We start from the raw sequence: 43,704 nt of genomic DNA, 5'->3' as shown, positions 1-43,704 counted from the left end.
CCGCGCCGCCGGAGAACAGCGTTTCGGCCATGTCGCGCACGGAGTCGGGGTCGCCGCCGGACAGGGTGAGCTTGTAGTAGGTCTGCTTGTCGGAGCCCGCGTTGCGTGACGTGCCGGCGTCGACGCGGTCGGTGACGATCGCGATGTCGGTCACGCCCATGTCGTACAGACGCTCGGCCGCGCAGTATCCGGCCGATCCGGTGCCGACGACGACGGCCTGCCGGTCGACGACGGGGACTTCGTGTCCGGCGATGGTCATGGTGTGCTGTGTCATTGATGTACGTTCCTTGTCATGCCGCTGCCGTGCGGAAGGTATGCGGAAAATGTGCTGATGTGCGGAACGGACACCCGTGGCTACGCGGATGTCCGTCCTGCGACTGTGATGATGATGCCGGGCCGGCGATTGCGGCCCGGACGGATGCGGGGTGCCGGTCAGAGCACCGGGATGTGCATGCCGCCGTCGACGTTGATGATGTCGCCGGTGGAGTACGGGGTGTTGCCGGAGGCGAGGATGGAGACCGCGCCGGCCACGTCGGCGGGCTTGCCCCAGCGGGTGATGGGCGCGCCGCCGTTGGCGAAGAACGCGTCGTACTTGTCCTTGACGCCGGCGGTCATGTGCGTGGCGATGATGCCCGGGCGCACCTCGTAGACGACGATGCCTTCGGGGGCGAGGCGCACGGCCCACAGCTCGGTGGCCATGTGCACGCCGGCCTTGGAGATGCAGTATTCGCCGCGGTTGATCGAGACGGTCTCGGCGGAGGTGGACGCCATGTTGATGATGGTGGCGACCGGGCCTTCCGGCGGTTCGGGCAGGTTCTCGATGGGTCCGCGCAGTTCGATGACCTTGTTGGCGAACGCCTGGGTCAGGAAGTAGGGGCCGCGCAGGTTGATGCCGAGCACGCGGTCGAAGCTTTCCGGCGTGGCCTCGAGCAGGTCCTTGCGTTCGGTCGGCGCGACGCCGGCGTTGTTGACGAGCACGTCGAGGCGCCCCCACGCCTCGACAGCGTCGTTGAGGAAGCGCTGGTGGTCTTCGGCGCTGGTGACGTCGCCCTGCACGTAGCGGACCTTGGACGGGTCGCCGGCGAGTTCGCGCAGCTCGCCGGTCACGTCGGTCGGCTCCTCGCTGCGGTCGAGGATGTCGATGTCGAAGCCGTCGGCGATGAGGCGCTTGGCGATGCCCAGGCCGATGCCCTGGCGGCCGCCGGTGATGAGCGCGACCTTGACGCCGCCGTTGATTTCGTTCTTGTCAGTCATGATTGCTGGTCCTTTCCGATTGTTCGGATTGCAAGCTTTTGCCGGCTTCGGCCGGTCTCGGGCCGGTCTTCAGTAGCGGCCTTCCGGCACGAGCACCTTGGCGCCCTTGGCGGCGGACTCGTAGCCGAGCTCGGCCAGGCGCACGCCGCGCGCGCCGGAGGCGAAGTCGTACGGGTACGGGGTGCCTTCGACGAGCGAGCGGATGTACTCCTCCCACTGGGCCTTGAAGCCGTTCTCGAAGGTCTCGTCGGTGGCGATCTCCTGCCAGTTGTCCATGTAGTGGTGCGGATCCGGCACGTCCGGGTTCCAGAACGCCTTCGGGGTGGCGTCGCGCACCTGGATCTCGGCGCCGAACAGGCCGACGACCGCGGAGCCCTTGGTGCCGTCGATCTGGAATTCGAGCAGCTCGTTGCGGTAGACGCGGGTGTTCCACGAGGAGTTCATCTGCACAGTGATGCCGTTCTCGAGCTCGAAGATCGCGTAGGCGGCGTCCTCGGCGGTGGCCTGGTAGGTGTTGCCCTTCTCGTCGACGCGCTCCGGGATCTCGGTCTTCGCCTCGGCGTACACGGACTTGACCTTGCCGAACAGGCCTTCGATCACGTAGTTCCAGTGCGGGAACATGTCGGAGATCATGCCGCCGCCGAGCTCCTTCTTGTAGTTCCAGCTCGGACGCTGGGATTCGCGCCAGTCGCCTTCGAACACCCAGTAGCCGAACTCGCCGTGGACCGAGAGGATGCGGCCGAAGAAGCCGGACTTGATGAGGCGGCGCAGCTTGAGCAGGCCGGGCAGGAACAGCTTGTCGTGCACGACGCCGGTTTTGACGCCCTTGGCCTCGGCGAGGCGCACGAGCTCGCACGCGTCCTCGTAGGTTTCGGCGAGCGGCTTTTCGGTGTAGATGTCCTTGCCGGCGGCGATGGCCTTCTTCAGGGAGTCGACGCGGGCGGAGGTGACGAGGAAGTCGGCGTACAGCGGGTAGGCCGGGTCGGCGAGCACCGAGTCGAGGTCGGTGGTGTACTTGAGGCCGCCGTGCTTCTCGGAGGCCTCCTTGAGCTTGGACTCGTGGCGTCCGACGAGGATCGGGTCGAGCTGAACGCGCGATCCGTCCGAGAGCTCCACGCCGCCCTGCTCGATGATGGGCAGGATGGAGCGGCACAGGTGCTGGCGGTAGCCCATGCGGCCGGTCGCGCCGTTGAGAATGACTCCGATGGTCTTGTCTGCCATGATTGGTTCCTTTCGCTGATTGCGGCTTTGCAGTCACGTTCTTGACTTGTTTCGTCTTCGTCCGGCGCCTGCCTCGTTTGCCGTACTACATTATTCGGCCTTATTTGGTAAGCGCTTTCCGTTGGTTTTCAATATACACCACTCCCCCAACCAACGCAAATCACGCGAAACGCCGAAAATAAAGCCCCAAATACCACAACAACCGTTTACCAAATCGGTAAACGGTTGCATATTAGTGTCTCATGACGTCGCACCGTCCGGACCGGCACGGCGGACGGGGCTATTCGATCGTCACGTCGGAGGCGTTCGCGAGCACCCGCACGTTCGCGTCGGCGAGCGTACGGCACACGACCCCGTCGCGGCGCATGTCGCGGATGCGGACATCGCGCACCGGATGCTCCGCGTCGTATCCGCCGATCAGCGACGGCTCCTCGTCGCCGGCCGTCACCGCGCCGGTGGTCACGTCCACGTCCTCGATGCGCACGTTCTCGATGAGCCGGCCCGGCGCCGGGTTGTAGTCCTTGTTCCACTTGGTCTCGATATCGAGCACACGGCCGTGGCTGATCCGTTCGATGCGGATACCCTTCCACAGCACGTCGCACACCGTGTTCTTGTCGCCCGCGCCGATCGCCATCACGCCCAGATAGTTCGGCTGGTACTCGTTGTGCTCGAGCACGTCCATATTCTCGAACGAGATGTGTTCGATCACGTCGCCGTCGTGCTCGTGGTCGCCGTGCGTGCCGATCATCATCGGATGCGCCACATCGGCCCACAGCGTGCAGCCGTGCGCATGCACGTTGCGCGAGCCGCCGCGGTACTCCCAACGCGATCCGTACACGGCGATGCAGTCGTCGGACGTACGCAGGAAGCAGTCGGCGATCTCCACGTCCTCGCACGCCATCATGTCGATGCCGTCGGACCAGCCCTCGCAGCTGAACGACTTGAGGCAGCGGATCGTCACGTCCTGCGACTTGCCCATGAACACCGAATAATGCGGCGGATTGATGAGGATCAGGTTCTCAAGCGTGACATGCTTCGAGAACGTGACCATCACGCCGTTCGTGCCGGCGAACCGCTTGAAGTCGGCCAGGTAGAGCACGCCGCGGCCGCGCACGCGCACGTGTTCGGCATGGTCGATGATCAGCGATCCCTCGATCACGGCGCCGCCCTCGAGGATCACGTCGACGTTCGACGGCAGTCGCCATTCGCCGTCGAACAGGTAGTAGTAGCCCGGTTTGATGCGCACGACGACGGGCTCGCCGTCCGTCTTGCCGGCCCGCGCGCGCTCGATCTGGTCGTTGAGCTCGGGTCCGATCGTGAGCACATGTTCGACGGTCACGTCGGCCTGGTCGTAGTCGTCGAGCAGACGGCCGGCGAGGATGTGCAGGTTGTGATGACGTTCGCGGTTGAGTTCGACGCTCAGGTTGGCGGGATGGTCGAGCGTGAACGTGACGCGGTTCGGCTCGACGTGCGGCTCGATGCCGACGGACAGCGGACGCACGTCGGCGCGGTACGTGTAGAACCAGCCGTTGACCGCGACTTCGACCTCGACGCGGCCGGAGAAGTCGAAGTAGCACATCGACGACTCCTGCACGTAGTGCGAGTCGACTTTGACGCGGTAGACCGGGACGGTCCGCCAGCCTTCGGCGCTCGCGTCGTCGTCGGCCGGGACTTCGCCGGCGGCGAGCGGACGGACGCGGACGTTGTATTCGCGGCGCAGCACCGCGCCTGCCGGGGCCGGGTAGACGCGGATGGCGCCGGCGTTGGATGTATTCATGATGATCGCCTTTCGTGATGATGGTTCGTTCTATTGCGCCGTTCCGCCGCGCCGCGGCGCCGTCACGATGGATGCACGGCCGGTGTCGTGCGGGGCATGACGGATGGGTATGACGGAGGGCGCGGCATGGCACCGCAGGACACGAACGATGGTTGCGCAAACTCACTACGTAACCAGTTACTCTCTTGATATCCAGCATACCCCGTTTGACGCAACACCGCACGCCGGACAGGCGAAGGGGCGGGCGGCGCTTCACGCGTCGCTCGCCCCTTCCCTGGCTGTTCCTGCTGACACCCCCGTCAGAAGGAAGCATCATCGCGGTTCTTCCATATGGTCCATGCGGGAGCCCGAACGGAGAGACCGCCCGTCCGATCCCCGACCGGCAACGGGCCGGATATATCGGGATATCGGGCATCACGGGCAAGGCCGCCCGTCAGAGCATCTCGACCTTGTCGAAGAACTTCTCGGCGTAGCCGGTCTCGAACTTGACGAGCTTGTCGTAGCCGAGCGACTTGGCCTTCTTGACCATCTCCTTCTCGAGGCTGTTGAACTCGGAGTCGGAGTTGGCGTAGATCATCTTCCAGGAGTACTGCTTGATGACGTCGCCGACTTGGCTCTTGATGACCTTGTCCTGGTCGCTGTACTCGATGGACGGCAGATCCGGGGTCTTGAAGCCCTTGACCTGACCCTTCTTGATCAGGTATTCCTGCACGTTGAGCGCGCCGTCGTGGTCGGCGGTCCACTCCTTGTCGAGGGAGCTGGCGTTGTCCTTGAGGTAGGAGTCCCACTGGTTGTAGACCACCGGGAAGTCATAGTCCTTGCCGGTCGGCGTGCCGGTGGAGGTGTTCACACGGGCCTTGAAGGTGTCCTGAACCTTGCCGCCGCCGTCCTTCGCGGGCACTTCGGCGTTCCAGTCGCCCTTGCCGAGGTCGGTCAGCTCCGGCTGGCCCTGCGCGTTGCGCTTCCACAGCACGCCCTCCGGGCCGTTCTCAAAGCCGAAGGAGCCCTCGTCGCCGTACATGAAGTTGAGGAACTTCACGGCGTTGTCCTTGTTCTTGGAACTCTTGGCGAGACCCCAGAACCAGTTGGAGCCGAGCGTCGAGGTGGCCTGATAGCTCATCGCGTCGTCGCTGGGGACGCGCTCGTAGCCCTTGTTCTGCGCGGTCATGTCCTTGTTGACCGGATTGTAGTTGAGGTTGCCGAGGTAGCCGTACACCCACATCGCGGACTGGCCCTTCTCGGCCTTCTTCATGTAGTCATCCCAGGTCTGGGTGGCGGAATCCGGGTCGAGCATGCCGTCCTGGTGGATGGAGTTGGCCCACTTGAGCGCGGTCAGATAGGTGCCGCCGTCGGCGAGGATGTCCTCGACCTTCTTGGTCTCCGGCTGCAGGTTGATGAAGTCGTAGGAGTTCACGCCGTCGTTGGTGATCCAGCCGAGTTCGGTGGCGATGGAGCGCAGCTGGCCGGCGGAGGTGGTGTCCCAGCCGCCGAACAGGCTCAGCGCGTACATGTTGTCGCCCTTCTCGGTCTTGGAGTGGGCCTTGGCCATGGACTCGGCCACATCCTTGTAATCCCAGTAGGTCTTGACCTCCGGGGAGCCGAGCTCCTTGTAGTAGTCGTAGCGGAAGCTCGGCACGTTGACCGGGTCGCCCTTGCCGAGCTCGGCCTTCTGCGCCGCGCCGGCCGGGATGGCGTACACCTTGCCGGAGTCCATCTTGGTCATGCGGTTGATCGCGTCGGTGAAGCGGAACGCGTTCGGCAGCTTGTCCTTGTACGCGCTCAGATCCTCGACCGCGCCGGCGTCGATGGCCTGCTTGAGCGAATCGCGGCTGTTGAACGCGATCAGGTCGCCGAGCTGGCCGGTGGTGAGCTTGGTCTGGAAACGGTCGGTGCCGCCGACGGTGGACGGGGTGACCTTGACGGTCAGACCGGTCTTGTCCTTGAGCCACTTGCCGACGTAGCCGTCGAGCGTGCCTTCGTAGGTGGCGTTCTGCGTGAAGATGGAGATCTCATCGGAACCGCCCGCGGCGGTGCTGCCGCCGCATGCGGCCAGCGGGACGATCATGGCGATGCCGGCCACGGCTGCGATGCCGGCGACCGCCTTCTTGCCGGTCCAACGTGAAGACTTGGTCATTGTTGCTTCCCTTGCTCGAAACTTCTTCGGTTCAGCGCCGCTTCCGAACTATTCCAATGTGTCTTTGAATCCATTCAAAAGCGGAACTAGTTACATTAAAGCGCCCTTCTTGAATCGTGTCAAGAAACGTTTCCAATCGGCGTTTCGCGCCATTTTCCAACAAAAAAGCGTCATCTAGCTACACAAACCATGCGCTCGATAATTGCGTAACAGATTACGTAACAACTCTAACGGCGTGAGTACTCCGCCATCAACGACTTTCGCATCCGTCGTCATATCCCGTCATAACGCATCATGACCGGCAGATATCTCTCATTGATAGGCCCGTAGCAAGAGATATCTGCCACAAAAGGGACACCGACCATCCATTCGGATTAGACGCCGCCACAAGGGGACTCGCGGGTCAGCAATACCCCATATCCGAACGCGATTCCCCGCGACTCTGGAACCGCCACGTCAGCCGTCAGTCCGCCGAGGCGGACTCCCCCGCGGACTCCTTCGCCACCAGCGAGCATCCCGCCGTCACGCGGCGCGGCTCACCGTCGTACGTGCCGTCGATGCGCTCGATCAGCATGCCCAGCCCCTTGTTCACCAGATCCGGCACATCGAGCGCGACCGTGCTCAGCCGCGGCACCGTGAACTCGCCCACGGTCACGCCGTCCGATCCGACGACCATCACGTCGTCCGGCACGCGCGCGCCGGCGTCCGCAAGCCCGCGGATCAGGCCGATGGCCAGCGAATCGTTGCAGCAGACGACGCCGTCCACGTCAAGCCGCCCGTCGCACGCAAGCCCGCGACCGACGTCGACGCCCACGAAATACCGCCAGTCGACGGGAATCAGCCATTCGGGCCGCACCGCAAGTCCGGCCTCCTCCATGGCCTGCAGGTAGCCTTCCAGCCGCAGCGAGCGCGCGCTGTCCTCCCCCGAGCCGGCCGCGACCTGCAGATCGGACCGGTCGGCGCCGACGAACGCGATCCTGCGGCATCCGCGCTCGATCAGGTAGCGTGTGGCGATCAGCGACGACTCGCGGTGCGGCATGACGACCGTGTCGAACGCCGGCCGCTTGGACAGATCGTCCAGCAGCACGATCGCACGGTTGCCGTTCAGCCGGTCGATCACGTCCTTCGGCAGTCCGAACGCGTCCAGCAGCATGCCGTCGCACGACTGGCTGTTGATCTCGCCGACCGCGTCGCGCAGCGTGCGCGAATCCTGCTCGGTCTGCATCACCAGCGACCGGTAGCCGCGATCGGAGCAGGCGTGCTTGACGTGCGTGACCATCTTCGCGTAGATCGACGAGACGTCGAGGCCGCGCACGACCAGCTCGATCACGCCGGTCCTGCCGTATTTGAGGCTGCGCGCGGCCATGTTCGTCGCGTATCCGAGCTCGTTCGCGGCCTTGCGCACGCGCTCGTCGGTCCATTTCGAGACGTGCCGCCCGCCGCGCAGCACGTACGAGACGGTCGCCGGCGAGACCCCGGCGCGTTCCGCGACATCCTTCAGCGTGACCATCGAGCCCCTTTCACCGTCGTCCGACCTGCGCGATCATGCCGCACACGTACGGAGCATCTCACGAAATGGAGACGTCGCCCACGTACCGTCCCACCACGACGTTCGCGTCGGCGAGCGTCAGGCACGGCCTGCCGTCGCGGCGCATGTTGCGGATGCGCACGTTCCCGACCGGGTGCGCCTCGTCGTAGCCGTGGATGAGCGACGGTTCCTCGCCGTCGCCGACGGTCACGTCAATGTTCTCGAACAGGATGTCGTCGATGAGCCGGCCCGGCGCGGGATTGTACGTCGGGTTGCGGCGCACCTCGAGGTCGAGCACGCGGCCGTGTTCGAACGGTTCGATGCAGAAGTCGCGGAACGTGACGTCGCGCACGGTGTTCTTGTCGCCCGCGTTGATCGTCATCACGCCCAGATAGTCCATCTGGTATTCGTGATGTTCGAGCACGTCGATGCGTTCGAACAGCACGTGCTCGATCACGTCGCCGTCGTGCGCGTGGTCGCCGTGCGTGCCGATGTTGATCGGATGGGCGACGTCGGCCCACAGCACGCAATCGCGCACGACGACGTCGCGCGTGTCGCCGTACCAGTCCCAGCGGCTGCCGTACAGCGCGATGCAGTCGTCCGAATTGCGCAGGAAGCAGCGTTCGATGAGCACGTCGCGGCATGACATCATGTCGATGCCATCGCCCCAGCCCTCGCAGCTGAACGCCTTGACGTTGCGTATCGTAATGCCCTGCGAGGCTCCGGCGCACACCGAATAGTGCGGCGGATCGACCAGCGCGAGGCCGTCGATCTCGATGTCGCGGCTGGAGTCGATGCGAATCGCCCCGACACCGGTCTGCTTGGCCATGAACGCGAGGTCGAGGATGCCGCGGCCGCGCACGCGCACGTCCTCGGCATGGTCGATGACGATGCCGCCCTGCAGCACGACGCCGCCGGCGAGGTACACGTCGGTGTGCGACGGGACGTGCCAGATCGTCTCGCCGATGCCGTAGCAGCCGGGTTTCACGAACAGCGTGCGCCGGCGGCCCGGTTCGGGTTCGCCCAGTTTGGCGAGTTCGCCGTTGGGGGCGAACGTGCCGATGCGCTTGGGATCGGCCGTGACGACCAGGTCGGCGTCCGCCTCGATCGCGGCCTCGTCCTCGATGGGGCCGGCGAAGACGTGCAGGTTGTGGAAGCGCTCCTTGTTGAGTTCCACGGACAGGTTGGCGGGTCGCTCGAGCGTGAACGTGAGCTTTTTCGCGTCGTCGAAGTGCGGTTCGATGCCGTAGCTTAAGGGACGGATCGCCGCGGTGTAGATCGAGTAGAAGCGTTTGACGCTCACCTCGACCTCGACCGGCTCGTCCATGTCGAAGATCACCATCGACGCCTCGCGCACGTCGTGCATGTCGACCTTGACGTGGTACGTGTCGAGCGTGGTCCATTCGCCGCCGGACAGCGGGCGGACTCGTACGAGGAATTCATTGCGCAGATTGGCCCCGGCGGGGGCGGGATAGGTTCTGATCATGATGGGTTACGCCTGTATGTGTGTGGGTATGGGGGTATGCGTGCGGGTGGGATGGGGGAAAGATGAGGAAGCCTCCCGCCCGAGCAAGGGAGAGGGCGGGAGGACGGTTGGTTCCCGTTTCGCCGGGTGTGCGTCGGATGCGGCCGGGTCGGATCGCCGCGCCGACCTCAGTCGTACCGCTACTTGAGACTGCCGACGGTGACGCCGGACTTCCAGTAGCGCTGCATCGCGATCATCAGGATCACGACGGGGATCATCGAGATGAACGCGCCGGTGATGACCAGCATCGTCAGGTCGTACTGCGAGTCCGTGCCGCGGGCCAGCCACGACTGCAGGCCGAGCATGACGGTCCACTTGTGGTAGTCCTTGAGGAAGATCATCGGCCACATGAACGAGTTCCACGAGCCGACGAAATGCAGCAGGAAGATCGTCGCGGCCGGCGTGACCATCAGCCTCCACGAGATCTCGGTGAAGATCCGGTACTCGCCCGCGCCGTCGATGCGGGCGGCCTCCATGAGCTCGTCCGGCACCGCGCCCTCGGCGTACACCTTCGCCAGATACGCGTCCATCGGCGTGAAGCAGGCCGGCAGGATCATTACCCACCAGTTGTCGTACAGGCCGACCTTCTGGAACAGGATGAACGAGGGCACCGTCAGCAGCGTGCCGGGGATGATGAACGAGGCCATGATCAGACCCATCACGAGCCGCTTGCCGAAGAACCGGTACTTGGCCAGCGCGTAGCCGGCGGCCACGGTGATCACCATCGCGCCCGCCGACGTGACGGTGGACAGCCACACCGTGTTCCACAGCCATGTCGCGTAGATGCCGTCCTGGTACGTGAACAGGTCGTGCAGGTTCTCGAACAGGTTGAACTTGCCGGCGAACCACAGGCCGTTCGTCGTGTAGATCGTGCTCGTCGACTTCGTGACGGCCACGACCAGCCACCACAGGGGCGCCACCGCGTAGAACGCGAGCAGCACCAGCAGGCCCAGCACCAGCCACTTGGACGTGCCCTTGACCTGGTTCGCGGTCGACTCGCCCGACTGGTCGGCCAACCGGTCGCGGCGGCGGCGCTCCAGCCAGCCGCCGAGGCCGCCGTGGCCGCCGGACTCCGCCTTGTGGCCGGACACCTTGCCGGACATCTTGGAAATCGCCACGTCGCTCATACCTTATTCACCTTTCCCTGCAGCACGTACACGCCGATCGACGCGACGCACAGCACGGCCGCCAGCAGCAGCGACAGCGCGGTCGCATAGTTGATGTTGCCCACCTGGAACGCCTGGTTGTAGATCATCATCGCCGGCGTGAAGTCCTTGGTGATCGTCTGCGGGCTGATCGAACGGAAGAAGTACGGTTGATCGAACAGCTGCAGCGTGCCGATCACGGCGAACAGCGTCGTGAACGTGACCGAACTGACCATGTACGGCACCTTGATCGAGAACGCGATGCGCACCTCGGACGCGCCGTCCAGACGCGCCGCCTCGATCACCTCGCCCGGGATCGACTGCAGCGAGCCGTACATGATGAGCATGTTGAATCCGAGGCCGGCCCACACGGCCATCTGGCCCATCGAGAACCATACGAGGTTCGAATCGAAGAAGTTGATGCCGGTCCACTTGAACGGGCTGGTGGTCGGGCTGTACAGGTAGATCCAGATGATCGTCTGCACCACGCCCGGGGTCATGTACGGCAGGAGCAGCAGGATGCGGAACTTGCCGGCCGTCCTGGCCTTGACCGAATCGATGAGCAGGGCCATGCACATCGACAGGAACTGGGTGAGCGGCACCATGATGATGCCGTAGAGGGCCACGCGGCCGAACCCGACCCAGAACGTGGTGTCGCCCGCGGCCTTGACGATGTTCGCCAGGCCCACGAACGTCTCCTTCGCCTCGCCCAGGCCGAGGCCGGACTTCTGCTTGTTGTACGCCACCACGCGGAACGACATGATGATCGGGGTGATCACGAAGAACACGAAGCCGCAGAAGAACGGGACGACGAACGACGCGCCCTTTGCGGCCTGCAGGATGCGCCACGGGACGTGCCGGGCGCCCGGGCCGCCGCTGGGCGCGGCCACTGTGCTGTCAGCCATGACAAACCTTCTTTTGTTGAAATCGGAAACCGGGAAACCCGGAAAACGAATGGTCCGCCGCCGCAGGGCGTGCGCCCTCCTGGCCGTTTGGGCCGCGACGGGCGCGCGGCGGCGGACATGTCATTGTGCAGGGACTCGCGTATCGGGACGGGCGTCAGCCTTCCTTGACGTTGATGCCCTTGTCCTTGAGGTCGTTGACGATGAACTTCTGGACGTTCTTGATCGCGTCCTTGAGCGTGATCTGCTTGGCCACGGCCTTGCCCCACTGGTCCTGCAGCTCCGGGAACCACGCGTCGTAGTCCGGGCCGAGATCGAAGCCGCCCATGGCGTTCTGCGCCGCGTTGAGGATGACCTTCTTGGCCTCGTCGTCGTTGCTGTAGAACTTGTCCGGGATGGCCTCGTCGATGTACTTCTCGACGTCGAGGTTGGCCTTGTCGGTGCGGCCCGCCGGCACGCCGAGGGTGTTGGTGTCGGGGTCGCGGCCGGCCTCGTAGCCTTCGGGGGTGTTCTGCCAGTTGATCCACTTGATCACGGCTTCCTGGTGCTCCTTGCTGGTGCCCTTCGGGATGAACGCGACCTGGCTGATGATGCCCGGCACGTTGTCCTTGCCGGCCACGACCTGCGGGAAGTTGCCCGCCTCCCACTTGCCGGAGGTGTTCGGCATGTTGGTCTTGTAGCCGGTGCTCGACCAGTAGGCCAGCGTGGTCATGCCGAGCTTGCCGGAATCGAAGTAGTTGTACAGGGCGGGCTTGTCCTGGTAGGTCTGGTGCGAGACCATGTCGCCGTCGATGAGCGTCTGGATGATGTCGACGGCCTTGTCGGTGCCCTCGTCCTGCATGTTCACGACCCAGTTGTCGCCATCGATGGAGAACCACTTGGCGCCGGCCGCCTGCGCGATCTGCATGAAGCCGGACGGATCCTCGCCGGCCAGGTTCATCACGGTGCCGCCGTCGGCCTTCATCTTCTCGCCGAGCGCGATCACGTCGTCCCACGTCTTCGGGGCGTCGACGCCGTACTTGGCGAGCACGTCGGTGTTGAAGATGGCGTAGGTGCCGTCGGCCACTCCCGGCAGGCCGTAGTACTTGCCGTCGAGGGAGGCGTTGGCCTTGGCCGCGTCGGTGTACTTCGGCAGCAGCGGCTGGATGGCGTCGGTGATGTCCTCGGCCCAGCCGTTGGACACGTTGGTGGTCAGCGGCGCGAAGCCCTGCACGAAGTCGGGCAGCTTGCTCTTGGCCTCGAACGCGTTGCGGAAGTTCTGCTGGGTGGCGGTGTTGGACGCCTGCAGCACGTACTTGACCTTGACCTCGTTCTGCGACTTGTTAAACTTGTCGATGGCGATGTGCGCGTTCTTGTCCCAGCCCCACGCCTCGATCTCGACGGGTCCGTTCGACGTGGAGGACGATGCGGACGAATCGTTGGACGACGTGTTGCCGCAGGCCGCGGCTCCCAGCAGGCAGGCGGCGGATGCGACGACGGCGGTGATCCGCTTGACCGACTTCATTGGCTTCATCATGTGCCTTTCCCATACTCGCCCGCCAGCTCTGGCGGACGACGTTTCTTAGCGTTATGAAATTCATAGCGTTATGAATTTCATAACGCTATGAATATAACGCGGAAATCCCTTTCCGTCAATATCGCAACACGCCGAGCGAAAGCGCGACCGGTCGACGCCGACCCATACGTCCACGCAACAGTACCGGGCACTACAATCCACCGCGCAACTCGGCATTCGAAGGCCCGAGGTCACGCGATGGCATTTCGACCGGTTTTGCCATCGCGTGATCACAACCCAGATCACGCGATGGAATTGACCCGTTTCAATCCATCCCGTGACCTCGTCAACAGGGCTTGAAAAGCAGTTTCCAGGTCACGCGATGGCAAATACCACCCGTGACGCCATCGCGTGACCGACCGCTTGCTCACGCGATGGCAGAACCGCTCGTTTTTCCATCCCGTGACCCCCCTTACGCGAGTTTCGAGGTCACGCGATGGAATCGGCACGATTCAATCCATCGTATGAACAAACAGCCAGTCACGCGATGGAAAAATCCCCCATTCTTCCATCGCGTGACCCAACCCCCGATATTCGACATCAAGCCCGCCGGCGGCATTGCACAGCACCCGCAGCGCGCTCCCCTACACCCCTCAGCGCTCCTCGCGGCACCCGAGCGAGCGTTCGGACGCGCATGCAACGCCTCGCAGACCGCGGATAGCGGATCAGTACTCCTCGCGGTACCTGAGCGGACGCCCCGCGGCGGCACGTGCAAGCTCCTCGGCCACGTTCAACCCCATCGCATGCAGCTCCGAACCGGTCGATCCGGCGATGTGCGGGGTGAGGATCACGTTCGGCATGTCCCACAGCGGCGAGTCGCTCGGCAGCGGCTCGGGCCAGGTCACGTCGAGGATCGCGTTGATGCGGCCCGTCTTGAGTTCCGCGATCAGCGCATCGTGGTCGACGACGCGGCCGCGCGCCGAGTTGAGCAGCGTCGCGCCGTCCTTCATCAGCGCGAGTTCGCGCGCGCCGATCATGCCACGCAGGGGCGGAATGTCAGGAGCGTGCAGCGAAACGATGTCCGACTGCGCGAGCAGCGTGTCAAGGTCGGCCTTGGTCGCGCCGTACGACGCCGCCTCGTCGGCGGACATGTCGATCGCGTACGCGAGCACGTCGAGCCGGGTCATCTGCAGCATGGCCATAAGCCGACGGCCGATGCGCGACGATGCGCACACGAGTCCGACCGTTTTCTCGTAGTTGCCGACGTGCTCGAACACGCTCTGCACATCGACCCACGCACCCCAGCCGCGCTGCTCGTGGTACATGCGTTCGGCGCGGAAGAACTGCTTGTTGGCGAGCAGGATGTTCGCGAAGCAGTATTCGGCGACCGGCAGTCCGTTGATATAGCCGGAGTTCGACAGTTCGATGCCGCGCGACTTGGCGGCGCGTGCGGCCGTGTCGTCGGTGAAGATGCGGGACGCTGCGCCGCTGGCGGCGAAGATGGCCTTGAGGTTCGGCATGGCGTCGAGCACGGCCTCGTCGATCAGCTTCTCGCCGCCCCAGCCGGTGATGATGTAGTCGGCGCGGGCGATGCGTTCGGCGTTCGCTGGGTCGTGGAAGTCCTCGACGACGACCGGACGACCGGTTTCGTCGCGATCCCAGTCGGCGACGGCGCCGAGTTCATGCCATGCGTCGCGTCCCATGATCTTGTCGATCAGATCGGCGGGACGGAACGAGAATACGACGAACGGCTTGTCTCCCCGCCGGGTTTCCGCCATGCCCGACATGTGCACCGACTCCTGTGCCATACGACGCTCCTTCGATGATGTTCACGCACCTCAGCGTTCAAACGTTCAAACTTGGCCAATCACTTCGCCGATTGATTGTACATCGATCGAAAGCGCTTTCCGACAGTTTGCCACGTCTTGCATGCGCGTCCCGCACAAGGAGAGAACCGCTTGGATCGGCATGGCGACAAAACTTGTGGCGAGAGCGGCGGCAATCGCGCCGCCCAAGACCGTTTACGACCGCACGGCCGCTCGTTCAGGACCGCTCGTTCAGGACCGCTCGCCCAAGACCACTCACGACCGCTCGTTCACTGCCGCTCACTCACGACCGCTCACTCACGACAGCAGGGCGGACGGTTAGGCGTGGCTTTGCCGGGACGAACCGGCAGAAACAGTTGATCAGATTGACGATCTGACCGGTGATGACCGCGGCCACGACCGTGCCGACGCCAAGGCCGTCGATGCGGCCGAAGAACACGAACGACATGATGCCGGCGATGATGACCAGCGAGACGTCGAAGCAGACCTTGACCGTGCCGAACCGCACCTTGGTCACGGTCGCGAAGGCGTTCACCACGCCCTCGCCGGGCACCATGATGAGTCCGGGCGCGACCTCCATGCAGATGCCGAGCGCCAGGATCACGCAGCCGAGCAGCAATCCGACGCCTTGGCTCCACCACGTATCCGGCACGAACCATGCGAGCAGACGCATGCTCACGTCCAGCGTGCCCGCGAACCAGAACGTGACCGCCAGCTGCAGATACTGGACGGGATGGAAATCGCGACGCAGCAGGGCGATCTCGATGACAAGAAACGCCACGTTGACCGCGAAGGTCGTGACGCCGAAGCTGATCTGGGGGAAGCGCAGCGTCGTCACCCACGCGATGCCCGAGATCGGCGAGGTGCCGAGATCGCTTTTCGTGATGAGTGCGATGCCGAACGATTCGATGGCGATGCCGACGAGAAAGCAGGTGATTCGCTTGGCAAGATATGGCACGTCCGTTCCTTTCCTCCCCTGTGCGATCCGTGTGTGCCGCGAGCACTTGGACTCGGGCATCGTTTCGCCGGATCGTCGTCAGCGACCGGGGAAACACGGACGCTTTGTGCAACCTGACTCTCACTATACCACAGTTCGGTAAGCGCTTACCATACAAGAAACCAATTTAATAAGCAGTTCATCTAATATGTGATCAACCTAACAGCAAGCGCTTACCTAAATGGCCGGTAATCAGACACGCACCGGCCGAGCCAAGGCCAGCAACCCGGCCAAGCGGACATCAACAGGGGCAACCGGATTGTCCAGGATTGCGGTCCACGGCGACGAACCGTTCGCCTCGGACCGCAACGACACACAATGACACGCAACGACATGTCAGCATGGCCGAAAGACTGAGCCGTTCGCCCAAGACGGTCACGACCGCCGGCGCGACAACATCCAGTCCCGGACAGTCAGTCCCGCCCGATGCGCGAGCCGAAGAACGCGTACCACGCGTCATACAGGAACAGCGGCACCATCGCGAGCATGGCCATCTCGATGCCGGCCGCATCCTGAATCATGCCGAGCACGAACGGGATCACCGCGCCGCCGACGATACTCATCACGACGATCGACGAGCCGGTCTTCGCGGCCGCACCGGTCGCGCCGCGCAGAGTCAGCGAGAAGATCGTCGGATAGCCGATCGAGACGAACAGGAACGAGACGAGCAGCGCGATCACGGACACGCGTCCCAGGCCAAGGAACACGACGATCATCAGCGCCGCGCCGGCCAGCATGTACCAGCCGAGGATCTTCGCCGGATCGAACCGGGCCATGAGCGGCGTGGTGATGAACCGGCCGAGCGTGAACAGCAGCGCCATGACCGACAGCAGCGTGGTGGCGAGGCCGGTCGTGATGCCCTCGCCCCAATGCTTGAGCGCGTAGGCGGCGAACATGGCCATGCCGCCGGTCTGGATGCCGAGGAACATGAACTGCGCGAGCACGCCCAGAGTGAAATACGGGCGGTGCAGCAGATTGGCAAACGATCCGCTGCCCTGAGCCGCACCCGACGCCGCACCTGTGCCCGAATCGTCGGCCGCATCGTCGTCGCCGGGCGGCGTCGGCAGCTTGACGGCCACGAAGATGATCAGCAGCACGGCGAGCGCGATGCCGATGGTCATGTAGATGCCGCGCGTGTCGGAGAGGAACTTGGTCTTCGCCGCGTCGAATCCCGGTTCGCCGGGCGCGACGGTATCCGACAGGATCCGGCCGAGGATGAGCGGGCCGACGACGGTGCCGATGCCGTTGAAGCTCTGCGCGAGATTCAGACGGAACGATTCGCCCTTCTCGTCGCCGAGCTTGGTGATGTACGGGTTGCAGTTCGCCTCGAGCGAGGCCGCGCCCAGCGCGACGACGAACATGGCCAGCAGGAACAGGATGTAGCTGGATGTGCTCGTGGCCGGCGCGACGATGAACGAGCCGATCACGAACAGGGCGAGGCCGCAGATGATGCCGCCCTTGTAGCCGAACCGCCGCGCGATGAGACCGGCGGGGATCGCCATGACGAAGTACGCGCTGTAGTAGGCCACCTGCAGCAGCGATGACTGGGCGCTGCTGAGCTGCATGTAGTTGCCGATCGGCGTGTTCAGGGCGTTGACGAGGTTCATGGTCAGGCCCCACACGAAGAACAGCGAGGTGACCAGTCCGATCGCGACGGCAACGGCCGTCTTCGATGACCGGGACGATGCCGGCGATGCCTTCTTGCCGTCGGAATGTGTACGTGCGCTGCCGTTCGCCATCGTCGTGCCTCTCTATCCGCCCGATACCGCGCCCGACTGCGGCGGCCCGTAACGGGCATCGCCGGCCAGGTCGGGTGCATCAAGTCTAGCGGAAGCCCAGAACCGCGCGACACGACGCCCCGGCATCCGTGTGCGGACGTCATGAGGCCGTTCCGAACGGCAAACGGCCGAAACCGAACCCACACGTGGTGCAAGGGACTCGGTTTCGGCCGTTTGGCAACCGTCAGGAGTATCAGGACAATCAGGCGATGCTGATGTCGGCGTCGGAGAGGGTCATGTCGGACACGGTGATGCGCTGGGTGCGTCCGTCCGCCAGCTCAACGGCAATCACGCCGCCGCGTCCGTCGTCGGTCGGAATCTCGCGCACGGAGCGCACCTGCGGCGTGCCGTCGTGCTGTTCGATGACGGTGACGAAGCTGCCGGTGCGGCCGTGCGTGCGGATGTCGAGCGTGCGGCGACGGTCGCGTTCGTCGCCGATCGGATAGTCGGCGCCGACGGTCGCGGTGAAGCGGACCGCGCCGCCGTGCGCCGCGACGAGTTCGGAGGTCAGATCGACGTGCACGACTGCCGGGTGGGACGCGTCGGCCGGCGATGCCGGGATGCTGGTCGCCATGCGGCGCGCGTCGATCTTGACCGGACCGCCTTCGTAGTCGCGGTCGTCGGTCGGCACGGGCACGGTGTTCTCGACCGTGTACGGCAGGTCGCGGATCGGCACGCGCGTGCCGTCGGCGCATTCGATCGCACCGTCGCCCCAGAACAGCGACGGGACCGGCGGCCAGTGCTCGTTCTCCTCGGCCACGAACGATTCGTCGCTCACGGCTTGCAGCGTCAGCGACTTCGCGTCGGCGGGAACCGCCACGTCGATGTCGCCGGAGCCGAAGATCCACGCGCCGAACTTGCCCGAGGCGAGCGGCTGCACACCCACGTACCGGTCGGGCGTGAACGCGTCGTCGGCCAGCACGAGCGTCGAAGCGGTTTCCGGAACGTCAATGGCCGCGGCCGACGCGTCCAGCCCGGCCACGGACGCCGGCTTGACGAACGAGCCGTCGACGTCGCCGGCGAACACCGCATAGTGCAGTTTTTGCTGGATCTGGTAGTACTCGGGATCGCAGCCGACGACGATCTGTCGAGAAGTCGGCGCGACGGACCAGACGTCCATGTGCATGATGCCGGGCGCGTTGTGGTTGGAGCGCGTGTTCGTCATCCACTTGCCGCCGTTGAATTCGGTCATGTCGACCGCGAACGACGTCTTGACCGTGCCGCGAGCGTCGAAGACGTGGCAGTCGGTGATGAACTGTCCGCTGGACAGCGGCGACGGGTCAAGTTTCGGCGTAACGCCGCGGTACGTGAGGTCGGGCGTCACACCGTCGACCGGACCGCGCTCGCCGGCGTCCGTCGACACGCTCGCATCGTCCGAACCGACGGTCGACCCGTCCGCCGCGACTCCGCCGGTCGAGTACGCGAAGTGGTCGCGGTCGGTCGGATCCGCGCACGGATACGCGAGCGCTCCTCCGTGTTCGCCGGTGATCGAACGCAGGCCGTTGACGTGCATGAGCACGTCGTACTGATGTTCCGCGGTACCTTCCAGATAGTCGACGAGCACGATGTAGTCGTCGGTCACCAGCGTGGCGCGACGCTGCGTGATCGGCTCGGTGTAGCCGCTGCGCGACGCGTACTTCGGCGTAACCGCAGAGCCGGCATGCGTGCCGTCCGCACCGGACTCGCCAGTCTCACCAGCCGCACCGGCAGCACCAGCAGCACCAGCACCGGCACCGCCGTCAGCCTCGTCACCGCCGCCCGGCAACGCGACCGAACGCCCCTCGATCCACGCCTGTTCGGCGAAGTCGGCGCCCGGCGTGACCACCCAGCCGCCGTACGGCGGGTTGCACCAGCGCGTGACGATCTCGTGCACCGCCACCTGCAGATCCTTATCCGACCGGAACTGCAGCAGCCTCGCGCCCGTCGGATCCTGCTGCTTCAAATCCACCAACGCCATATTGTGCGTGATCGAATTCTGCACGTAGAACTTGTACATGAACGTGTGATACGAATACCACACGTTCTCCGGATTATAGAAGTTCTTGCCAAACCGGCGGATCGAATTGAGCGCAAGCCGATCGTAGTGCCCATGCGCGCCGCCCAGCACGCCGGTCTTCACCGTCACCTGATACTGCTCGTCCAGATCACGTCCAGAAGCCTGCGAGCGCAGCATCGTGATGCCCGCCACCGGAGCCGTCACGGATCGCCCGAACGCCTCCAGCGCGGCGGAGTCCACGGCCGGCAGCTCGTCGACGCCGTACCACAGGTCGCGCTGTTCCGGCGGCACGGTGGCGAGCAGCGGCAGCAGCGACGGCTCGCGGTAGATGCGGTAGGCGAGGTCGTAGCGCGGGTCCATGAGCTGGTAGGCGGGCGCGCGGTCCTCGGTGGAGTCGTTCATGCCGAAGATCACGCCGTCGTGGCTGAAGAACGGCGTCAGGGAGTCCACGAGCTGCTTGACGGAGCGCGTGTTGTGCTCGAATGTGCCCCAGATTTCGGTGGTCAGACCGTCGATGCGGTCGGATGCGGGCAGCATCGGGTCATCGTATGCGCTGAATCGGCCGTAGCTGGCGGGCACCTGCACGTCGCGCAGGTCGAATCCCCATTTGTCGACCGTGGTGATGAGCTGCAGGAACGTGCCCATCGCCAGATAGTTGTAGCCGATCGCGGACTCGTACCACCAGCCATCGTCGAGCACGCCGCGGGAGAGGTGGTCGAGGATGCCGCCGTCGCAGTGCATGAAGTAGTCCATCGCCTCGATGTCCTGCATCTCGGCCGCGCATTCGATGCAGCCCTGCAGTTCGCACAGCTGCCAGTTCGACAGCTTGCCCTTCATCATCTCGCAGCGGATGATCTCCATGAACGTACGGAAGCACTCGTGCACGCGCGCCTCCTCGTCGGCCGAGAGCAGGCCGAGCCCGCGCATGTGGTCGACGGTGAACGCGATGAACTTGAAGAACTCGCCTTCGTGCACGAGCTCCTGGCTGCCGCCCTTGATGGTGCGGAAGTAGCCGTCGGGTGCGATCATCTCGCGCAGGAATCGCGCGGATTTCTCCGCGAACCGGCGCTCGCCGCTGATGAGCGTGATGAGCACGCAGTTGTACGCCTCGTCGGAGTTGCGCGTCTGGAACAGATGGTCGGCGGCCGGGTCGACGGCGGGCACGACCCAGCGTTCGGCCTGCTCGTAGCGCCGCTGATACGCGGCCTTGGCCCAATCCTGCGTCGCGATCTTGTGTGTGATGCCGTCGATGTCGGCGTGCGTGAGCGTGGTGCGGTAGTCGTCGGAATGGTTGACGGTGACGAACCGCATGGTCTGCGATTCGCCGCTCGCGCTCGTGACGACGAGTAGCTGGTCCTCGTGACCGTACGGCGCGAGTCGTTCGGACGAGTGCACGGTCAGGCGCACGATGCGGCGTTCGTGCGGATGGAGCGTGACGACGAGCGTGCCTGCCGCGGACTCGGCGGCCACGGACGTATCGGTCTCGGCCGCCGGCGTCGATTCGTCGGCTGCAGCGGCCGACTCGGCCGGATCGACGGCGGTTTTCGCCTTGCCGCTGACGGCCGGCAATCCGGCCCTGTCGTTTTCGCGGAGTGTCGCCGCGTCCGTCACGTCGGCGAGTGCGGTCGTAAGGACCTCCTTGCCGTGACGTTTGACCGTTGCGGTGACGGTCTGCGGCACGTCGAGCATGTTGACGAACGTCACGTCGTACGATGCGGTCGATGCGGGATCGTCGGCGACGAGCGCGCGTCCGCGCACCGCGCAGCCGAGCAGCAGCTCACGCGCGGCGACGAACCGCACGACGGTCGGTTCGATCGCGGCGCCGGACGCACCGGCCACCGCATCATCCACAGCCACCGTCACGGCGATCACGCCCTTGGGCAGCACGCCCATGCCCTCGTCGAACGAGAACTGCGCGAACGGCACGAACGTGGGCGCGCCCGGCACGAGCACCGCGGACGCCGTGACCTCGGGCAGCGCCTCCTCGCGCGGGTTGCGGCACAGCGAGCAGGTGAGCGTCACCGTCACCGGCGTGGGCGAGGCCACGTCGGCGGCCAGGCACAGGCCGTACCAGTCGAGCACGTCGGCCGCATGGTCGTTCGTCTCCCAGAACCCGTGCACATCCCACAGCCTTTTGCCGTTCGGGTTCGGATGCGTGAATCTGACGCCGCCGGGCACGGTGGCGCGTTCCCATTGCGTCACGTCGATCACGGTGTGTTCCGGAAGATATCGCATGATGATTGGCTCCTTTGGTAAGGATCGAGGTGACCGCCGGCGATCGCCGACGATCGGGAAAATCAGGTGCGCGGCGGCATGACCGACTCGCGCACGACGAGCTGGGTGGGCAGAATGATGTCGCTTTCGCCGGCCAGCGGCAGTTTGACGGCCATTTCGCCCATTTCGGCGAACGGCGCGCGCACGGTGGTCAGCGGCACGATCAGGCCCTCCGCGTACGGCATGTCGTCGAATCCGCCGACGGAATAGTCGTACGGCACGCGCTTGCCCATCTTCTTGAGCGTGAGGATCACGTCGAGCGCGACCTCATCGGTCACGCCGACGATCGCCGTGCAGTCGAGCCCGGCTTTGCAGGCGGTACGGAAGTTGCCGGCCGATTCGACGCGGTTGCGGCTGTACGCCACGTCGCGCGACGGATCGTGCGGGATGCCGGCCGCCTCGAGCGCGCCGAGGAATCCCCGATAGCGCGCGGTGAACACCGGTTCGCCCTCGCGCACGCCGACGAACAGGAATTTGCGGTGGCCGAGCGAAATCATGTAGTTGGTCAGTTCGACCATGCCGGCCTCGTTGTCATAGTCGACGACGGCCACGGATTCGGGCAAGTCGAGACGGGGCCTTGCGAGCGCGACGAGCGAGGTCTCCGGCTGCTGGTCGAACTGGTCGATGATGCCGGAGAACGTGTCATCCGACATGGAGCCCTCCATGACGACGACGATGCGCGAGCGCTGGGCGAGCAGCTGGCTGGCCATCTCGTCGCCGCTCATGCCCTTGAACCGGGTGGAGAACAGGCGGAAGTTCAGGTGCTGGCGGTAGGCCTCCTCGTCGACGGCGGCCATCATGTCGGCGTAGGTGCCGCCGGTGATGGCGGAGGTGACGAGCGTGACCGCGTTGGGTGGCGTGGTCAGGGCCTTGGCGTGGATGTTCGGCACATAGCCGAGCGCCTTGGCGGTGGACTGCACGCGTTCGCGGGTCGCCTCGGAGATGCCGGGCTGCCCGTTGAGCGCGCGCGAGACGGACGCGACGGACACGCCGGCCGCCTTCGCGATGTCTCGGATATTGAGATTGCCGGTTTTCGCCGGTCCGGATTTGGTCCTGCCGGCCTCGCCGGTCTGGTTCTGACTGCTTCCGCCCTGGATCTGATCGGCCACGATTCGTCTCCCATTGCCTCGCGTGGTGTGCGTAACTGGTTTCGACATGGTAATCGCCTCGTTGGTCAATCAGGAAAGCAGGTGGCGGGTCGCGGCCGCATACGGCGGCTGGTCTGCCGGCACCGAACCGCTGCGAGTCGCGACCGGACCGCGCGGCCGGACCGTCCGTTCAGGCCGCGATCGTGGTCAGATGCGCGGGATTCGGCACGTACAGTTTGCGCGAAAGCGCCCAGCCGACGACCTCGTCGCGGAAGCGGCGCGGATCCTCGAGGAAGAGGAAGTGCCGGTGGCCGCCGCTCCACACGGTCACGTCGAACGTGCCGCAGAACTGCTCGAACCGCGCGCGTTCGACGCCCGGGTAGATGCCGAACGTCGGCTTGGTGCGCCGGCGCGCGACCGGTACCGTCGTGTCGCAGATGCCGAACGCGCCGGGCGCGAGGTATTCGGACACGTAGTAGTCGACGAGCGCCTGCGGATTGGTGCGGCGCACGTCGCCGAGCACACCGCTCCACACGTCGTCGGGGATGCACGACGAGTGCGCGCTTTCGATGAAATCGAGCACGGCCTTGGTCGGGTCATCGCCCATACGGTCGAGGAAGCGCTCGTGGAACGCGCGGGTCGCCTCCTCGCCCATCGCGCCGTACGCGGGGTCGATGACGACCTCGCCGGCGACGAGTTCGGGATGGTTCGCGTGCACGGCGAGCGAAAGCTGCCCGCCCATCGAATGCGCGATGAGCAGCGCCTGCTTGCCGGCCGGAACCGTGCGGCGGATATAGTCGGCGAGATCCTCGGCCGCGGACGGGATCGTCCATGGGCCTTCGTCGCGGCGGTCGCCGTGGCCGGGCAGCGTGTAGGCGTGCACGTTCCAGTCGTCGGGCCAGTCGACGCTGTCCCAGACGCGCGGCGAGCCCGCCCAGCCGTGCACGAGCACCGCGTATGTGGTGTCAGTCATGGTCCTCTCTTCTTTCAGTTACCAATGATTTACGTATCGTTGCGTGTCGTTGCGGATCAGCGCGCGCCCGTCGCGGCCGCGACCATCGACGCACGGCCGTCGCCGGACCACGTCGCGTCGTGCGATCCCGCACCGCCGTCCGCGCGCTGTTCGTCGGCGATCGGCAGCTCGTCCTTGCCGAGCAGTCGCAGCTGCTTGTTCCAGCGGGCCGTGATGATCGCGGAGACGACGAACAGCGGCACGCTCGCGCACATGACCGGGATCAGGCCGGGCAGCAACACGCACAGCACCACCGTGATCGCCTCCACGGCGAGGATCTTGACCGACGTGAGCGTCCACATGGCCGGCAGCAGCAGCGAGTTCTTGACCAACTGCGGGATCGTCAGTTCGAAGTTCGCCTCGTTCGCGGCCAGATACGGCAGCGCGAGCGCGACGACGTAGACGAGCGCGACCAACGGCACGATCCACGGACCGTTCTGGTACTTGAGCACCCACAGGCTGAGCGTCAGGCTGACGCAGACGGCGACGAACAGGAACGAGACGAGCCAGAAGCGGCGCAGCGCGGCCTTGTACAGCTGCCATGCGCGCGCCGACCAGCGGAACGCGTCGCCCTCGCGCTCGTAGGAGCGGAACACGCCGACGATGGCGACGGTGGCCGGCACGATGCCGTACACGACGCCGCCGAGGATCGTGAACGCGATCCACATGAGGTTCATCAGTGCGAGACGCGAGATCAGCAGCGTGATCTCATAGACTTTCTGGGCGACCGCCTGCTTGTTCATGATGATGCTCCTTGGCGTGGGTTGTCGGCTGCGCGACCGGGCGGGCCGGCGGGCCGATGGATGATGTGGTGTGATATGGGGAAGGCTCCCCTTCCCCGTGAGGCGGGAACGGGGAGCCGTTCGGCTACCGGATGTCGGTCGTTCGGCCGATCATCACTCGGCGTCGAAGTATTCCTGCGCGAACTTGGTCTCGAACTTGACGAGCTTGTCGTAGCCAAGGGCCTTGGCCTTCTTGACCATTTCCTTCTCGAGGCTGTTGAACTCGGCGCTGTCCTTGGCGTAGATCATCTTCCAGGAGTACTGCTTGATGACGTCGCCGACCTGGCTGACGACCACCTGGTCCTCCTTGCTCCACTCCATCTGGGAGACGTCCTTGGCCGGGAAGGCGGTGACCGTCTTGTCCTTGACCATGGCGGCCTTCATGTTCAGGGCGCCGTCGTGGTCGGCGGACCATTCCTTGTCGAGCTCGCTGGCGTTGTCGGTCAGGTAGGTGTCCCACTGGTTGTAGACGGACACGGAGTTGTACTTCGGGTTGACGGCGTTGACGCTCACGGTCGGGCCGTTGACGCGGGCCTTGAAGGTCTCGTTGACATGGCCGCCGCCGAGGCTGTCGGGCACGTTGGCGGACCAGTCGCCCTTGCCGAGGTCGGTGAGTTCGGGCTTGCCATCGGCGTTCATCTTCCACAGCACGCCCTCCGGGCCGTTCTCGAAGGTGAAGGAGCCCTCGTCGCCGTACATGTAGTTGAGGAACTTGAGCGCGCCGGCCTGGTTCTTGGCGTTCTTGGCGACGCCCCAGAACCAGCCCTCGGTGCCGCCGATGGTGGAGACGTTCTCGACGACGTTCATCGAGTCGTTGGAGATGCGCTCATAGCCCTTCTTCTGGGCGGTCAGATCCTTGTTGACCGGGTTGAAGTTCAGGTTGCCCATGTAGCCGTAGATCCACATCGCGGACTGGCCCTTCTCGGCCTTCTTGAGGTAGTCATCCCAGGTCTGGGTGGCGGAATCCGGGTCGAGCATGCCGTCCTGGTAGATGGAGTTGGCCCACTTGAGGCCCTGCAGGTAGAGGCTGTCGTCCTCGAGCAGGTCCTGGACCTTCTTGTTGACCGGGTCCATGTTGATGAACGTGTAGCCGTTGACGCCGTCGTTGCTGGTCCAGCCGTTCGCGTAGGCGATGGAGCGGATCTGCTCGGCGGAGGTGCCGTCCCAGCCGCCGAAGAGGCTCAGCGCGTAGAAGTTGTCGCCCTTCTCGGTCTTCGGGTGGGCCTTGGCCATGGCCTCGGCCACGTCCTTGTAGGACCAGTAGTCCTTGATGTCCGGGGAGCCGAGCTCCTTGTAGTAGTCGTAGCGCAGGGACGGCACGTTGACCGGGTCGCCCTTGGACAGTTCGGCCTTCTCGGCCACGCCGGACGGGATGGCGTACACCTTGCCGGAGTCGAGCTTGTCCATGCGGTTCACCGCGTCCTTGAAGCGGAACACGTTGGGCAGCTTGTCCTTGACGGTGTTCAGGTCAAGAACCTGGCCGGCGTCGATGGCCTGCTTCAAGGCGTCGCGGCTGCCGAAGAGGACGAGGTCGCCGAGATTGCCGGTGGTCAGCTTGGTCTGGAAGCGGTCGGTGCCGCCGACGGAGGACGGGGTGACCTTGACGGTCAGGCCGGTGGCGTCCTTGATGCCCTTGCCGACGTAGCCGTCGAGCGTGCCCTCGTAGGTCGCGCCTTGCGTGAAGATCGTGATCTCGTTGGAGTTGCCGGCGGCGGTGCCGCCTCCGCAGGCGGCCAGCGGGACGACCATGGCCGCCGCGGCCGCAGCCGCGCTCATGCGGGCGATGTACTTCTTGTTCATGGGATTCTCCTTCTTTGGGGGTGTCAGGCGCGGGACCTGCCGTGGCCTCGCGACGTGCTGTGTTGTTCTGTTGTTCGGGGTTTGCGGTAGCCGGCCGCTGGTCCCGGGAACCAGTTGCTCGGCGCTGAGCGGGGAGTAACTAGTTACGGTTTTGGGTGTGCAGTATTGCTGCGGATTGTTTGTTGTACTGGGGTGTCGATTCCGCCGGCCGGGCGTATAGCCGGCGGGATCAAAACTCATGTATTGAGCAGGGAATCAGTCGGAGCCGTGAACAGTGAGGGACTGTCCGCTTCCGCTTAATGGTTCGCCTTCGGTCCTGCAATTACGGACCTCGCTACGCTCGGGCTCAATCCCGCCTTCGCTCACCTACCGGCTCCGCTCAGGCCGAACCTACGAACAGTCCACCGAACTGTCCGCTTAACGGTTCAGCCTGCAACTACGGACTCGCGCTACGCGCGAGGCTCAATGCTGCCTTCGCTCGCCTATCGGCTCGCTCAGGCTGAACCTATGGGAAGCCCACTGGGCTTCCCATAACGGTTCAGCCCTTAACCGCGCCGATCGTGATGCCCTTGACGAAGTACTTCTGCATGAACGGGTAGACGATGAAGATCGGCAGGACGGTGACCATCGTGACGGTCAGCTTGATCGACTGGGTGGTCACGCCGGTGGCCGCCATGTCAGCGCCGCCGCCGTTCTGCGCCATGATGTTCGCCATGGCCTGCGCCTGCGACAGGTAGCGGTACAGCACGTACTGCAGGGTCTGCAGCTTGTCGTTGGTGATGTACAGGACGGTGTCCATGAAGCTGTTCCACTGGCCGACGGCGGAGAAGATCGCCAGCGTGGCCAGAATCGGGCCCATCAGCGGCAGTGCAATCCTGAAGAACACGGTCCAGGTGCCGGCACCGTCGATCTCAGCTGCCTCCTGCAGCGAGGCGGGGATGGACGACTCGACGTATGTCTTGACAAGCACGATGTTGAACGCGGAGACCGCGCCCGGGATCACGTAGACGAGGAAGTTGTCGAGCAGGCCGAGGTAGTTGAACAGGATGTAGCCCGGGATCAGGCCGGCGTTCACGTACATCGTCGCCACGAAGAAGCGGTAGATGAACTGGCGGTGGGCCATCTTGGTCTGCGTCATCATGAAGCCGAGGAACGCGGAGACGGCCACGCACAACACCGTGCCGATCACGGTGCGCAGTACCGAGATCACGGTCGCGTTCGCGATGCCAGGCAGTTCGAAGATCGTCTTGTAGTTGTCGAAGTGGATTCCCTTCGGCCAGAACAGGACCTCACCGTCGGCGCTGAGCTTGTTGTTCGAGATCGTGTTGATGAAGATGTACCAGAACGGGTAGAAGCAGATGAACGCCATGAACACCATGAAGATCGTGTTGCAGACGTTGAACACCTTCTCCCCCACCGACAGCTGATCCATCGGGTTGCGAGAATTCTTCCTGGCCTTCACGGCCTTGGCCGGCTTGGCAGCCTTGCGCGGCTTGACGGCCGAAATCGCCTGTGCGGACATGTCAATGCTCCTTTGCTTAACGAATGAGGCTATGCGGCCGGTTTAGAAGATCGAGTTGCCGCGGACCTTCTTGGAGATGCCGTTCACGGAGAACAGCAGCGCCAGGGAGACGACGGTCTTGAGGATGGAGATCACGGTGGCGAACGAGAAGTTGCCCTGGGAAATACCGATGTTGTACGTGTACAGATCAAGCACTTCCAAGGAATCCTTGTTCATGGCGTTGGAGAAGACGAAGTACTGGTCCATGCCGGTGTTGATGATGTTCGCCACGCTCATGAGCAGCAGCACGAAGAACGTGGGCAGCAGGCCCGGCACGGTGATGTGGATCGCACGCTGGAAGCGGTTCGCGCCGTCGATCGACGCGGCCTCGTACAGCTCCTGGTCGATGCCGTTGATGGCGGCCAGGTACATGATCGCGGACCAGCCGATGGACTTCCACACACCCAGCGCGGTCATCTTGAGCCACATGTGGTCGGAGCTCAGCAGGAAATTGATCGGCTGCTTGATGACGCCCCAATCGACCAGCAGGTTGTTCACCACGCCGTTGTCGACGGACAGGAACGCGAACACGAGCGCGTAGACCAGCACCCAGCTGACGAAGTTCGGCGCGGTGGTCAGCGTCTGGACCACGCGGCGCAGCTTGCTCGAACGGAGCTCATACAGCAGGATCGCGAAGATCAGCGGCAGCACGCTGCAGGCGAGTCCCAGGAAGCTCATGCCGAGCGTGTTGACCAGCACACGGCCGATCGTGTGCATCTGCTCGGGCGAGGAGACGATCGACTGGAACCACTTGAGTCCCACGAACGGCATCTCCCACGGGGCCACGCCCGGCTGGTAGTCCACAAACGCGAAGTACCAACCCAGCAGCGGCAGATAGTTGAAGACGAGCACGAAAGCCGCGAACGGCAGCACCATGTACAGCAGGCGCCAGCTGTGCGACAAAAACCTTGGGGTCTTTTTGACCTGTTCCATCAATCCTCCTCTGCGAGAACACCGGTCCACACCGGCCGGAATGCGGGAACGTCACAGACTTCGTGTCCGTTTCCGCTCTGTTGTTCTGTTGGTTATCACCATATCACGTAACCAGTTACGCAACAAATCGCAGCTCCTCGCGACACGCCAGTAAACGCTTACCGTGATTGCGCAACCATCGTTGAAAAATCTGGCAAATCAGCGTACTTCCAACGGAAAGAATAAGTTTCTCAATCGTGTCAATCGGCGTGTCGCATCATCAGAACATCCCCCGCAGCGTCCCTACCATTACGCAACAATACGTAACCATTTACGTCCATGTTGACCTACCGTGCGCCACGTCTCCGCATCAATCCAGACTGAGCGTCCGCAGACATGGGGCCGCAGAACGACGTATAAACGACCCTAAGTCTGCATCCGTCGCAGACAGCCGCAGACATAGTGCCGCTAACCGACGTGCAAGCGGCCCTAAGTCTGCGGGCGCCACCCCGCCCCTCACCCGGACAGTTGCGGGGACGTACCGTGATCTGATCCAGGGTGACGGTCCCTCCCCTCACCCGGACAGTTGCGGGATACCCGCATCCGTCAGCTTGACCCTCAACGGGGTACGCCGCATCACCTCGACATAATCGGTCCGGATCACCATCGTCACGTGATTATGCACCAACGTATCCTGACGAAGCCGTTCCTTCTGCACCACCGCGCGCACATCACGTCCGCCGGTCATCGTCGGATCGACGTACTTGCGCATGCCATCGTATTCGAGGACAACAATTCTTCCATCCGGCAGGAACCATACGAAATCGACACGGCAACGAAACCCCGTTTCAGGATCCACGAATTCGTGCTGCAACCGCGGCGCCACGAATCCCAATTCTATGATCACCGCGCGGCACCATGACTCACCTCCGTTCTCACTGAGCGGGTCCGCATAATGCAACAGACGGCGCACACGAACGCAATCTGCCCGAACCCCGTCACACGCCGCGGCTATTTCCCGCTTCGTGACCAGCTGCCTGCGCAGAGCCGAATCGACCATAGGCAGCGCCTGCGCGAATTCATATCGAAGCCCGCAATCAACCAGCGTCCTCGCCGGCGATGTGACCGGAATGATGCAGATTATCCTGTTCGCAGGCACCATCGCACCAACGTCATCGGAGACAACGACGTCCATTCCGGCCCTGCCATATTCACCGTCCAACAGCAGACATCCGACCTCGCAGACCGGCACATCCGTCATGGAGATCCGGCGAAGCTTCCCATAGGCCCGTCCGGCATTCGACGATTGCCGAGTGGCGATGAACACCATCCCGCCATCATGCAGAGACCATGGATATTCAAGCTGCATGATGGCCGCCGCGCTGAGACCGGCGAACACACGATGGGGATACTGCTCGTGCAGCGAGCGAATGACATGACGGGAGCGCTCTGCCGGATTCAGAGAGTCCCAGTAGACGACCCGCGCGTACATGTTGCGGTGCGGCCGGACCAGCTCGCCGTCGTGCAGCCGTCTGGACACCGCCTTTTTCTCGGCGTTGGTTTTCGGCCAGAAGCACCTCCAAGCTGCTTCGGCGGCGGAGATGAGGCGATCCAGTCCCTTATGCGTTCTCATACCGTTGATCATGAGCCGCATCGGAACGCCAGCGCAATGGGAACCGGGCATTGTGGAAAAAAGGTCGGAGTTTCGGCGTGTTGTGGATAAGCAGTATGTGGATAACTCAACGGCCGGCATCGGATAGCGCAGACATAGGGTCGAAGCGGCAATTCACGCCGGCACTATGTCTGCGACTGTCGATGAGTAATGCAGACATAGTGTCGGTAAGGGATGCTGCAGCGACTCTATGTCTGCACTGGCCGGATACCACCCGCCGCACGGCCACAACCGGTGACCACAACTGGCGGCTACAGCCGGCGGCTACAGCCGGCGGCTACAGCCGTTCGCCGTTGACGGTGACGTCCGGGTCGGTGACCGTCTCGCATCCGTCGAGGAGGACGGCGTGGCGCTCGTCGGGGCGCAGCGAACGCAGCCGGATACGGTTCAGGTCGAGCCCGTGCACGTTGCGCAGGTCCATGAACGCGGTGCGCGACCAGTCGGGCCAGTAGTTCTCGCTGGAGCGCACGCCCGGCTCGGCCAGCTTGTCGACGAGCCGCGGGTACTCCTCCAGCGGCGGGATATCGGCGAGCTTCACTCCCCCGACGAACGTGTAACGAAGCCCGTCAAGCGTTACGTCTTCGATCGGATGCCCGTCGGCCGCGTCGAAGCGAATGCCGGCGAAGCGCGGCTCGCCCATCACGTCGTCGGTGAAGCGGCGATGCACGTTCGCCATCTCCGCACTGTCGGTCGCGGTGAGGTTGCTGATCGAGATCCGCTCCATCGTGCCGATTTCGGGCATGTGGTCGAGTTCGATGGACGTGCCGTAGTCGTCCAACTCGAAGCGGTTGTTGAGCACGGCGAACACGGGCCGCGTCACGTCGCGCATGACGATGTTGCTGATCGACACGTCGGTAATGGAGCCGCCTTCGGTGCATTCGAGCTTGATGCCCTCGCGCCACACGCGGTTGAGCGTGCAGTTGCTGATGCTCACGTTGTAGATGTCGCCGATGGACTTGAGCCCGATGCGGATGCCCGCGCACACGCCGGAGAACTCGCAGTTCGTTACGTGGATGTCGTGCACCGGGTACTGCTTGCTGCTGGATTGCAGGCAGAAGTTGTCGTCGGTGCCGCGCACGTAGCAGTCGGAGATGAATACGTGCGCACTGCCGTCGAAGTCGAGGCCGTCGCCGTTATACCGCTTGTCGTTCTTGATGTCGACGCCGTGGATCCAGATGTATTCACTGTCGAGGAACGCGGTCGTCCACGCGGCCGCCTCGACCAGACGCAGGTTTTCGACGTGCACGTTACGGCAGCGCAGCAGTCGGATCAGCATCGGCCGGTAGATCGAGCCCTCGTTCGGGAAGGCGGTCGCGTTGCCGTCGATCGTGCCGCGGCCGACGAGCGCGACGTCGTGCTGGTCTTCGGCGTAGATGAAGCAGCGGTCGAGCGCGGCCTCGTTGCGATAGCGGTTGTGATGCACGTCCGCCGCGTAGTCGTTGATGTCGGGACTCGCGAGCAGTGTCGCCGATTCGGCGACCTCCAGCGTGACGTTCGACTTGAGTTTGATCGTGCCGGCGAGGAACGTGCCGCCGGCGAGCGTGACATGGCCGCCGCCGTTCGCGTTCGCCGCGTCGATCGCGGCCTGGATGGCCGGACCGTCGTTGGTCGTGCCGTCGACGAGCGCGCCGAAGTCGCGCGGATCAAGGATGTGTGTGGTGTTGATCGTCATTGTTCAGTCCTTTGTGCGAATACCGATACGTCACGTCTACCGTGCTACCGTGCGGAATTGCCGACGCGAATGATTCCACGCATCCTTACGGTAAGCGTTTTCCAAATATGATACCAGCTGCTGCAACTAGTTGCAAATGCCGCGTCAGCTGCCCTTTTGTGCATATCCCCAAAGAACCTCTCACCGGGAAACGCGGCCCTCAGACCGCGGTGGATTCGCGGATCACCGGTTCGACCGGGAAGCAGACGTCACGCTTCATCTCGCCCAGCCCCATGCGCACGGCGGCATGGCCCATCTCGTTGAACGGCACATGCACGGTGGTCAGCGGCCGCAGCAGACGATCCGCGTACTGCATGTCGTCGAAACCGGACACCGACGCCTCGCCGGGCATCGCGATGCCGCAACGATACAGTGCGAGCATCACGGCCGACGCATCGTCGTCGGTACTGGCGACGACGGCGAAACGGCCCAGATCGTCGCGCCACCTGCGCACCAGCGACTCAAGACCGGCCGCATCGCCGGGGGCACGGTCGACGTCCAGAGCCGCATCATGGTCACGCTCCATGCCGGCCGCGGACAGCGCGTCCAGAAAACCCTGATAACGATCGCGGAACACACGCGAGTCCAGACGCTTGCCGCAGTACACGAACCGGCGGTGCCCCTGCTCGATCAACCGCTCGACCAACGCGCGCATGCCGCCCTTGTTGTCGTAGTCGACCACTCCGGCATCGCCCCACATCGGTTCACGCGCACGGCCGGCGATGATCAGTTCCGTACCGAACTCCCTCAGCTTCGAGATCTGCGACGACATCTGCTCGTCCCACAGCCGCTCGTCGGCGCCACTGGACAGGATGATCGCCACGCGAGGACGCTGCTCCTGCAGCTGGCGGATGATGCCGTTGAACCGCATGTCGCGCTCCCCCGGCGTGATCAGACGGAACGACAGGCCGCGGCCGGACGCCTCCTCCTCCACTCCGGCGATCAGATTCATGTACGGGCCGCCGGAGATATAGCGGACCACCAGGATCACGGTGTTCGACGCGGTGGTGAGCGCCTTCGCGTTGCTGTTGGGCACGTAGCCGATGGACTGGGCCACCTGTTCGACATGCCGGCGGGTCTTCTCGGAGATCTGCGCGGAGCCGTTGAGCGAACGGGACACCGTGGAGACGGACACTCCGGCGGCGCGCGCCACATCGGCGATGTTGACCAGACCCGTTTTCGCCGGACCGGTCTTCGCTTTCGAACCGACCATCGCCGCGGCACCTCCTTATTCGCGACTCCGCACAGCCGCCCACAGCCGTACACGATGCGATTCTACATGCCGAATCGCATCGTCAGATTGACCAACGCCACGACGGCGCCCCACAAGCCGGGCGCGAACGCCAGCAGGCATGCGCCGATCATCGGCAGCAGGGACGCGGCGATGATAACCGCCAGCAGAAACAGCCAGACCAACGGCAGGTACGCCTTGCGTATCGTCGCCACGATCACGCCGGCAAGCTGACGCACGGCCGGTGCGGCGCCGACCGCGGCCGTGTCGCGACCGGCGAGCGTCCACGATGCCGCGCACAGCAGCGAGAGCATCGTCAGCGCGACGGCTGCGGCCGACGCCGGCATCGCGACCGTACCAGCGAACAGCGCGACGTCGTAGGCGACGAACAGCGTCGTCGCGACGCACATCAGCCACGTCAGCCGGACCGCCGGCGCGGCGTGGACGACGGCGGCGACGAAACGACGGCCGGTCGCGCCGACGTAGCCACGTTCCGTAATCATGTCGCGACTGACCGCGATCAGGCCGGTGACGGCCGGGAAAAGCGGCGCGAGCGCCGCACATCCCAGCCAGATCGCGCCGTGGCTCGGCTGCCAGCCGACCAGCAGGTCGAACGCGAAGTACGGGATCGCGGCGATCCACAGCAGGGCGCCGTTGACGAACACCTGCCAGACGCGCAGGATCATCTGCGAGACCGGCGAATCGAAGTTCGCGACGGCCAGCCACTTGGATACGATGCTTTGCTCCATAGTTCAGCCTTTAACCGCACCGACGGCCATGCCCTTGATGAAGTAGCGCTGGAAGGCGGCGAAGATGATGACGGACGGGATGAGCGAGAGGATCGCGCCCGCGTAGATGAGCTCCCACTGCGAGGTGAGCAGACCCATCATGCGGTTGATGGCCACGTTGATCGTGCCGGCGGAACTCGAGTCGAGCATGACCAGCGGGATGAAGTAGTCGTTCCAGAAGCTCAGCGAATTGGTGATCACGAACGCGGAGGTCACGGGCATGAGCATCGGGAAGACGACCTGCCAGAACGTGCGCAGCTTGCCGGCGCCGTCCACTTCGGCGGCCTCCTCGACCTCGACCGGGACGCCCTTGATGAACGAGCAGTACAGGAGGATGCCGAAACCGGCCGCTCCGCCCAAATGCACGAGGATCACGGAGGTGAGCGTGGAGTACAGGCCGATCGTGTTGAACGTCTTGACGATCGGGATCATGCGCACCTGGAACGGGATCATGAGCCCCGCAAGGAACAGCAGGTACAGTGCGCGCGAGGAGCGGCCGCCGATGCGTTCGATGCCGTAGGCGGCCATCGGCAGGATGACCACGAGGATCAGCAGCGTCGTGACGGTGATGATGACCGTGTTGAGCGTGGCCTGCGGGAACGCGGTGTCCTGGAAGAGGCGCGCGTAGTTGTCGAACGAGATCCTCGTGGGCAGGCCCATCGGGTCGATGGTGATCTCCGAATACGTGCGGAACGACTGGGCGAGCGCGTAGAACACGGGGAACGCGACCACGCAGAACAGCAGCGCGACCACCGCCATGCACACGACCTCGCCGACCGTGTAACGCTCTTTCTCCTTGGCCGCCTTCCGTTTGATGAAACACCCGGCCATATCCCTGACCTTCCTCTTCGTGCCGTCCGTCAGTTCCGCGCCCGCGACGGGCACGGTCGTGTTCGTGGGAATCGTCGTACTGCTCATGCCTGAATCTCCCTATCGCGAAGGAACTTGTTGCTGATCACGGTGCTGATCATCACGACGACGAACAGGATCACCGCGGCCGCCGAGCCGAAGCCGGCGCGGTATTCGCCGAAGCCGACGCGGTAGACGAAGAACGCCATCGTCTCGGACACGAAGCCGGGGCCGCCGGAGGTGAGCACCTGCACCTGGTCGAAGATCGCCCAGCCGGCGATCAGCGAGAGCGTGAAGTTGACGGTGACCGAACCGGCGAGCATCGGCCAGGTCACGTTGCGGAACACCTGCCACGCGTTCGCGCCGTCGACCTTCGCGGCCTCGACGAGCTCCTGCGGCACGGACTGCAGGTTCGACAGGTAGATGAGCGTGGTGTTGCCGCCCAGCGTGAAGCAGATGAGGAACAGCAGCACCCAGATCACGATGTGCTGGTCGCCGAGCCAGTCGCGGGTGAGGCCTGCGAGCCCGGCCTTGCGCAGCATGGAGTTGACCGCGCCGAAATTGTAGTTGAGCATGTACTTCCAGATGGTGGATGCGATGAACGCGCTCACCAGCGCCGGCAGGTAGACGATGGTGCGGAAGAAGCCGGAGAAGTGATGGATGTGGTCGAGCAGCAGCGCCATGCCCAGCGAGATGAGGTTGATGACGAACGCGGATCCGATGCCGAGGATCAGCGTGTTCCTCACGGCGTTCCAGAAACGACCGGAAGTGAGCATATCGACGTAGTTGTCGAAGCCGACCCAGTCGTAGGTGTCCGAGATGCCGTCCCAGTCGGTGAAGCTCAGCTGCAGCGACTGCAGCGAGGGCAGGATCACCATGCACAGGAACACCACGAGCATGGGGACCACGAACAGGAACATGGTGATTTTGTTGCGCCGCGCCATGTATTTGCGGCTGCGCTGCGCGGCGCTTTTCGGGGTTGCGGTTGTGCTTGCCAAGGTTCTTTCCTTTGCTTGGATTCGAGGGTTCGAGAGTCCGAGATGACGGCCGGGACGGGCGGAACGGAGGAGGATGCCCGCCCGTCCCGGCGGTTCGTTCAGACACGGACGGCTGTGGCCCAGCCGGCTCAGCCCTTGATGTCCTTGTCGAATTCGGCCTGGGTCTTGGCGATCAGGTCGTCGATGGAGGTCTGGCCGGTCTGCATCTCGATGCGGGCCTGGCGGAAGAAGGAGTTGAAGGTGGAGAACTCGGTCCACGGGGTTTCGTTGACGTACCAGTTGAGGTTCGGGTTCTTCATCAGGTCGTAGTAGTCGGAGGAGCCGGGGATGGACTCGTTGCGGGTGATCTGGTCGGCGTCCTTGATGTTCGGCGCGATGGTGCCGGACTTCTCGATCTCGTTGGCGCCGTCGAGCGAGTAGTAGAACTTGAGGAAGTCGACGGCCGCGTCGTACTGCTTGCCGTCCTTCTTGGCCTGCGCGGAGATCGCCAGACCCTGGCTGGAGTCGCCGACGGCGTTCTTGAGCACGTTGATCCTGCCGTTTTCGTCGGGGATGATGAACATGCCGGCGTTGTAGTTCGGGTCGACCTTGTTGATGTCCTTAAGTCGGCCGAGACCGGCGGACGATGTGGCCATGATGGCCTGGTGGTTGACCAGCAGCGTGGTGGTCTGCGCGTCCTGCGTGGACTGCCAGCCCTGCAGTACATACTTATCGGTGATGTCCTTGAGCTCGGTCAGCGGTTCCTTGAGATCCTCGATGGACGCCTTGCCGTCCTTGACGTCGGACCAGAAGCCGGCGCCGTCGGCCGAATGCTCGGCGAACACGGCGGACGCGAGCGGCTTCCACAGCTGGTCGGACGGCCACACCTCGCCGCCCGCGGTGGCCAGCGGCACGTCGCCGTTCTTCTTGATGTCCTTCATCAGCTGGATGAACTCGTCGTAGGTGGTGGGAACCTCGAGATTGTGCTTCTTGAAGTAGTCCTTGTCGTAGATGATGTTGATGCCGAGCTCGCCGTTGTTCGCGCCGGCCGGCACCAGATAGACGTTGCCGTCCTTGTAGGCGGCGTAGGCGTCGTCGCTGAGCAGCGAGATGACCTCTTCGGGGATCGGCGCGAGCTTGCCGGCCTCGATGTAGGTGACGGTGTCGCGCATGTCGACGACGGCGGGCCAGTTGCCGGTGGCGTCCATGGTCTTCATGGCCGTTGCGTAGTCGGAGCCGGCGGGCAGCGGCTCGGGGACCACCTTGGCGGTGTCGCTCTGCGCGTTGTAGGCGTCGGCGAGCGCCTTGACGGTGCCGTTCCAAGTGTCGTCGCCGGTGGCGTACAGGAATTTGATGACGGTCTTGCCGCCGGCGTCCGAACTGCCGCCGCTGGAGCTGCCGCATGCGGCCATGCCGAACAGCGTCGCGACCGCGGCCGCCGCCGCGATGCCCTTCTTGAGATCATTGGTGAAGTGTGACATCGAACCCTCCTTCGGGTTGTTTTCTTCTTTGAACCGAGGGGCGTCGGCGCCTCTCGCGTCTTCTTCGCTTCCAGTGTTGCAATCGCTTGCCGGAAACCGCTATTTACAAGCTCTGCAACTAGTTGCATTACTTATTATGCAACTAATTGCAGATATCGTCAAATCAGATTATTGATACTCCTTTCCCAGCGCGTCCCCTTGTTTTACCTCACTTTTGCAAGCGCTTTCCCAAAAACGGAAAACACAGCGTCGAATTTTCCCTATCGGCCGGAGTCGACCACCCCTCCTAGGGCAGCACCAAGTCGCCGAGGCCCAAGCGGACGACATGCCAGCCGGGGACCGCCGTGCCGGCCGGTCGGTCTGCGTGGTCGGCGAAGTTGCGCACGCCTTCGTATTGCGCCGGCGAGATGACGTGGCGGTCGCCGTCGATGTGGTGATGCGGCCCGTACGTGTTGTAGGTGCTCGGGTACAGCGCCACGGTCAGGTCATGCGTTCCCGTCGTCAGCGGCTCGGCGATCCGGATCGCGTACTCCGGGCCGATCGCCCAGCCGGCATCCCGTCCGTCGACCATGACGTGGATCGCATCGGCACGAACGCCGGTGAATCGCAGATGATCGGCCGGCTTGTCGACGGCCAGCCGTCTGGTCATGATCACCGGGGCGAAGCGGAACGGCATGCCGGATGAGGTCAGATCGGCGGGGTCGAGATCAGCGGAGGGCTCGGCGAGTTCGAACGGGCCGAGGGTGTATGCCTGCCGCGGATCGGCGGTCTTGAAGTATGGGGATTCGCTCAGCACGCGGAAATCGCCGCGCAGCCATACGAAGGGACGCGGTTCGCCGTCGGGCAGGGAGTGGATGGTGACGGCGTTGGATCCGGTGCGCAGGATTTCGGCGGGAACGGCGTACCGCGCCGGCGCTTCTTCTCCCGGAAGGGTCCCGGCATCCGCCGGACATATTCTCATGCCGTTGATCTCGACGCCACGCACCGGATCGCTGCACACGAGGGTGATGCATGCATTCCACAACCGACGGATATCGAACGTCGCGCGCACGACCGGATAATCGCCTCCGTCGACGGCAAGATCGAGCGGAAGCTGGTTGGCGCCGGAAGGAAGCACCCGCCACGAATCGGGACGTTCGTCCAGCGCGCGCAGCCGTTCCCGGACGGCGGGAACGCGCGGGGAGCACCCCTCCCCCATGACCACGCGATGGTACGTGCACGTGCCGATGCGGATGCCGCCGTCGGAGGTCGGCTCGCCGAACTCGTCGACGATGCGTTCCTCGGTGACGTCATAGGATTCGCCGGCCTCGTGCAGTTGCTCGACCAGCGCGTTGAACCGTTTGGAGATGCGGCCGGCGGCGGAATCGGGCACGCCGTCGCCATCATGCTCGTTGATGACGTGCATCTCGCGCGGGTCGAACCGCTCCATCACGCCGCGCGTGGGACAGACGACCAGCATGCGGTCGCGGCCGGCCTCCCACTCGGATCGACGTGCCGCGTAATCGCGCATGTCGGCCAGCACCTTGCCGAAGGCCGGCCTCCAGGTCAGGCCGAGCGGCTGGGAGGCGGGCCAGTCGCGGATCGCCTGCGCCTTGAGCCGGTATTGCGACAGATGCAGCACGAACGTGTCCACGCCGCAGTCGATCAGCCAGCGCATGTACCGCTCCCAGCTTTCGGGATTCACGCCCCAGCCGGCGCCGCCCATCGCCTCGCACAGCGCGCGCCCCGAGTGGAACTGGCGTGCGATCGAGCTGGCGATGTGCGGATAGTAGTGGTTGCCGGGGTCGCGTTCGAGCGCGTCGATGGCCGGCACGCTCACATGACGCATGACCTGGTAGACGGAACCGGAGTACGGGACTTGGAAATACGGGCTTTCCTCGCCTTTGGCGTGCGCGGTGTACGCCTTGCCGTGAGCCTCGCACCATGCGTTGATCGGGGCATGGAAGTTCTCATCAAGCAGGTCGGTGGCCAGCTCCCAGTAGTTGGCGCGGGCGCGGGCCGCATCGGGGCCGTCGCCGGCGAACAGCAGTCGCGGGTCGAGCGGTTCGCCGTATCGTCCCTCGTATCGAGCCGCGAAATCGGAGCACCACGGCACGCCCCGATGGCGGAAGGTCGCGCCGCGGCCTTCGAGGAAGCCGACCTCGTCGCTGAAGAACCCGGTCAGGTGGTCGAAGGCCTCGGGGTCGAGCCCCGTCTTGTGACCGTCGTAGGTCAGACGGATGAAGTCGGCGCAGGTCTTCGCGTTGAACGTGTTGAGCAGCGCCGGTTCGCTGCGCTCGACGACGGTGCCGTCGCGGTATTCGAGCCAGCCGGCCGTAAGGTCCGGGTTCATCTCATGCACCTTGCCGGAGGCGCTGCCGGACGGCCAGCCGTTCTCGTCGTAGATCCAGAATTCCATGCCGATCCGCTTCGCGTGCAGGATCACGGCCGACAGCAGGTCGAAGTATTGCCGGCTCAGATAGTCCGGATCTCCCGGATAGTTGCGCGGATGCCATACCGTGCCGTCGAAGCCGAGCGCCTTGCACTCGTCGAGCCGCGCCGTGATCCCGGCAAGGTCCGGACGGTCGTTGACCGCCAGGAAGGTGAGAAACGTGAGGCCGTCGCGGCCTGTATCCGAGGTCATGATCCGGCTCCTTTGATGTCGAGGGCCAGCCGTTCGCCGGCGTGCCAGTGGGTGGGGATGGTTCTCCCGTCGGGCAGGATGAAGGTCGATGCGCCGTCGCGCAACCCCGTGAGGGTGACGGCGGCGAGCGCGCCGTCGCGCCATTCGAGGGCGAGTTCGGCGCCGGCCTTGGTCCGGATGCCGTCCGCCCGGCCGTTCGGCAGCGCGTCGGGCAGTGCGGGCAGCAGGTACGCCGTGTCCTCATAGTCCTGTACGAGCAGTTCGAGGAAGCCGGCGAGCGCGCCGAAGTTGCCGTCGATCTGGAACGGCGGATGGTTGTCGAGCAGGTTGTCGAGCGTGGAGTCGGCGAGCATGCGGACGATGTCGTTCCAGGCCGCCTCCCGGTCGGCCATCCGCGCGTGCAGGCACAATGCCCATGCGCGGCTCCACCCGGTCCGCCCGAATCCGTGCGCCATGCGGCGGGCGACCAGTCTTCCGGCCGCCGCGGCGAGTTCCGGCGTGAGGTCCCTCCGGATCGTGGTGCCCGGATACAGGCCGAAGCACGGCGAGAAGTGACGGTGTCCCGGCTCGGTCTCCTCGCGGTCGCGGTCCCATTCGAGGATCCGCCCGCACGCGTCGACGCGGTCGGGTCGCAGGTTCGCCAATCGTTCGCGAACCGTCGCGTCGATCCCGTCGTCGTTGTCGCATCCGGTTTCGTGCACGACGTGCAGGTAGCGGGTGAACAGTTCGCGCGTGATCTGCATGTCCATCGCCGGGCCGATGCACAGCGAGGCGGTGGTTCCGTCCGCCATACGGTACGTGTTCTCGGGCGAGACGGATACGCCGGTCATCCACAGGCCGTCGGGGTCGCGGGTCATCGTATCGAGGATGAAGCGTATCGCGTCGCGTATGATGCCGAGATTGTCGGCCAGAAAGCCGTCGTCGCGCGTGTATTCCCAATGCTCGATGAGGTGCAGGGCGAGCCATGCGCCGCCCATCGGCCACAGGCTGGCCGGCGTGTAGTGGTCCTGTGGCGCGCAGTCGCCCCAGATGTCGGTGTTGTGGTGGCATACGAATCCGTGCACCCCGTACATCGCCGCCGCCACGCTGCGTCCGCGGGCCGCGACCGTGCGGATATGGTCGAACAACGGCCGATGCAGGTCGCCCAGTCCGGCCTTTTCCGCGAACCAGTAGTTCATTTCGGCGTTGATGTTGACCGTGTATTTCGATCCCCACGGCGACTCGTAGACGTCGTTCCAGATGCCCTGCAGGTTCGCCGGCAGGCTGCCCGGCCGGCTGGACGACGCCAGCAGATACCGTGCATACGTCAGGTAGGTCTCCAGCAGACCGATGTCGGGCCGTCCGTCCGTGAACGATTGCCGTCGTTGGACGGTGGTCGGCCGGCCGCGTTCCTTCCGATCGTCCGAAGTGGTCAATTCAAGGCTCATCGTGGACATGATCGCGGCGAAATCGGCGGTGTGGCGTGATTTCAGCGCATCGTAGCCGAGTCTGGCCGAGGCGTCCAGCGTGGACGTGCACCATGCCATCGGGGCGCCGCTGCGGTAGGTGGTGCGTCCGGCGACCAGCAGCGTCACCGCGGACGTGTCGCGTACGACGATGCGTCCGCCGATCGACTCCACCGTGCCGTCGTCGGAGATCGCGCGCACCGCCATCGCGTAGCCGATGCCGTCGGAGCCTCCGTTGACGCCGTGCAACCCGATCGTGTCCGCGCCGACCGCGCCCACGCCCTCGCATCGCGAAATGCCGTGGTTGTTCAGGTCCATACGGCCGACCTCGATCACGCAGTCGATGGAATGGGGCTCCTCCGCGGTGATCCGGTAGGCGATCACGTTGTCCGGGTTCGACGCGAACCATTCGCGCGTCTGTCTCACGTCGCCGACGGACGTCCTCACCATGCCGACGCCCGCATCGATGTCCAGCCGGCGTTCGTACGGGTGTTGATGCCGTGCGGCGTCGCCGAAGTCGATGAAGACGTCGCCGAGGGGCTCATAATGGCGCATGTCGGGTTCGGCGGGGAGCATGGCGAGTTCGGCGAGACGTTCCGCCTCTCGGGTGCCGTCATGCTCGATCAGGCCGCGCACCCGAGCGGCATAACGGCGCGCGTCGGGGTTGACGCGGTTCATGGGGCCGCCCGACCAGACGGAGTCCTCGTTGACCTGCAGGTGTTCGCGGCGGACGCCTCCGAACACCATCGCGCCGAGGAATCCGTTGCCGATCGGGTAGGCGTGGTTCCAGTCTGATGCCGGTGCGGTGTCGTACAGTTCGTGTCGATTCATGGCACGGCCTTTCAGCAGGTCTCGAAGAAGGCGACGGACCACGGTGCGAGTGCGAGCGTCAGGGTGAGGGTGCCGTCGGCGTCGGCTCGCACGACGTTGACGGCGAGGTCGTCGGCGCGGGCGCGCAGCATGGCGGCCTGCCCGCGGGTGAGGTTGCGCGGATATCCGAGTTCGGCCCACAGGTTCGCGGCGACGCCGTGGTCACGGTCCATGGTGCGCACCGTCACCCGGGTGTTCGCCTCCAGTCCTTCGAGCCGGATCGTGACGGTCTCGCCGTCGCCGAGCGCCTGGATCTCCTCGGCGCGCCCATGGTCCGGGTATTCGGCGATCGGCACGGCTTGAGGCATCGCGTCGGGGTAGTTGAAGAACAGTCCCTGCACTCCCCCGGCGTCGTCGCGCGTCACGATGCCGTCGGCCGTCTGCGTGAGACGGCGGCCGCCCAGTCCGTTGAGGAATTCGTAGGCACGGTATGTGGCTTTCGGGATGCCGTGCATGGTCATCAGGCCGAATCCGCCGTGGAACGCCTCGGGGCCGGGACCGACCTCCTCGAAGATGTCGGTGAACGTCCAGTAGCTCAGCGAATCCGCCAGTCCGATGTTCTCGAGGTTCGTCCTGACCACGTAGGTGGCGGCCGGCAGATAGTCGTGGCTGCAGTCGCGCGAGGTGGGGCTGGAGCTCCATTCGGTCAGATGCACTTCGGCGTCCGCATAGCCATGCCGGGCGAGCGCGTCGCGCAGCCACAGCAGGTCGTCGTGCACCGAACCGGCCTTGCGCGATCGCCCGCGCATGGGACGGCCGCCGCGGTCGGTTTCGGGCTCGGGCGGCACATCCTGCCCGTCAAGCGCGAAGTCGGTGGGATACGGGTGCGTCGAGACGAAATCGACCGGCAGATCATTGGCCCGGCAGTATCGCAGGAAATCCTCGATCCATACGCCGTGCCAGTCGAGCGAGTCGAGGTCGTCGACCTTGTTGGTCAGATGTCTGCTGAAATCCTCGACCTCGCCGTCGAACCGCGCGTCCGGCACGAAGTTCGACGTGGCGGGCCCGCCGACGCGCAGCCGCGGGTCGATGTCCTTGATCGCCGTCGCG

30 protein-coding genes are annotated in these 43,704 nt (G+C 64.4%); all 30 read right to left on the bottom strand.

The window, feature by feature from the left end; genetic code table 11:
* The coding region (locus tag JS533_RS06910) for a type 1 periplasmic-binding domain-containing protein (protein WP_241513707.1) at positions 1 to 274 on the bottom strand (274 nt) is incomplete at its 3' end.
* A 158-nt stretch (positions 275 to 432) separates the two neighbouring features.
* On the bottom strand, positions 433 to 1,254 hold the full coding sequence (locus JS533_RS06905) for a 3-ketoacyl-ACP reductase (protein WP_241513706.1): 822 nt from the start codon (positions 1,252 to 1,254) through the stop codon (positions 433 to 435).
* A 69-nt stretch (positions 1,255 to 1,323) separates the two neighbouring features.
* Positions 1,324 to 2,475, bottom strand: coding sequence for a Gfo/Idh/MocA family protein (locus JS533_RS06900; protein ID WP_241513705.1), 1,152 nt, complete (start codon positions 2,473 to 2,475; stop codon positions 1,324 to 1,326).
* 280 nt (positions 2,476 to 2,755) lie between these two features.
* A complete protein-coding gene (locus tag JS533_RS06895) occupies positions 2,756 to 4,252 on the bottom strand; it encodes a glycosyl hydrolase family 28 protein (RefSeq protein WP_241513704.1) in 1,497 nt (498 codons plus the stop codon).
* Between the two features lie 433 nt (positions 4,253 to 4,685).
* Positions 4,686 to 6,386: an extracellular solute-binding protein gene (locus tag JS533_RS06890; protein ID WP_241513703.1), complete on the bottom strand. Its 1,701-nt coding sequence runs from the start codon at positions 6,384 to 6,386 to the stop codon at positions 4,686 to 4,688.
* A gap of 463 nt (positions 6,387 to 6,849) precedes the next feature.
* Positions 6,850 to 7,896, bottom strand: a complete 1,047-nt coding sequence (locus JS533_RS06885; RefSeq protein ID WP_241513702.1) for a LacI family DNA-binding transcriptional regulator — start codon at positions 7,894 to 7,896, stop codon at positions 6,850 to 6,852.
* Between the two features lie 58 nt (positions 7,897 to 7,954).
* Positions 7,955 to 9,400 carry a glycosyl hydrolase family 28 protein gene (locus tag JS533_RS06880; RefSeq protein ID WP_241513701.1) on the bottom strand — a complete coding sequence of 482 codons (1,446 nt, stop codon included), beginning with the start codon at positions 9,398 to 9,400 and terminating at the stop codon, positions 7,955 to 7,957.
* A gap of 179 nt (positions 9,401 to 9,579) precedes the next feature.
* Complete coding sequence (locus JS533_RS06875; RefSeq protein ID WP_241513700.1) at positions 9,580 to 10,566, bottom strand: carbohydrate ABC transporter permease; 987 nt, start codon at positions 10,564 to 10,566, stop codon at positions 9,580 to 9,582.
* On the bottom strand, positions 10,563 to 11,489 hold the full coding sequence (locus JS533_RS06870) for a carbohydrate ABC transporter permease (protein WP_241513699.1): 927 nt from the start codon (positions 11,487 to 11,489) through the stop codon (positions 10,563 to 10,565). Before JS533_RS06870 ends, JS533_RS06875 begins: the two co-directional genes overlap by 4 nt.
* Before the next feature lie 154 nt (positions 11,490 to 11,643).
* Positions 11,644 to 13,002, bottom strand: coding sequence for an ABC transporter substrate-binding protein (locus tag JS533_RS06865; protein WP_241513698.1), 1,359 nt, complete (start codon positions 13,000 to 13,002; stop codon positions 11,644 to 11,646).
* 704 nt (positions 13,003 to 13,706) lie between these two features.
* Positions 13,707 to 14,789: a hydroxyacid dehydrogenase gene (locus tag JS533_RS06860; protein WP_241513697.1), complete on the bottom strand. Its 1,083-nt coding sequence runs from the start codon at positions 14,787 to 14,789 to the stop codon at positions 13,707 to 13,709.
* A 301-nt stretch (positions 14,790 to 15,090) separates the two neighbouring features.
* Positions 15,091 to 15,765, bottom strand: a complete 675-nt coding sequence (locus JS533_RS06855; protein WP_241513696.1) for a YczE/YyaS/YitT family protein — start codon at positions 15,763 to 15,765, stop codon at positions 15,091 to 15,093.
* Between the two features lie 452 nt (positions 15,766 to 16,217).
* The gene (locus tag JS533_RS06850) at positions 16,218 to 17,543 is read right to left on the bottom strand and encodes an MFS transporter (protein ID WP_241513695.1); all 1,326 of its coding nucleotides are present in this window, start codon (positions 17,541 to 17,543) and stop codon (positions 16,218 to 16,220) included.
* Between the two features lie 241 nt (positions 17,544 to 17,784).
* The gene (locus tag JS533_RS06845) at positions 17,785 to 21,813 is read right to left on the bottom strand and encodes a hypothetical protein (protein ID WP_241513694.1); all 4,029 of its coding nucleotides are present in this window, start codon (positions 21,811 to 21,813) and stop codon (positions 17,785 to 17,787) included.
* Positions 21,814 to 21,875: 62 nt separating this feature from the next.
* Positions 21,876 to 23,009: a LacI family DNA-binding transcriptional regulator gene (locus JS533_RS06840; RefSeq protein WP_241513693.1), complete on the bottom strand. Its 1,134-nt coding sequence runs from the start codon at positions 23,007 to 23,009 to the stop codon at positions 21,876 to 21,878.
* A 121-nt stretch (positions 23,010 to 23,130) separates the two neighbouring features.
* Positions 23,131 to 23,913, bottom strand: coding sequence for an alpha/beta fold hydrolase (locus JS533_RS06835; RefSeq protein WP_241513692.1), 783 nt, complete (start codon positions 23,911 to 23,913; stop codon positions 23,131 to 23,133).
* 56 nt (positions 23,914 to 23,969) lie between these two features.
* Positions 23,970 to 24,695, bottom strand: a complete 726-nt coding sequence (locus JS533_RS06830; RefSeq protein ID WP_241513691.1) for a YesL family protein — start codon at positions 24,693 to 24,695, stop codon at positions 23,970 to 23,972.
* A gap of 153 nt (positions 24,696 to 24,848) precedes the next feature.
* Complete coding sequence (locus JS533_RS06825; protein WP_241513690.1) at positions 24,849 to 26,534, bottom strand: extracellular solute-binding protein; 1,686 nt, start codon at positions 26,532 to 26,534, stop codon at positions 24,849 to 24,851.
* Between the two features lie 538 nt (positions 26,535 to 27,072).
* Complete coding sequence (locus tag JS533_RS06820) at positions 27,073 to 28,056, bottom strand: carbohydrate ABC transporter permease (RefSeq protein ID WP_241513689.1); 984 nt, start codon at positions 28,054 to 28,056, stop codon at positions 27,073 to 27,075.
* A gap of 42 nt (positions 28,057 to 28,098) precedes the next feature.
* Positions 28,099 to 29,028: an ABC transporter permease gene (locus JS533_RS06815; protein WP_241513688.1), complete on the bottom strand. Its 930-nt coding sequence runs from the start codon at positions 29,026 to 29,028 to the stop codon at positions 28,099 to 28,101.
* 553 nt (positions 29,029 to 29,581) lie between these two features.
* A complete protein-coding gene (locus JS533_RS06810; protein WP_241513687.1) occupies positions 29,582 to 30,652 on the bottom strand; it encodes a CTP synthase in 1,071 nt (356 codons plus the stop codon).
* 304 nt (positions 30,653 to 30,956) lie between these two features.
* Positions 30,957 to 32,351, bottom strand: coding sequence for a glycoside hydrolase family 28 protein (locus tag JS533_RS06805; protein WP_241513686.1), 1,395 nt, complete (start codon positions 32,349 to 32,351; stop codon positions 30,957 to 30,959).
* A 199-nt stretch (positions 32,352 to 32,550) separates the two neighbouring features.
* Positions 32,551 to 33,603: a LacI family DNA-binding transcriptional regulator gene (locus tag JS533_RS06800; RefSeq protein ID WP_241513685.1), complete on the bottom strand. Its 1,053-nt coding sequence runs from the start codon at positions 33,601 to 33,603 to the stop codon at positions 32,551 to 32,553.
* A 62-nt stretch (positions 33,604 to 33,665) separates the two neighbouring features.
* Positions 33,666 to 34,370 (bottom strand): hypothetical protein, encoded by a 705-nt coding sequence (locus JS533_RS06795; protein ID WP_241513684.1) that lies wholly within the window; start codon positions 34,368 to 34,370, stop codon positions 33,666 to 33,668.
* A gap of 3 nt (positions 34,371 to 34,373) precedes the next feature.
* The gene (locus JS533_RS06790; protein ID WP_241513683.1) at positions 34,374 to 35,327 is read right to left on the bottom strand and encodes a carbohydrate ABC transporter permease; all 954 of its coding nucleotides are present in this window, start codon (positions 35,325 to 35,327) and stop codon (positions 34,374 to 34,376) included.
* A complete protein-coding gene (locus JS533_RS06785) occupies positions 35,324 to 36,256 on the bottom strand; it encodes a carbohydrate ABC transporter permease (protein ID WP_241513682.1) in 933 nt (310 codons plus the stop codon). Before JS533_RS06785 ends, JS533_RS06790 begins: the two co-directional genes overlap by 4 nt.
* A gap of 128 nt (positions 36,257 to 36,384) precedes the next feature.
* Positions 36,385 to 37,716, bottom strand: coding sequence for an ABC transporter substrate-binding protein (locus JS533_RS06780; protein WP_241513681.1), 1,332 nt, complete (start codon positions 37,714 to 37,716; stop codon positions 36,385 to 36,387).
* Positions 37,717 to 38,002: 286 nt separating this feature from the next.
* Positions 38,003 to 40,339 (bottom strand): hypothetical protein, encoded by a 2,337-nt coding sequence (locus JS533_RS06775; protein ID WP_241513680.1) that lies wholly within the window; start codon positions 40,337 to 40,339, stop codon positions 38,003 to 38,005.
* Entirely contained in the window at positions 40,336 to 42,615 is a 2,280-nt protein-coding gene (locus JS533_RS06770) for a glycoside hydrolase family 95 protein (protein WP_241513679.1), read from the bottom strand. The genes JS533_RS06775 and JS533_RS06770 overlap by 4 nt, the downstream gene beginning before the upstream one ends.
* Before the next feature lie 11 nt (positions 42,616 to 42,626).
* On the bottom strand, positions 42,627 to 43,704 hold a 1,078-nt coding region (locus tag JS533_RS06765), incomplete at its 5' end, for a GH39 family glycosyl hydrolase (RefSeq protein ID WP_241513678.1).

The organism is Bifidobacterium amazonense, assembly GCF_018555435.2.
Taxonomy (GTDB): Bacteria; Actinomycetota; Actinomycetes; order Actinomycetales; family Bifidobacteriaceae; genus Bifidobacterium; species Bifidobacterium amazonense.
This window is presented reverse-complemented; position numbering and strand designations above follow the sequence as displayed.

Coding starts and splice junctions, on each gene's coding strand:
- JS533_RS06905 (WP_241513706.1), bottom strand. CDS start 1,254: ATGACTGACAAGAACGAAATCAACGGCGGCGTCAAGGTCGCGCTCATC.
- JS533_RS06900 (WP_241513705.1), bottom strand. CDS start 2,475: ATGGCAGACAAGACCATCGGAGTCATTCTCAACGGCGCGACCGGCCGC.
- JS533_RS06895 (WP_241513704.1), bottom strand. CDS start 4,252: ATGAATACATCCAACGCCGGCGCCATCCGCGTCTACCCGGCCCCGGCA.
- JS533_RS06890 (WP_241513703.1), bottom strand. CDS start 6,386: ATGACCAAGTCTTCACGTTGGACCGGCAAGAAGGCGGTCGCCGGCATC.
- JS533_RS06885 (WP_241513702.1), bottom strand. CDS start 7,896: ATGGTCACGCTGAAGGATGTCGCGGAACGCGCCGGGGTCTCGCCGGCG.
- JS533_RS06880 (WP_241513701.1), bottom strand. CDS start 9,400: ATGATCAGAACCTATCCCGCCCCCGCCGGGGCCAATCTGCGCAATGAA.
- JS533_RS06875 (WP_241513700.1), bottom strand. CDS start 10,566: ATGAGCGACGTGGCGATTTCCAAGATGTCCGGCAAGGTGTCCGGCCAC.
- JS533_RS06870 (WP_241513699.1), bottom strand. CDS start 11,489: ATGGCTGACAGCACAGTGGCCGCGCCCAGCGGCGGCCCGGGCGCCCGG.
- JS533_RS06865 (WP_241513698.1), bottom strand. CDS start 13,002: ATGATGAAGCCAATGAAGTCGGTCAAGCGGATCACCGCCGTCGTCGCA.
- JS533_RS06860 (WP_241513697.1), bottom strand. CDS start 14,789: ATGGCACAGGAGTCGGTGCACATGTCGGGCATGGCGGAAACCCGGCGG.
- JS533_RS06850 (WP_241513695.1), bottom strand. CDS start 17,543: ATGGCGAACGGCAGCGCACGTACACATTCCGACGGCAAGAAGGCATCG.
- JS533_RS06845 (WP_241513694.1), bottom strand. CDS start 21,813: ATGCGATATCTTCCGGAACACACCGTGATCGACGTGACGCAATGGGAA.
- JS533_RS06840 (WP_241513693.1), bottom strand. CDS start 23,009: ATGTCGAAACCAGTTACGCACACCACGCGAGGCAATGGGAGACGAATC.
- JS533_RS06835 (WP_241513692.1), bottom strand. CDS start 23,913: ATGACTGACACCACATACGCGGTGCTCGTGCACGGCTGGGCGGGCTCG.
- JS533_RS06830 (WP_241513691.1), bottom strand. CDS start 24,695: ATGAACAAGCAGGCGGTCGCCCAGAAAGTCTATGAGATCACGCTGCTG.
- JS533_RS06825 (WP_241513690.1), bottom strand. CDS start 26,534: ATGAACAAGAAGTACATCGCCCGCATGAGCGCGGCTGCGGCCGCGGCG.
- JS533_RS06820 (WP_241513689.1), bottom strand. CDS start 28,056: ATGTCCGCACAGGCGATTTCGGCCGTCAAGCCGCGCAAGGCTGCCAAG.
- JS533_RS06815 (WP_241513688.1), bottom strand. CDS start 29,028: ATGGAACAGGTCAAAAAGACCCCAAGGTTTTTGTCGCACAGCTGGCGC.
- JS533_RS06810 (WP_241513687.1), bottom strand. CDS start 30,652: ATGATCAACGGTATGAGAACGCATAAGGGACTGGATCGCCTCATCTCC.
- JS533_RS06805 (WP_241513686.1), bottom strand. CDS start 32,351: ATGACGATCAACACCACACACATCCTTGATCCGCGCGACTTCGGCGCG.
- JS533_RS06800 (WP_241513685.1), bottom strand. CDS start 33,603: ATGGTCGGTTCGAAAGCGAAGACCGGTCCGGCGAAAACGGGTCTGGTC.
- JS533_RS06795 (WP_241513684.1), bottom strand. CDS start 34,370: ATGGAGCAAAGCATCGTATCCAAGTGGCTGGCCGTCGCGAACTTCGAT.
- JS533_RS06790 (WP_241513683.1), bottom strand. CDS start 35,327: ATGAGCAGTACGACGATTCCCACGAACACGACCGTGCCCGTCGCGGGC.
- JS533_RS06780 (WP_241513681.1), bottom strand. CDS start 37,716: ATGTCACACTTCACCAATGATCTCAAGAAGGGCATCGCGGCGGCGGCC.
- JS533_RS06775 (WP_241513680.1), bottom strand. CDS start 40,339: ATGACCTCGGATACAGGCCGCGACGGCCTCACGTTTCTCACCTTCCTG.
- JS533_RS06770 (WP_241513679.1), bottom strand. CDS start 42,615: ATGAATCGACACGAACTGTACGACACCGCACCGGCATCAGACTGGAAC.